Genomic DNA, 57,671 nt, shown 5'->3' with positions numbered 1-57,671 from the left:
TGCCGGGCTGCGGGCCTGTCGCACGCCGGCGGGCGAAGGCACCGATGATGTGTCCGCCCTTCCCGCGGTGCTGCTGCGGCTGGGCGCGGAGGCCGTCCCGGCCGCAGAGCCCTCGACGGCAGGATCACCGGGGACCGGACCACCCGGCACGGCACCACCCGGCACAGCACTGGCGCGGTCGGGAAGCCTGGCGGTCCGACTGGCCCGCTCGGTCCGGCGTCGCGGCGGGCGGGCCCGGGGACGGCCGCCTCGGTTCGGCCGGGGACCAGCCGTCCCCGTCGGGCCGGTGCCGGTGATCCTCGACCTCGGAGCGCATCGCCGCGTCGACGTCGTCGGTGGCCCGGACCACACCTCCGCACTCCTCCGCGCGGTGCTGACCCAGCTGGGCGGCCTGGACCCGGCCCCACGCCTGCACCTGTGCGCTGACCCGGACCTGACGGCGAGCGCGCGGTTGCTCCCGTCCGTCACCGTGCTCTCCCCGGCACTCCGACCGCTCTGCGCTCCCGACGAACCCGACGAGCGATCCCCGGGGGCAGCGCTGCCCGACCTGCTCATCGTCGACGTCGACCGGTTGGACGCGGCCGGGCGGACCGAGCTGGACCGGGTGCTCCGTGAACCGCCGGCCGGCCTGTGGCTGGTCGGGTCACCGGGCTCCCTACCGGACCGGTCGGCGAACCGGCCGGCCGAGGAGCACCGGGCCGCCATCCGGCTGGGCGCCCCCGCGTCGACCGTCGGCACACCCCCACGCGCGCGGCGATCGTTCGTGCCCGACCTGATGCCGGCGGCAGCTTTCGAACGGTACTGCGTCTGGCGAGCCGGGTCGTCGCACCCGGCCGTGGCAGCCCCGGCGGCCGCCGCCGCCGTGCCGCTCCGGTGCACGGCGGACCGGGTGCACGAGCGTGCGCACGGGATCGTCGCGGGCGCGCGGCTGCCGTGCGTGCTCGGGATGGCCGCCGACGGGCCCCTGCTCGTCGACCTCGCCGCCGACGGACCGCACCTGCTGATCGCCGGCACCACCGGCGCGGGCAAGTCCGAACTGCTGCGCACCCTGGTGATGTCGTTGACCCGCGACCGCACCCCGGCCGAGCTCGGCCTCGTCCTGATCGACTTCAAGGGCGGCACGGCCCTGGCCCCGCTGGCCGCACTGCCGCACTGTGACGCGTTGGTCACCGATCTCGACGGCGGCCTGGAACGCACCCTCGCCTCACTGCGCAGCGAACTGCGACGACGGGAGTCGTTGCTGCGGAGGTACGGCGCCGACTCCGTCGACGACCCCGCCGTCCCACCACACACCGCGCCCGGCCGGCTGGTGATCGTGATCGACGAATTCCGGGTGATGGTCGACGAGCAGCCGGCCGGCCTGGCCGAACTGGTCCGCCTCGCCGCCCAGGGCCGCTCCCTCGGTATCCATCTGGTGATGGCGACGCAGCGACCGCGGGGCGCCGTCAACGGTGACATCCGGGCCAACACGGCGATCCGGATCGCGCTGCGCACGCAGTCGGCCGACGAGTCGTTCGACGTCCTCGGCTCGGCGGTCGCCGCGGATCTGCCGGCCCGTGTGCCCGGCCGGGGCTGGATCAGCGTCGGCGACCGGTCACCCGTGCTCTTCCAGACGGCCACCACCGCGGTCCCCGGGTCGAGAGCGATACGTGCGGACGTCCCCCGGATCGCCGTCTGGGACGGTGGCGGGATCGAGCCCGGCGCGTGGATCTCCTGCCCCGCTTCCCCACCCCGTGCCGGTCTCGCCGTGACCGGGACGAGCCCGTCCGGCAGACGGCCACCGGTGCCGGTCCGGCGCCGCGTGATCGCTGCCCCCCTGCCGGCCGACCCGTCCGCGGCGGATGTGCTCGCGCTCGAGCAGCCGGATTCACTGCCCGGGGGTACCCCGGTCGGGCTGATCGACCGGCCCGACGAGCAGCGGCTGCAACCGTGGCGGTACACGCCCGCGACGGACCCGCACCTCGCCGTGCTCGGCGACGACCACACCGCGGTCTTGGCCGTGGTGCGGCGCCTGGTGCCGGCCACCGCGTCCGGGGCCCGGTGCTACCTGTTCGACGCGGCTGACACCCTGGCGGACCTGCTGCCCCCGGGATGCGTGGGCGCACGGGTCACCGGTGCCGAACCCCAGCGAGCGGTACGTCTGCTCGAGCGCCTCGACCGCGTGGTCGCGGGCCGAGCCGCGCTCGCGCCCGACCCCGGAGCCCACTCCGTCACCCCGTTGCTGCTCGTGGTGCACGACTGGCCGACCTGGTGTGCCGCGTTCCGGGCCCAGCCCTGGTCCGACGGGGAGGGGTTGCTGCTGCACCTGGCCGCGGCCGGAACCGCGGCCGGTCTGGGCCTGATCGTCAGCGGCGGACGCGACCTGATCGGCAGCCGGATACTGGCGCATCTGGGACAGCGCGTGCACGTGGCCGGTGCAGCGGACGGGACGACCGCCGGCTGGCCCCGGCTACCGAGGGTGGAACCGATCCCGGGCCGGGTCGTCGTCGAGGGCCCCGGCTCCGGCCCGGCTCCGGCCCGCGCCCAGCTGATCGTCCCTCCGCTCCCGACCGAGCTGAAGGCTCCGGCCGGGCAGGGCGACCCGGTGCGGGACGGGCCGGTGCTCCATCCCCTGCCGGACCGACTGTCCCTGGCAGATCTGCACCGATGCGCCCGTCCGGCAACGGACAACACCGGTGGCGCGGAGGGCGGCACTGGCACGGGTGGTGCCGGGTGGTCCCTGCTCGCCGGCCTCGGCGAGGCCGCGGAACCGCAGCACGTCCGGGTGGGGCCGGGCCTCGTCCTGCCCGTGGTCGGTGCCGCCGGCTCGGGCCGTAGCACCCTGCTGCGAGCGCTCGCCGAACTCAACGGCGGCCTGATCCGTCCGGTCGAGCGTCCCTCGGCGCCGGGCGTGGTCCTGGTCGACGACGCGGATACGCTCGATGCCCGAACCCTGCAGCGACTGACCGAGCTGCTCGCCGCGGGCCACTGCGCCGTGGTCGTCGTGTCGACGGCGACCGCCCTGACCCACCGGTTGCCGCTCCTCACTCCCGCGCTGGCCGAACGTCGCCTGGTCGTGGTCGGCGCCACCGATCCGGCGGCACTGGTTCCGCTGGGCGTCCGCCTGCCCGTCGACCCGGTCGCGGTGCCGGGTCGCGCGGTGTGGTTGGCAGGGGCGAGCCGGCACGTGTTCCAGGTCCCGGACGTTCCCGGGCCCGGTGGCCTCCTCAGCCGGCGGCCGGGGTGGGGGTGGTGAAGGCGACGACGTCACCACGGAACAGCAGGTAGATGACGGCCAGGGCCGGCAGCCCCAGCAGCAGGGCCCAGCCCCAGAAGCCCCCCGTGAGCGAGGGCACCGCGAGCGCGAACAGGAAGAACTGCCACACCAGCACGGCCGCTCGCGCCCACCGTCGACCACGGGTGAGGGCGATCGCGCTGACCGCCTGCCACCCGGCGACCAGCAGGAGCAGGACCAAGGTGAACACGGCGCCGCCGAGGGAGTCGGCCCGGGAGGAGAACAGTGCGGCGCCGTACCAGGACGCCACGACCAGCACCCCCACAACCTGGAGGACCACCAGCCCGGCCAGGACGAGGACGGCGATCGGGCACCGAGGGCCGCGGTCACGGCCCGCGGCGGCGGGGTCGGTCTCAGTCATGCGACATCCTGTTCACGCCAGCAGCCTATCCGCGGCGGTGCGCGGCCGAACGGACACCACCCCGGTGGCGAGGGCAAGGACGGCGACCTGTGATCTTTTTCTCAGGTCTGTGGCGAAGGTCCGGGACGCGACCCCTTGTCTACCACAACGTTGCATGTCAGGCTGTATACAAGCCGTGAACGTCGACTCTTCCCCGGGTCCGTTCGACTCATTCTGTTCCCCCTGGCGTCCGTGAGCCCTCCCCCGGTCGATTCCGGACGCCGTGCAAAGGAGTGTCATCACCATGGATTGGCGTAGTCGTGCCGCGTGCCTCGAACGCGACCCCGAACTGTTCTTCCCCGTCGGCAACACCGGGCCGGCGCTGCTCCAGATCGAGGAGGCCAAGAGCGTCTGCCGGCGGTGCCCCGTGATGGACACCTGCCTGCAGTGGGCCATCGAGACCGGCCAGGATGCCGGTGTGTGGGGTGGCATGAGCGAGGACGAACGACGCGCGATGAAGCGTCGCGCCGCTCGGGCCCGTCGCGCCAGCTGACCGCTTCCGTCCGACCCGTTTCTTCTGATCTGATGGCCCGCACCCGCGAGGTGTGGGCCATCAGTCGTCTTTGGACCGGCCGTGCGGGCCCTCACTCGTCGTGCGCGGCTCCGCTCATCGGCACGGTCACCCGCACCAGCGTGCCACCGTCGGGCCGCGGTTCCCAACCGATGGTGCCCGCCAGTTCGCTGCCCACCAGGGTTCGCACGATCTGCATGCCCAGGCCCTCGTGGTCGGGCGCATAGACCGGCGTCCGGCCCCCAGGGCCGGGCGGTCGGGCGGTCAGCCCCGCGCCGTCGTCCTCGACGGTGACCGTCAACTCCTGCGCCCGGTCCTCGGCCTGAGCCCGGAACGCCGAGACCGTCACAGTCCCGGAGCTGTCCCGTAGTCCGTGCTCGACGGCGTTCGTCACCAGCTCGTTGATCACCAGAGCCAGCGGCGTGGCCAGGTCGCTGTGCAGCTCGCCGAACCGGCCCACGAACGCGGTACGGACCTCCTGGCCCGGTGAGGCAACCTCGGCGGCCAGCCTGATCTGGCGGCCGATCAGTTCGTCGAAGTCCACGTTCTGCGCCAACCCCTGGGACAGGGTCTCGTGCACGAGGGCGATGGTGGCCACCCGGCGCATCGCTTGGTCGAGCCCTTGGCGGCCCTCCTCGGACTTCATCCGGCGGGACTGCATGCGCAGCAGCGCCGCGACGGTCTGCAGATTGTTCTTCACCCGATGATGGATCTCCCGGATGGTCGCGTCCTTGGACACCAGTTCCATGTCCCGCCGACGCAGTTCGGAGACGTCCCGGCACAGCACGAGCGCGCCGAACCGCTCCGCGCTGTCCCGCAGCGGGATCGCCCGGAGCGTCAGACTCACCCCTCGGCTCTCCACCTCTGTGCGCCACGGCATCCGACCGGTGAGCACCAGCGGCAGCGTCTCGTCCACCAGCCGTCGGTCCCGCAGCAGCGGCGTCGTCACCCGCGCGAGGGACTGCCCCTCGAGCGAGTCGACCTCGCCGAGCCGCCGGAACGCGGACACGGCGTTGGGGCTGGCGTACTGCACGATGCCCTCGACGTCGAGCCGGATCAACCCGTCACCCACCCGCGGCGCACCGCGGCGCGTGCTCGTGGGCGTGGCGAAGTCGGGCCACAGACCGAGGGTGCACATCCGCAGCAGGTCGGACCCGCACTGCCGGTAGGTCATCTCCAGCCGCGAGGGCAGCCGCGCGTTGGACAGGTCCAGATGGCTGGTGATCACGGCCAGGGAACGGCCGTTGCGCACCATCGGCACCGCCTCGACCTGGGTGCCGTGCTCGTCGGCACCGTCCGTCGCGGCGCTGCGCTCGATCTGCCGGCTCTGCTCGGCCCTCGCCACCAGCGGCGCCAGCTCGGCCGGGACCCGCTCGCCGACAGGATCGGTGTGGAACACCGTGTGCGACGTGGACGGGCGCACGTGCGCGACGGCGACGTACCCGCCGGCCCCGTCGGTGAACCAGAGCACCAGGTCGGCGAACGCCAGATCGGCGACCAGCTGCCAGTCCCCCACCAGCAGGTGCAACCACTCGGCGTCCCCCGGACCGAAGTCGGCGCGCTTCGTCATGGGGTCGGTGAAGATGGCCACGTCACCTCCGGACGATGGAACGGAGCAGGCGCAGCGCCACCGACAGCGAGGCCATGTCGTCGGTCTGCCGCGTGGTGGCCTCCGTGAACATGCTGCGCACCCGATCCAGCCGCTCAGCGTTGTCCTGCTGCCACCGGTCCAGCCGCTCCACCCCGCCGGCGTCGGGCGTGTCCCCGGTCGTCTCGAGCACGGTGGTCGTCAGTTCCGCGGCGGTCGAGTACAGGTCCTCCCGCAGGGCCGCCCGCGCGAGGGCCTGCCACCGGTCGCGCCGCGGCAGCCGGGTGATCCGTTCGAGCAGGTCGTCGACCTCGAACCGGTCGTAGACGGCGAAGTACGTGTGCAGGACCAGTTCCACCGGTTGCCCGCTCTGCCGCGCCAGCTCGGCGACGTCGAGCAGGGCGTAGCTCTCGAACAGTCCCGCCCACCGGGCCGCCAGGCCGTCCGGGACGCCGCCGTCGACCGCGCGCTGGTACCACTGCCGTTCCCGCTGCTGATCGGCGCCGCGGAGGAACCGGCCGATACCGCTCCGCAGCGGGTCGATCACCGGTTCGAAGAGTTCGACCGACCGGCCGATCTCCTCGTCCGCGTAACCGTGGGTGACGAACCAGCGCACGGCCCGGTCCAGTAGCCGCCGCATGTCCGAGTAGATCTGGCACCACGTCTCGGTGGGCACGCCGGCGGGAACCTCGGTGAGCATCCGCACGACGTCGTCGAGCGCGTAGATCCGGCGCAGCGCGGTGAAGGCCCGCGCGATCGACGACTCGTCGACACCGGTCTCCTCCATCGCCCGGAACGCGAAGGTGATACCCCCGATGTTGACCATGTCGTTGGCGATGGCCGTCGCGATGATCTCGCGGCGCAACGGGTGCGCGAGCACCTCGTCGGGGAACCGCTCGCGGACGGGGGTCGGGAAGTAGGCCAGCAGGACGTCCTCGAACCACGGGTCGTCGGGCACGTCGCCGCGCAGCAGCGCCCCGGTGAGCTGGATCTTCGCGTACGCCGCGAGCACCGACAGCTCCGGGGAAGTCAGACCACGGCCGTCGGCGATCCGCTCCTGCACCTGTTCGGTGGTGGGCAGGAACTCGAGCGCCCGGTCCAGGTCGGCGTGCTCCTGGAGCCAGTCCATGTGCCGTTCGAAACTGGGCGCCCATTCGGGCCCGTGCTGCTTGTCGTTGAGCAGCAGCAGGTTCTGGTCGACGTTGTCGGCCAGCACCAGATCCGCGACCTCGTCGGTCATCGCGTGCAGGAACGCGGCGCGCTCACCCGCGTCGAGACGGCCGGCGCGGACCGCGGAGTCGACCAGGATCTTGATGTTGACCTCGTGGTCGGAGCAGTCGACGCCGGCGGAGTTGTCGATCGCGTCGGTGTTGAGCACGACGCCGGTCAGGGCCGCCTCGATCCGTCCCCGCTGGGTCATCCCCAGGTTGCCGCCCTCACCGATGACCCGGGCCCGCACGTCGGCGCCGTCGATCCGGATCCCGTCGTTGGCCTTGTCGCCCACGGAGGCGTTGGTCTCCGTCGACGCCTTGATGTAGGTGCCGATGCCGCCGTTGTAGAGCAGGTCGACGGGGGCGGCGAGGACCGCCCGGAGCAGTTCGGGCGGGCTGAGTCGGGCCGTGTCCTCCGGCAGACCGAGCGCCGCCCGCACCTGGGCCGAGATCGGGATCGACTTGGCCGACCGGGGGTAGACGCCCCCGCCCTCACTGATCAGGTCGGTGTCGTAGTCGGCCCACGAGGAGCGCGGCAGGTCGAACAGGCGACGGCGTTCGGCGTACGACGCGGTGGGGTCCGGGTCCGGGTCGAGGAACACGTGCCGGTGGTCGAACGCGGCGACGAGCCGGATGTGCTCCGAGAGCAGCATGCCGTTGCCGAACACGTCACCGCTCATGTCGCCGACGCCCACGACGGTGAAGTCGTCGGCCTGCGTGTCGAGGCCGAGTTCCTTGAAGTGCGCCTTGACGGACTCCCACGCGCCGCGCGCGGTGATACCCATGGCCTTGTGGTCGTACCCGACCGACCCGCCGGAGGCGAAGGCGTCCCCGAGCCAGAAGCCGTAGTCGGCGCTGATCGCGTTGGCGGTGTCGGAGAACGCCGCGGTGCCCTTGTCCGCGGCGACCACCAAGTACGGGTCATCGCCGTCGTGCCGGACGACGTCGTCGGGCCCGACGACGCGAGCCGTGCCGCCGGCGTCGGTCACTCGGTTGTCGGTCAGGTCCAGCAGGGCGCGGATGAAGGTGCGGTACGCGTCCTGCCCCGCCTCCAGCCAGGCGGCCCGGTCGGTCGCCGGGTCGGGCAGTCGCTTCGGGTAGAAACCGCCCTTCGCACCGGTGGGCACGATCACGGCGTTCTTGACGGTCTGCGCCTTGACCAGACCGAGGATCTCCGTGCGGAAGTCCTCCTGCCGGTCGGACCAGCGCAGACCGCCGCGGGCGACGGCACCGAAGCGCAGGTGGACGCCCTCGACCTCCGGCGAGTAGACCCAGATCTCGAACTCGGGCCGCGGTACGGGCGCGGACTCGATCCGCCGGGTGGCGAGTTTGAACGCGAGGTGGGTGCTGCCCTGGTAGAAGGTGGTGCGCAGGGTGGCGTCGATCACCTCGGCGAAGGCGCGCAGCAGCCGGTCCGCGTCCAAGGTCGCCACGGCGTCGAGGGCGGCATCGAGGGCGGCGCGGGCGTCGTCCCGCCGGGCGGTGCGGTCCGGATCGTCGGCCGCACCGTACTGCGGGTCGAACGCCGCCTCGAAGACGGCCACGAGCGCGCGGGCGACGTCCGGGTTGGCCAGCAGGGTGTCGGCCATGAACCCGTAGGAGCTCGTGTTGCCGAGCTGGCGCAGGTATTTCCCGTAGGCGCGCAGCACCTGCACCTGCCGCCAGTGCAGCCCCTCGGCGAGGATGAGCCGATCGAACCGGTCCGTCTCCATCGCCCCGGCCAGCGCGGCGCGGAAGGCGTCGGCCAGGTCGTCCGCGCCGGCCATCGGGTCGATCCCGGCCGGATACTGCAGGCCCAGGTCGTACAGGTGGAAGATGGCGCCGTCGGCCCGCTCGATGCGGAACGGCCGTTCGTCGAGCACCTGCAGCCCGAGGTTGTGGAACACCGGCAGCAGCGCGGTCAGGGACCGCGGCTGCCGCAGATAGATCTTCAGCCGGGCGTCCGCGGCCGCCGCCGGACTGTCCTCGTCGGCGCTCGCCGCGTCCGGTCGCCGCAGCGCCAGTTCCGGATGCCCACCGGCCTCGGCCTGCTCGAAGCGGCGAATGTCCTCGAGGGCGTCCTCCACCTCGAAGTCCGCCCGGTAGGCCGCAGGGAACGCCTCCGCCCACTGCCCGGCGAGCCGGCTCACCTCGCTCAGGTCGGCGCGGGTCCGCAACACCTGCTCGATGCCTTCGGACCACGAGCGGCCGGCCCGCTGGACCCGCTTCTCCAGTTCGTCGACGTTCACCTCCCTGGCCTCCACGCCCTGCGGCAACCGGATCCGGAAGTAGAGCCGGGCGAGCACCGACTCACTCATCCGCGCCTCGAAGTCGATCGACTCGGCCCCGAAGGCGGCGGTCAACTCGTTCTCGATCCGGTGCCGGACGCTGGTGGTGTAGCGGTCCCGCGGCAGGTAGACCAGGACCGAGACGAACCGGCCCCACACATCGGTCCGCAGGAACAGCCGGGTGCGGCGCCGCTCCTGCAGATGCAGGATCGCGGTCACCGTCTCGATCAGCTCGTCGGTGCTGATCTGGAACATCTCCTCGCGCGGGTAGGTCTCGAGGATGTTCTTCAGGTCCTTGCCGGAGTGGGAGTCGGGCGGGAAGCCGCAGTGCCGCAGCACGGCCTGGACCTTGTCCCGGACCAGCGGGATGTCCTGCACGGACCCGATGAACGCGTCCGCGGCGAGCACGCCGAGGAACAGCTTCTCGCCGATCACCTCGCCGGCGGCGTTGAAGTCCTTCACCCCGATGTAGTCGAGCCAGGCGGGCCGGTGCACGGTGGAGCGTGAATTGGCCTTGGTGATGACCAGTGCCGTCTTCTCCCGCGCCTTGCGCCGGCCGGCGCTGGTCAACTGGTGCTGCACGTGTTCGGCGTGGCGCAGCACGCCGAGGGCGGTGCCGGGCCGGTTGACCAGCACCTCCTCCCCGTCCCGGTCGACCAGGTCGTGCTCCCGGTAGCCGATCAGGGTGAAATTGTCGTCGGCGAGCCAGCGCAGCAGTTGCGCCCCGCTGGTGCGTGCCGTGATGGTCGGGTCCGTCAACGCCTCGAGCCCCTCGGCGGCGTCGATCAACCGGTCCCGCATGGACGTGAAGTCCTCGACGACGGCGCGGACGTCCCCGAGCACGCGGCGGACGCCGGCGACGAGCGCGTCCCGCGCGTCCGAGGACTCCATCCGGGCGGCCTCGACGGCGATCCAGGACTCGACGGTGCTCACGGTCTCCCCCGACTCGACGTCGGCCACGCGGGCGGAGACGTGCGGCATGGCCGCCGTGTCCCCGCTGGAGACACCGCTGTGGCTGGGCACCCGCTCGACGCCGCGCAGGCGACCGGTGGACCGGTCCCGGGTGACGATGAACGTCGGGTGGCTGACCTGGCGGATGGCCGCGTGGTGGCGGGCGACTTCGGCGACGACGGAGTCGACGAGGAACGGGGTGTCGTCGGTGACGACGTAGAGCACGGTGGCGTCCGGCTCGGAGTCGGCCAGCACGAGCGCCTCACCCCGTTCCCGGGTGGCGGCGAGCTCCCGGTGCCGGTGGATGCGCTGGGTCAGGGTGTCCACCTCGTAGGACGCGAGGTCCTCGGCGGACAGGTGCTGGTAGTAGTTCCGCACGAACCCGTCGTCGTCGGGGTCCACGGTGGTGACTCCCGACGACGGGGCGGGTCGAGCGGACTGTTCTCCGGCAGACATCGGGGGTGGCCTCCGTAAGCATCGGGTTTCGCATCCGCGCCGTTGCGGACGTCACCGTCGAGCCTAGTCCGTGCGTGTGATGGTGGTCATGAGCGCCTCGCCCAGCCGTCCGTCGCGTTCTTGTGCAGGTGCCCGGCCTCGTCCGGTGCGGTCGCTGGCCGGCGGAACCACCGGCGGCGTGCCGCGTCGTCGACCGGGCGCAGTCCGAGCCCGGTGGGCGCCAGGGCGCGGATACCGGCCCGCAGGGCACTGCCCGGCGCCGACTCCCGCAGCACCGTGCCACCGAGCAGAGCGGCGTCGGCGGCCGGATCGGCGGGCAGCAGGACCGCGATCGGCAGATCCGGCCCGTACCGCTCCCACGCGGCCCGCACCTGCTGCCGGCTCCCGCGGCCGACGCTTTCGCGGCGCACCTTGTTGATCGCGACGACGGGCGTCGCCGTGGGCACGGCCTCGGTGAGGTCCGCGATTCCCTTGACCAGCCGCGGCAGACCGATGGCGTCCGCGGCGCCGACCGCGAGCACGACGTCGGCCAGCTCCAGGGACCGGAGAGTCGCGCCGTTACGGCGGGGGGCCACCGTGTCGAAACTGAGCTCCTCGTCGGCCTCCAGGCAGAAGCCGCAGTCGACCACGGTCGCCCTGGCCGTGGTCCGGCACAGATTCAGCACTGCGCCCAGCGCGGAGGACCGCAGTTCGGGCCACCGGTCGGGGCGGGTGATGCCCGTCAGTGCGCGCAGCCGGCCGCCGCCGATGACGACGTCCGCGGCCACCCGGTGCAGGGCGGTGGTGTCGAGCAGCCCCTGGTCGGCGAGCCGGCACGCCTGGGCCAGGGGAGCGGTTTCGTCCAGCAGACCGAGCATGACGGCGGTGCTGGACCCGTAGGTGTCCACGTCGACGAGGTACGCCGTCCCGAGCGCGGCCGCCAGTTCGGCGGCCAGGTTGACGGCGACCGTGCTGCGCCCCGGGGCGCCGGCGGGCCCCCAGACCGCGATCACGACGCCGGCGTCGTCACCGTCGACCGTGTCGACGGTGTCCGGAACAGCGGCGGGCGGGTGGCCGGGCCCGTCCGCGCCGGGATCCGCGAACGCACCCCCGGGGTCACCCCCGGCGGCACCAGCAGCGGCACCGTCCGGGTCGGTCCCCGCCGCCCTCTGCCCGGTGGCGGTCGAGCCGGGGGCCGCCCCGGAGCCGGGGCGCGGGCGGGGATCGGCGACCGCGGCCACGACCGCGGCGGCCAGATCGGACGCGGTGATGGCCGGCGGCAGCACACGCGCCCCCAGATCGGTGAGCCGGCCGACCTGCTCCCGGTCGGCGGTCAGGACCAGCACGGGGATGCCCGCGCGCGTCATCCGGTCCAGCAGATGGCCCGGCACGTCGACCAGCTGACCGGCGATCAGGGCGACCTCCGCCAGGCCGCTCTCGCACACCGCCAGCAGCTCAGCCAGCTCGACGCACCGGCGCACGACCGTGACCGGCCCGCGCAGCCGCTCGAGCCCGGCCACGTGGTCGGCCGTGCTGTCTCCGAAGATCGCGAGCGGCACACTCATCGGGCCGCCGGGTTCCAGACCACCGAGATCCGGGCCCGGTTGCCCAACGCGTCGAGGATCTGCGGCATGGTCGCGTCGTCGACGAGAACCTGGAGCACGGTCTGCCGGGAGGCGCCCAGCGCGGACGTGGTGGTGGTGACCTCCGCGATCTCGGCACCCGGCAGCAGGCGCGCGGGCTTGAGATACGTGTTCGGGTTCGGACCCGGCATCGCCACCCAGACGTCCACCCGAGCACCGGCCACCGCCTCCCGGGGCAGGGCCTCCGTGACGGTGATCGCGACCGGCTTGCGGTCGAGCGCGTCGGGCCGGCCGACCGCGGACGCGGCGACGAGTTCTCCCCGGGGCACGTGCCGGGTGACCACAGCCCCGTCCGGGGGCAGCGCCCCAGGCCCGAGGTAGGCCGGTGCGGCGTCACCGAGCCGGACGCGGGTCACGGTCAGGTCCTCGGTGCGCAACCGCTGCCCCACGGTCAGGTCGGTCCGGGCGGTGAAGACCTCGGTGCTGCGGTCCAGCCCGGCGACCAGCGCCACGACCCCGGCCACGGAAGCGGCGACGAGCAGGATCCCGAGCAACAGGCGGGGATCCTTCCACGACGGCCGCCTCAGGCGCGGCGTCTCCACCCCGGGACGAGTGGTCGTCGTGGTCATCGTGTCCCCCCCTCACATGCCCTGCGCGGCGGGCACCGTGGTCCTACTGTAGACGCCGGCCCGGTCAGGGTCATCGGGTAGCCGAACCTGTGGACAACGCCCGGACGCGTCCGGGCGAGTGTCAGAATGAGGGACGAGAACACGACAGCCGGTGAAGGAGGTGCACGTTGCCCCGCTTCCTCACGCTCAGCGACGTCTGCGAGGAACTGCAGATCTCGTCCGCGCAGGCGTACGCCCTGGTCCGCAGCGGTGAACTGCCCGCCATCCAGGTCGGCGGACGCGGACAGTGGCGGGTCGAGCAGACCGTCCTGGACGCCTACATCGAGGCCAAGTACGAGCAGACCCGGCAGCAGGTGGCACGGGACCGCGCCCGCTGACCCGGGCCGCGCACCACCGGTCAGCGGCCCAGTGAACTGATCCGTACACAGGCCGTCATCGGCACCGTGGTGGCCACGCCCGCGCGGTCCGGTCGTAGTTCTCCCGGATGCACCGGGGTCACGTCGAGGAAGTCCCGGCCTACGCGTTCGATCCGGCCGCGCACCGCGGTGGATCCGGGTCCCGTCGCGAGGCTCAGGGTGACGACGGCGCGGTCCCGGCTCAGCCCGCGGAGAGCGGACGCCAGGGTCAGGCGGTCGCTCAGCGCTGAGGGCGTCGGGACGGCCGCGCGATGCAGCCCTTCCCAGGACCGACACCAGGACGCCACCACGATGACATCCAGGGTCCCGGACCGCAGACACGTCCAGTCCGCGCCGGTGAACCCGAGGATGCCGTCAATGGTCTCCCCGTCGTCCTGCAGCACTCGGACGCGGCGCCCGGTACTCGCGCGCAGCCGGCCGGCGAGCGTCACGCCGAGGTGGTCCAACCTGGTGCGCTCGGCGATCTCGCTCTCCCGGACCCGGTCCTGCAGCGTCGACCACTGGCTCTGCAGGTCCTCGAACAACGCGTCCCACCTCATGTCCACACCGTAGCGCCATCCCGTTTACTGAGATTGACCAAAGTGCTACAAATGACATCAAACGCAATCGAACGACATGGATGAGCGTGATCGGGATGAATCGAGTGCGGTCGGCGAGCGTGGCCGCGGCGGTACTGGCCGCCGGCGTGGTGAATGCGGTGGCGGGTGGCCTCCTGGTGACCCGCCTGCGGCAGTCACCGTTCACGGATGCGGGATTCGAGGTCACCATCGGTGTCACGGTCTCGGCCGCGGGCATCGCCATCACCGGGTGGTGGGTGATGTGTCTCGTGGTGACCGTGGTGGCCGAGTTGCGCCGGCGCCGGACCGGCCGGGAGCCGTGCGTCCCGGGAGTACTGAGCCCGCGTTTCATGCGTCGACTGGTCGGGGTACTGCTGGGCGCCCACCTGCTGGCCGGGGCGCCGACGGCCGTGGCCGTCGCCACGCCGGAGCCGCCGATGGTCACGGCCCCTGCCGACCCGGTCCCGGGCATCACCGCGACGAGTTCGCGGCTGCCCGTCCTGGACGGTCCAGCCGTGCCGGCCCCGGCGCCCGGCGCCGACCCCTGGTTCGTGCCCCGGGCACCGGCCTTGCCGGACGGAGCGCCGTTGGTCCGCCCACCGACCCGTGCTGACCCACCGACGGCCACGACGACGGCGACGGTGATGGCCGGGGACAGCCTGTGGACCCTCGCCGCCCGTCAACTCGGGCCACTGGCCACCGATCTCGAGGTCGCACGGCAATGGCCGCGCTGGCACGCCCTCAACCGTGCCGTGATCGGGCCGGACCCCGGGCTGATCCGACCCGGGCAGGTCCTGCGGATCCCCCCTGCGCGGCCCGGCGGCGAGCAAGGTGAGGGACGATGAACACGGGGATCGGTGCCGCGGCACCGTTGCCGCGGCAGGACGAACCGACCGGGCGGACGAGTCCCGGGCGGAGCGAGCCGGTACCGGTGCCGCCGCCGATCACGACGCGCTGGGCGCCCGTGCAGCGCACCGGTGCTCCCCCGCTGCGGCGCCGCCCGTCAGCGGTCGCGCCGCCGGTCTCGCTCGGGGTGGCGACCGGTGCGTCGGCCGGGGACGACGACCGCACCGGACCGGACCGGGAACCCGCGCGGGTTCTGCCCCTGGAGGACGAGACGACGCGGCGGGTGATCGCCCAGACGCGTGCGGTCGGCCAGGCGATCCTCGAGGTGCTCGCCGGCGCGCGACCGGCGTCCCAACTGATCCGCTGGATGGACCCGACCGTGCACGACGCGCTGGTGCTGCGCGCCGACCTGGTCCGGGCCGGCGCAGCCCGAGCGGCGGCACGGGGCGGGCCGGGCACCCCGGGGCAACGGCGCCCGCCGTTCCGGGGCGCCACCGTCCGCTCCGTGCATGCCTGCCGGGTCACCGCGCGACGTTACGAGCTGAGCCTCGTGATCAGCGAGCCCGGGCGGTGCCGTGCAATGGCGCTGCGACTGGAGTTGAGACACCTGCAGTGGCGAGTCACCGCCCTGCAGATCGGCTGAGCCGATGCCGCCCGGGACGGGTCAGCGCCGCTTCTTCTTCGTCTTCTTCGTCCCCTTCTGAGACGCACGGGAGGGAGCGGTGCCGGTGGTCGCGGTGCCGGTGGCCGCGGTGCCCGACGACGCGGTGCCGGCCGATCCGGCCGCTCCGCCCGGGGAGGTACCCCGCGAGCCCCCCGGCACGGACGCGAGGGCCGCGGCGGCCCGCTCGACGTGGGTCTCGACGTCGCCGGTCTCCGTCGGGGCGGAGAGCTGCAGCTGGGCCGGCCGTTCGGGAGCGTCCAGACCGGCCGCGGCGAGCGCGGAGCGGTCCGGTACGCCGTCGCCGTCGGTGTCGACCTGCTCGACCTTCACGTCCAGGTTGAACAGGAAGCCGATGGTCTCCTCGCGGATGGACTCCATCATCTGCTGGAACATGGTGAAGCCCTCGTTCTGGTACTCCACCAGGGGGTCGCGCTGCGCCATGGCCCGCAACCCGATGCCCTCCTTGAGGTAGTCCATCTCGTAGAGGTGCTCCTGCCACTTGCGGCCGATCACCGACAGCACGACGCGTCGCTCGAGTTCGCGCATGTTCTCGGCACCGATGGCCGCCTCGCGCTTCCGGTAGGCGATGCGCGCATCGGAGAGGATCTCCTCGAGCAGGAAGTCGGACTTGACGTTCAACCGACCCCCCGCCTCGGCGAAGATGTCCTCCTGCGTCAGGCTCACGGGGTAGAGGGTGGTGAGGTTGGCCCAGAGCAGGTCCCAGTCCCAGTCCTCGCTGTGGCCCTCCGCCGTCGCGGCCTCGACCACGTCGCGGATCACGCCGGTGAGGAAGTTCTCCACCATGCCCTCGAGGTTCTCGCCCTCCAGGATGCGGCGCCGGTCGCCGTAGATGGCTTCGCGTTGCCGGTTGAGCACGTCGTCGTACTTGAGCACGTTCTTGCGCTGTTCGGCGTTGCGGGACTCCACCTGGGACTGAGCGGACGCGATGGCCCGGGAGACGATCTTCGCCTCGATCGGCACGTCGTCCGGGATGGCGGAGCTGTTCATCAGCCGCTCGGCCGCGCCGGAGTTGAACAGGCGCATCAGGTCGTCGGTGAGTGAGAGGTAGAACCGGGACTCGCCGGGGTCGCCCTGCCGACCGGACCGGCCGCGCAGCTGGTTGTCGATCCGGCGCGACTCGTGCCGTTCGGTGCCCAGCACGTAGAGCCCACCCAGTTCGAGCACCGCGGCGTGCTCGGTCTGCACCGCCTGGTTCGCCTTCTCCAGGGCGGCCGGCCACGCGGTCTCGTACGCCTCGGGGTTCTCGTTCGGGTCCAGGCCCCGCTCGTGCAGGGCGGCGATGGCGTTGAACTCGGCGTTTCCGCCGAGCATGATGTCGGTGCCGCGGCCGGCCATGTTGGTGGCCACGGTCACGGCGCCCTTCCGGCCGGCCTGGGCGACGATCGCCGCCTCCCGGGCGTGGTTCTTGGCGTTGAGGACCTCGTGCCGGATGCCGCGTTTGGCCAGCAGCTTCGAGAGGTACTCGCTCTTCTCCACGCTGGTGGTGCCCACCAGTACCGGCTGACCTGCCCCGTGCCGACCCGCGATGTCCTCGACGACGGCCTCGAACTTGACCACCTCGTTCTTGTACACGAGGTCGGTGCGGTCCTCGCGGGCCATCGGCTTGTTGGTCGGGATCACGACCACGCCGAGCTTGTAGGTGTTGACGAACTCGGCGGCCTCCGTCTCGGCGGTACCGGTCATGCCGGAGAGCTTCTCGTAGAGCCGGAAGTAGTTCTGCAGGGTGATCGTGGCCAGCGTCTGGTTCTCGGCCTTGATCTCGACGGCCTCCTTGGCCTCGATCGCCTGGTGCACCCCCTCGTTGTAGCGTCGGCCCGCGAGGATGCGGCCGGTGTGCTCGTCGACGATGAGCACCTCGCCGTCGAGCACGACGTAGTCCTTGTCCCGCTTGAACAGCTCCTTGGCCTTGATGGCGTTGTTCAGGAATCCGATCAGCGGGGTGTTCGCCGACTCGTAGAGGTTCTCGATGCCGAGGTAGTCCTCGACCTTCTCGATGCCGCCCTCGAGCACGCCGATGGTGCGCTTCTTCTCGTCCACCTCGTAGTCGGTGCCGGCGTCCAGCCGCAGCACGACCTTGGCGAACTCGCCGTACCAGCGGTTGGCGTCCCCCGAGGCGGGACCGGAGATGATCAGCGGGGTCCGGGCCTCGTCGATGAGGATGGAGTCGACCTCGTCGACGATCGCGAAGTGGTGACCGCGCTGGACCAACTCGTCCGGCGCCCACGCCATGTTGTCGCGCAGGTAGTCGAACCCGAACTCGTTGTTCGTCCCGTAGGTGATGTCGGCGGCGTACTGCTCGCGTCGCTGCGCCGGGTCCATGTTCGCCAGGATGCAGCCGGTGGACATGCCGAGGAACCGGAAGACGCGGCCCATCAGCTCGCTCTGGTAGCCGGCCAGGTAGTCGTTGACCGTGATGACGTGCACGCCCTTGCCGGTCAGCGCGTTCAGGTACGCGGGGGCGGTGGCGACCAGGGTCTTGCCCTCACCGGTCTTCATCTCCGCGATGTTGCCCAGGTGCAGGGCCGCGCCGCCCATCAGCTGCACGTCGAAGTGCCGTTGCCCCAGGGTGCGGCCGGCGGCCTCCCGCACCGCGGCGAACGCCTCCGGTAGCAGGTCGTCGAGCGTCTCGCCGTCCTGGTACCGCTGCCGCAGCGTGTCGGTCTCCGCACGCAGCTCGGCGTCGGACATCTCCCGGAAGTCGTCCTCCAGCGCGTTGATCGCGTCCACGAAGGACTGCAACCGCTTGAGGGTCTTCTTGTCGCCCGTGCGAAGAACCCGTTCGATCAGGGATGGCACAGCTGTTCGCTCCTGCGTGCTCGACTCTTTCGGACCGCGCGGACGTGGTGATCACGGTTCGCGCGCTGCGCCGAGTCTACGCGAGGCGGCTGACGACGGGCTCAGCGTTCGCTCACGGCCCGGGCGAGTGCCGGGTGGAGCTCCCGGGCGAGTGCCGCGGCGAGATCGCCCCGGGGGGCCACGGCCACGTCGTCGAGCCCCAGCCAGTGGGCCATCAGCAGCAGTTCGTCGGCCAGCTCCCGGGCCGTCCGCGAGGGCGCGTCCGGTTCCGCGAACGCCGCCTGGACGATCAGGGTCCGGCCCTGCCGGTCGGCCTTCAGATCGACGCGGGCCACCAGTTCCTCACCGAGGAGGAACGGCAGCACGTAGTAGCCGTGCTGCCGGCGTTCGGGCGGGGTGTAGATGCCGATCCGGTAGTGGAAGCCGAAGAGCTCCTCGACCCGGGGCCGGTGGAAGATCAACGAGTCGAACGGGCTGAGCAGGGCTCGGGCGGCCACCCGGCGCGGCCGGCGGGCGGCGGTGTGCAGCCAGTACGTCCGGTCCAGGCCGTCGACGGTGACGGGGGTGACGACGCCCTCGACGGCGAGCCGGGTCAGGGCTTCCGTGGTGGGCTTCACCGGCAACCGGAAGTAGTCCGCGACGGAACGGGCCGTCGCCACCCCGAGGGCGCGGACGGCCGCCTCGGTGAGCCGCTCCGCCGCGCCCGCCCGGTCCGGCTCCGGGACCGACCGCAGCGCGGGCGGCAGCACCCGGTCGGTCAGGGTGTACCGACGCTCGAACTGCGGCGTCCGCCCGGCGGAGCCCACGACGCCCCGCTCGAACAGGTGCTCGAGGACACGTTTGGTGGGTGTCCAGTTCCAGCCCCACTGGACGCGGTCCACCGCGTGGTCGTGGTTCAGCACGGCGGCGAGTGCGGTGGCGGTCATCGGCCGGGACCGGTCGAGCACGTCGATCAGGCCTGCGGCGATGGCCTCCTGCCCCGCGACGGCGGTGCCGGGCAGGCCGACCCACCGCCGACGCTGCCAGACCCGCAGGTCGGCGAAGTGCTCCGGGCGGATGAAACTCGCCTCGTGCGCCCAGTACTCCATCAGCCGACGGGGCGGCTTCTCACTGAGCCGGTGCACCAGGGCACGGTCGTACGGGCCGAGCCGGGCGAAGACCGGCAGGTAGTGACTGCGGCACAGCACGTTGACCGAGTCGATCTGCACCAACTGGATCCGGCGCATCAGGGCGGCGATGTGCGCGGCGGTCACCTGGCCAGACGAGGACCGCGCCTGGTGCGGAACCTCCAGAGCCTGCGCGGCGATGGCGATGCGACGGGCCGCGGAGCGGCTGAGCCGGGTGATCACGGGCCTCCTGCGGGTGGCGATCCGCACGGCTTACCGCGCGTTCTTCCGGACGGGTCGTCTGGACGGGGTTCTCCGGCGAGGCAACGCCGGCCGGGGTTCGCCCGGGCAGGGAACGGGCCACGACCCCGGGGGTCGTGGCCCGTTCGCCGAGGCGGCGTCGATCAGGCGGGGGTGGCCGGCCGGTAGGCCAGCTCCTCCTCCTGCACGTCGGCGTCCTGGTCGCAGGCCTCGTCGAGGGAGATCACCCCGTAGGTCCAACCGCGGCGGCGATAGACGACCGACGGTGTGCTCGTGTCCTCGTCGATGAACAGGTAGAAGTCGTGGCCGACCATCTCCATGGCGTCCACGGCGTCGTCGAGGCTCAGCCGGGCGGCGGGGAACACCTTGCGCCGGATGGTGACCGGGGACTCACCGGTCTGCTGATCGGGCACCGTCTCGGCGGCGCGGCCACCGACGTCGTCCACCGTCTGCAGGTAGATCGGTGTGTCGGGCCGGACGACCGGGAGGGCGGCGGTGGCCTCGTGCACCGCTGTCGGCCGCTGGTGGCCCTGGTGGTGGACCTTCTTGCGGTCGCGGGCCCGGCGGAGTCGCTCGGCCAGCTTCCTGGCGGCCGCGTCGAACGCGCTGAACTTGTCCTCGGAGACGGCCTCGGCGCGAATCACGGGCTTCCTCCCGAGCACGGTGAGTTCGATGGTGACGGCGGAGGGCTGCTTCGTCACCTTGGCCTCGAGCCGGTGTCTGCTCTCGACCAACGGCTCGATCTTGGCGATCTTCTCCTCGGCGTATTCCCGGTACCGGTCGGACACCGTGACGTTTCGGCCGTGGATGGAAAAGTCCATGGTGATCTCCGCTCTGACGTCGGTGACACAACGGCACCGGCTCATCCGACGGATGCCGTTGCGGTGTTTCGTCAACACCTGACCCCACGTTAGTTGAGCGGCACCTGATTTTCACCCGCCGGTCGGTTGCCGGTCACCGATCCCGGTGGCGGCACGGCAGCGACGACGGCGGCACCGTGCACCGGCATCCCCGCCGTGTTCAGGGCTCGCCGCGCCTCCGCGAGAGTCGCACCGGTGGTCAGCACGTCGTCGACCACCAGCACGAGCGCAGCCACCGGCAGGCAGACGCCGCGCCTGCCCCTCGACCGCAGCCTCATGCTCCCGGCGAGTCCGCGCGCCCGGGCGCGTCGCCCGGCTCCCCGGTGGGCGCCCCCGCCGGCTCCCCACCGAACCTTCGACCACGGGGCCGGCCCCCACCGGACGGCGAGGCAGGGCAGGAGCGCCGTGCCCGGCGGCAGCAGGCCCCGGTGCAACGCCGACCGCAGCAGCAGCCCGACCGGGTGGTAGCCACGGCGCCAGCGCGCGCGCAGCGTGGTGGGGACCGGGACGAGGACCAGCGGGCGATCGCGGACCCCGGCCCCGGCCCTGGCCGCTGCGGTGGTCACCGCACGGGCGAGCGCGGCGGCGACGTGAGCGGTCAGGTCCGTGCGCCCGTGGTCCTTCAGGGCCAGCAGCACGACGTCGATGCCGCCCGCCCGGTAAACACCGGCCGCGGTGACCGCGAGCGGCGGGTCGACCGGCAACCCGGGGGCGAACGCCTCGGCGGCGAAGGGACGGGCCGTGGCACAGCGCAGACGTGCCGCACACGGCCGACACAGCGACACGTCGACCCGGCCACATCGCGGGCACCAGACGGGCATCAGCAGCGCCAGGAAGGCGAGCACCGCGGCCTCGACCAGACCCGCGAGCGTGCGCAGCCGGGGGTATCGGGACCAGGGTCTGCGGTGCTGCGGCGGCGCGTCGACGTCCATGCCGCGATGCTGCCACGCCGGGGCTTCGGAAGGGTCCGGCCGGGGGCGGGGCGTGGACAGCGTGGGCCGGGCCGGGTGTCTGTGGAGGGAGAACGGTCAGCCGGCGAAGGCCGTGTCGAGTACACCGGTGGCCTGGTTGGACCAGCTGGTGTCCACCCGGACCAGCAGTTCCTGCCCCGACTGCAGATAGATCTCCTGGGAGCCGTTGCCGCCGGCCAGCGACGTCGCCCCCCGCACCGGCGCCAGTTCCTGCGACTGCCCGCTCAGGGAGAGCACCTCCGGGGTGACGTCGGCCTGTGTCGATGCGCCCATCACGGCCACCTCGGTGTCGCCGAGCCAGGCCCCGGTGTTCACCGTCTGGGTCGACCGGATCGGCAGCGCGGACGTCAGCTCCCGGGGGGTGCCGTCCGCGGCGCGGCGCACCCCGCTGAGCCAGACCGAGGACTTGCCCCCGTCCACGGTGATGATCAAGGCACGGGCCCCGTCCCGGGAGATCCGCAGGCTCGTGATCGTCCGGCCGCGCAGCCACGAGGCGCTGACCTCGTTCACCCCGCCGCCGAACCGGGCCGCCGCCGCCGCCGTGTAGACCAGGCCCGCCCCGGACCCGTCGGCGGTCCACAGCCAGTCGAACGGGTCGAAGCTCGGCCGGGTCAACGCGGATCCGGTGAAGACGACGCCCCGGGTGCCGTCGGTGGCGGCGCTGATCAGGCGGCGCCGGTCGGAACTGAGGTACGCGAAGCGGCGCTGGTCGTAACTCATGGCCGGGTCCACCGGCTTGTCCTGGGCGACCGAGCCGATGCCGTCGATGGGACGATAGCCACCCCCCTGGTACAGGACGAGTTCGTTGCGCACGATGGCCACCTGGCTGGCCGGCACCTGCTTCTCCTTGACCGGGGCGTTGCGGGCCGCTTCCCCCGCGTCGATGCCGAGCGGGCGCTGGTTGATCAGCATCCGCACCGAACTGATGCTGTCCAGCACCCCGACCAGGGTGCCGGAGAGCTGGTTGAGCATCCGCTCGCGCTGCTTCTGGTCGGACGAGTCGAGCACCTGCTGCGGCAGATCCACCTCGGCGGCGCCCGAGACGATCGGCACCGACGGGGTGTTCAACGTGGTGCCCTCGGGGAACGCGCTCACCACAGCACCCTTGAGGTAGTCCGCGGGCCCGTCGAGCAGCACTCGCACCAGGGACGTCGTGACCCGGGGGCCGCGGACGAACCAGCGTACGTCCGGCACGGCGTACGTGTAGGTGGGGTCGTAGAAGGTCAGCGAGTAGGCGCTGAACAGCAGGTCGAAGTCGCGGGCCTGCAGCACGATACCGTCCGGGATCCGGCTGATCCGCCACTGTCCGTCGACCTTCTGCAGGGCCACGTCGAGTGACTCGGTGGCGCCCTTGGCCGCATCCCGGTAGATCCCCCTGTCGTCGACCGTGGCCGTCACGGCCATGACGATGCGCACGGTGCCCGCGGCGGGGGTGGTGACCACGCGCGGGGCCGACGAGAGCACCAGGGTGCGCTGGTCCGGCTTCCAGGTGCTGGAGAGCCCGGGCGTGAGGTAGCTGCGGGCGACTGCGTACTCGTCCTGGCTGCCGACGCCGGCACGCAGAAAGCCCTGCACGATGGTCTGCGGGCTGCCGTTCTCCTGGGGTCCGCTGGGGGCCGGCCCCTGCTGGTTCTGCTGACTGCGGTTACCGGAGTCCTTGCTCATCCCCACCGGGCCGCCGGTGGGGATGGAGGAACAGCCGGTCAGCAAGAGGATCACGGCCAACACCAGTCCGATCCTGCTCCCCGGCCACGTCGCCCTCATCATGCTCCTCCTCGCCCGCTGCTGCTCGGTTCCGCGGTCGCCGCTGTTCCCGTGACCGTCCCGGTGTCCTCGCGCCCGACGACGGCGGGACCCCGGTCGGCCGGGTCGAGGATGACGGCGCTCGCGCCGGTCTCGACGGCGGGGACCGGGGCGTCCACGGGTTCGAGGGGAAGCGGCTCGTCCACCAGGTCCTCGCCGCGGCGGCGGGGCAGGATCATCCGGAAGTTGGAGCCGTGGCCGGCCAGTCCCCACGCCTGCAACCGCCCGTGGTGCAGGTTGACGTCCTCGGCGGCGATGGACAGACCGAGACCGCTGCCTCCGGTGGTGCGGGCCCGCGCCGGGTCCGCGCGCCAGAACCGGTCGAAGACCCGGGCGACGTCCTCCGGGGTCATCCCGATCCCGTGGTCCCGCACCGTCACCGCCACCGCGTTGTCGGTGGCGGCGACGTGCACCTGGATCGGGCGGCCCTCACCGTGCTCGATGGCGTTGACCAGCAGGTTGCGCACCACTCGCTCGATCCGCTTGCCGTCCATCTCGACCACGCAGCTGGGGTCGTCGAGCCGGACCTCGATGGTGGACCCCACGTTCTCGGCGAGCATCGCGGTGCCGTCCTGGACGCTGCGCACCACGTTGTTGATGTCGGCGTCGCCGATGTCGAGCACCGCGACCCCGGCATCGAACCGCGACATCTCCAGCAGGTCGGCCAGCAGGGTCTGAAACCGCTCGACCTGGTGGTAGAGCAGTTCCGCCGATCGCTTGTTGATCGGATCGAAGTCCTCCCGCGCGTCGAACAGCACCTGCGAGGCCATCCGCACCGTCGTCAGCGGGGTGCGCAACTCGTGGGAGACGTCCGAGACGAAGCGCTGCTGCATGCGGGAGAGCTCGGCCAGCGCCGTGATCTGCTCCTGCAGGTTGCCCGCCATGTGGTTGAAGGACGCGCCGAGCCGGGCCAGTTCGTCCTCGCCCTCGACGTTGATCCGCTCCTCCAACTGGCCGGCGGCCAGCTTCTCGGCCACGTCCGCGGCGTCGGAGACCGGCGCGACGACCGCGCGGGTGACGAACCAGGCGATGGCGCCGACCGCCAGCAGCAGGACCACGCCTCCCACCCAGAGCGCGCCGTGGATGTAGCTCAGGGTGTCCTGTGCGTCACCGAGGGTGTAGATCAGGTACAGCTCGTAATTGGTACCAGGAGGCACCCGGACGATCCGCCCGACGGCGATCGCGGGCACGTCGGAGGTCCCCACCGGCAGCGAGATGGACTGGTAGTACTGACCGTTGTCACGGCGGACCGCCGTCCGCAGCTCCTCGGGGATGACCGCCGACGTCAGCTGCGAGTTGTCGCTGCGGGCCGTCTCCACCCAGCGCTGCCCCTGTTCACCGGGCTTCTGCAGCAGCAGGAACATCCGGCGGGTGGACCCGCTGTCACCCTCGAGCACCTTGAGCGTGTTGTAGATGGTCTGCTGACCGGTGGCCCGGTCGTTGGTCTCGGCCCGGTCGAAGATCGCCTGGACCTCGTCGAAGCCGCGCCTGGACTCCTGCTCGGCCTGGCGCAGCCGCTCGCTGAACAGGGCGGACGAGATCTCGTGCGAGAGGAAGGCGCCGACCATGACGAACGCGATCAGCGTCATCCCCATGGTCAGCAGCACCGTGCGGAACTGCAGCGAGTGCCGCCACCGGGAGACGAGAGCCAGTCCGCCCGACCGGATCGACCACCACAGCCGCTCCACGCCGGTGCGACGGCGCCGATGGGGCGTCAGTACCCGGTGGGAGCCGGTACGACGGGTCGCACGGTCGCCGGATCCGGCGGGCAGCGCGGCCCGACTCGTCGGACCCGTGCTCGTCACAAACACGTTCTCTCCCGTTCCTCCACGCCGACCCCGGTCGGCACGGGATCTCCGCGTCAGCTCTGTCCGGCCTTGTATCCCACGCCCCGGACGGTCAGCACGACCTCGGGGGCCTCGGGATCTCTCTCAATCTTGGACCGAAGCCGCTGAACATGCACATTCACCAGCCGGGTGTCGGCGGCGTGCCGGTATCCCCACACCTGCTCGAGGAGCTGCTCACGGGTGAACACCTGCCACGGCTTCCGGGCCAGGGCGACGAGCAGGTCGAACTCGAGTGGGGTGAGCGCGATGGCCTTCGCCCCGCGGCGCACCGAGTGACCGGCGACGTCGATGGTCACGTCCGCGACGGTCAGGGTCTCCGGCGCCTTGGTCTCCCCCGGCCGCAGGCGCGCCCGCACCCGGGCGACCAACTCGGCCGGCTTGAACGGCTTCGGCACGTAGTCGTCGGCGCCCGACTCCAGGCCGCGGACGATGTCGGACGTGTCCGACTTCGCGGTCAGCATCACGATGGGGACGTCGGACTCGCCGCGGATCTGCCGGCATACCTCGATGCCGTCCAGACCGGGCAGCATCAGGTCGAGCAGCACCAGGTCGGGCCGGCTGTTGCGGAACGCGTCCAGCGCCCTGGCGCCGTCCGCGCAGAAGGACGGTTCGAAGCCGTCGTTGCGCAGCACGATGCCGATCATCTCCGCCAGTGCCTCGTCGTCGTCCACCACCAGAATGCGTCCCTTCATGCCCTCATCCTTGCAAACGTGCCGTGGTTCCGGCGCATCGACACCGCGCGACCGGCGGGGTGGCGCACCCCCGGGGTGGGACTCGGCCCCCGCTGGTCAGCTTCCGGGGCGGCGGATACGCTCGGCCATGGGCGACCGCCGGTCGACCTCGGACGAGGGGACGTGGCAGGCGTGAGCGAGGACGAGCACCGGGGCACCGGCGGTCGGGACGGTCAGCACCGGTCCGGGCAGGGCTGCGGCGGGTGACGGCCCTGCTGCACGTCGACCTGTGGATGCGACGGGAGGGGCTGGCCGTGGTCCTGCTGGTGCAGCACGACCGCCTCGCGACCCGATGACCGGGTCGCTGTACGAGCGGGTGCTCGGTGCCCGGTACGCGGGCCTGCACCCGCGCGTGCAGGCCTATTTCGCCCAGTCGGCCGGGACCGCGGTGCGCTATGACGGCGTGTTCGACGTCGCCGGGTGCACCGTGCCCGCCCTGCGACCGGTGTTCGCGGCCCTGGCCGGGGAGCAGATGTTCTTCCCCGAGTACGGGGAAAGGGTACCGTTCAGCATCGTGAACCGGGCGTACCGGGACGACGACGGCGCGCCGTGCCTGGCCGCCGAACGGATCCTCGACTTCGGTCACCGCACCCGGCGGTTCACCGACCTGTGTCGGCTCGGCGCGGACGGGCTGCTGCTGGACCTCGTCGGCGCACACCACCTGCTGCGCACCGGGCTGACCCTGTCGGTCACCGCAGCAGGGTCGATGCGGCTGGCGTCGACCACCGCGTGGGTCGGGCCGCCGAGCCCGGCCTCGTCCACCCCCCCGGCACCGCGGGCGCTGCCGGGGCTGCGAGTGCCGCGGGTGCTGGCGGCCGGCGCGTACACGGAACAGGGGTTCGACGACGCCACCGGACGGTTCACCATCCAGACCCGGGTGGTGCAACCGATGCTGGGGACGCTGTTCGTCTACGCGGGCAGCTTCGATCCCACACCACACCGCGCCCCCTGACCCGCACCGACCGACGGGCGAGGCGGTCAGCCGTCCCGGGCGGTCGTGTCGAGGGCGTCGGCGGCGGCGACGAGCCGGCGCAGCAGGGTGGGCAGCCGCCCGGCGTCGGGGGCGGTCGTCGACGCCGTCGTTCCCGTCAGCGCCGTGCGGGGTGTCCGGCTGGTCACCGTCACCTGCGGCAGTCGCGCCGCCGGCAGACCGAGCCGGCGCCAGGGATCGAGCACCTGGCCGGCGAGGTCGTTGACCTGCCGGATGTTCCCGCCCGCCGCCGCGGTGTCCAGTTCGACGACGATCGCGCCGCCGCCGTCGAGGTAGTCGCCGAGGGCGTCCGGCACGGTGCTCGGTGTGGTGACCGCGAGCGCGGTGGCGGGGACGGCGAGCCCGTCGGCCTCGACGTCCCGGGCCACCGACAGCGGCAAGGCGCCGACCTCGACGGCGAGCACCACCGCGGTGGCCCCGGCGTCGCGCACCACCTCGACCACTCGTCGCAGGACCTGGCGCACCTCCCCCCGGTCCACCGCGCGCAGAGTGCGGTACCCACTGGCGGTGGGCACGGTACCGGCCAGAACGCCGTCGAGGGCGGGTTCGTCGACGCGGAGCGTGACGGCCGCGTCCGGCAGCGCCACCCGCAAGCCCTGCAACTGGGCCGCCAGCCCGGCGGCGAGCGAGTCGGCCAGGTCCCGCCGTGCCCCGTGATCGGCGAGCAGGCGTTCACCGCCGGCGAGGTCGAGCATCGTGGCGAGGCTGAACGGGCCGAGCACGGCGACGCCGATCCGGCGGGCCGAGGTCTGCTCGACACCGACGAGGTCGGCGAGGACGTTCACGTCGGAGGCCAGCAACGAACGGGAACGGCGCAGATCCTCGCCCGGCCGGGCGGTGACCCGCCAGCCGTGTGGTCCGACCTCCACCGGCAGGTCGACGAGCAGCGCAGCGGCGCGGCCGGCGGCGTCGGCGCCCGGCCCGCGGTCGGGAAGCAGCGGCAGGTTCGGCAGATGCGGGTCGCCCAGTTCCCCGCGAATCGCCGTCAGCGCACCGAGCAGGTCGGTGCCGGCCACGACGGCGGGGCCCGCGGCGGTGACCGTGCTCGGTGTCGGCGTGGCGGAGCGGGGGCTCACGCCCGGGTACTCGCCTCGGCCGGGCCCGGGCGGTCGGCCGTTCCCTGGATCACGGGCAACGGCGCCGTCCCTTCGGAAATGGCCTGGTGGTGCCGGATCACTTCCTCGATGATGAACGCGAGGAACTTCTCGGCGAACGCGGGATCCAGGTGCGCCTCCTCCGCGAGCCGCCGCAGCCGCGCGATCTGCATCGACTCGCGCGTCGGGTCGGCCGGCGGCAGCCGGTGCTCGGCCTTGAGCACGCCGACCCGCTGGGTGGCCCGGAAGCGTTCGGCGAGGACGTAGACGAGGGTGGCGTCGAAGTTGTCGATGCTGGACCGGATCCGGAGCAGTTCCTGCATGACGGCCGGGTCCACGTCCTCCCCCAGTGAGCTGGCGGACGGGTCGTACGAATCCCTCATGGGTCCAGTCTAGGGGCGCCCTGACCGGTGCCCGGCCCGGCCGACGGCCGCCCCGGCACGGGCGCCAACCACGGTTCCCGGTCGAGCCGGAACTGGCCGCGCCAGGCCAGGACGGCGATCAGCACCGCCGGCAGCAACCAACCGGACCAGCCCAGGATCGTCGTCGTCAGCGGGGTGAACGTCGTCCCGTACGCGAGAAAGACCAACGGGAGACCGGCTGCGGCATTGATCGCGCCGCGCGCGAGCACGGCCGGCCAGACGGAACCGGTGCGCAGCCGCAGCCAGCTGAGCAGCGCGCCGATGACGATGGCGAAGCAGATCACCGCGAGCATCCCCAGCCAGGCGGGGCCGCCGGGATAGTGGTAACCGAGCGCGATCAGGGGGGCCTGCCAGATCCCCCACAGTGCCCCGGAGACGACGACGGCGGTCGGCACCCCGGCGGGCAGCAGGGCCGGGAGCAGCCAGCCGCGCCAGCCGAGTTCCTCGCCCAGGGCGGGGATGACGTTGACGAACGCGCCGATCAGGACGTTGAGGAACTGCAGCAGCACGACGGTGCCCATGCTGACCCGGGACAGGGCGGCGGGGGCGACCTGCTCCAGGTAGGCCCGGAAGCCGGAGAACCCGACGAGATCGGCCCGGTAGAGGCCGAACAGGGCACCGACGGCCAGCGCCCCGAGGACCAGGACCACGGCGAGGACCACGGCACCGAGCAGCAGCGCGACGAACCGGCCGACGGGGCGCACCTGGCTCACGCCCAGCGCCCGCGGGATCGAGTCCGGCCGGTCCACCCAGCGACTGACCACCAGCGCCGCGATCCCGGGGCCGAGCATGTAGACCAGCAGCAGCACCGGCAGGGCGGGACTGCGCAAGCCGCCCGCGACAGCCAGGCCCAGGCCGACCAGCCACGAGAAACCGAAGGCGATCGCGAGGAAGACCAGGATCGGGCGTCGTCGGATGACCCCCCCGGTCGTGTACGCAGGCATGGACCGAGAGTAGCCGTCGTGTGCGACTCAGGCGGTGGCCGGGGAGCGGGCCGTGTCGATGGTGGCCTGCCCGAGCACGCGGGTGCCCTGGTAGAGGACCACCGTCTGGCCGGGGGCGACGCCGCGCATCGGCTCCGCCAGGGTGATCACCAGCGCCGGATCGCCGGTCTCGTCGGTCACCACCTGTGCCGCCGCCGGGACGGGATCCCCGTGCGCACGGACCTGGGCGAGGACCTCGAAGCAGCCGGACGCGCCGGAGCCGGGGTCGACGACGGCGGCCGGCACGGGCCGTCCGGCCCAGGAGATCCGGATGCCGCGGATCTGCTCGACGGCGAGCAGCCGCTCGGGTCCGACGGTCACCCGATTCTGTTTCGGCTCGATCGAGAGGACGAACCGGGGCCTGCCGTCCGGGGCCGGCCGGCCGAGCTTCAACCCCCGGCGCTGCCCCACGGTGAACGCCTGGGCGCCTTCGTGGATGCCGACGGTCGTGCCGGTCTCGTCGACGATCTCGCCGGGCTGCATCTCGATCTTCTCGGCGAGCCACCCGGCAGTGTCCCCGTCGGGGATGAAGCAGATGTCGTGGCTGTCCGGCTTCTTCGCCACGGAGAGCCCGCGCTCGGCCGCCTCGGCCCGGACGGCCGCCTTGGTGGGCGCGTCGGCGAGCGGGAACAGGCAGTGCTCGAGTTGGGTCTCGGTCAGCACGCCGAGCACGTAGGACTGGTCCTTCGCCCAGTCGCTGGCGCGGTGCAACTCCGGGTGACCGTCGGCGTCCCGGGTCACCCGCGCGTAGTGCCCGGTGCAGACGGCGTCGAACCCGAGGGCGAGCGCCTTCTCCAGCAGGGCCGCGAACTTGATCTTCTCGTTGCAGCGCATGCAGGGGTTGGGGGTGCGGCCGGCCGCGTACTCGGCGACGAAGTCGTCGACGACGTCCTCCTTGAACCGCTCCGAGAAGTCCCACACGTAGTAGGGGATGCCGAGTTTCTCGGCGGCGCGCCAGGCGTCACGCGAGTCCTCGATGGTGCAGCAGCCGCGGCTGCCCGTGCGCAGGGTGCCGGGCATGCGGGACAGGGCCAGGTGGACGCCGACGACGTCGTGCCCGGCGTCGACGGCACGGGCGGCGGCGACGGCGGAGTCGACGCCGCCACTCATGGCAGCCAGGACGCGCATGATCTCCTCGTGATCGGTCGGATGGGTGCGGCCGGATTCAGCGGCCGGCGGCCCGCAGGTCGGGCACGTGCCCGGCCATGCCGGCGGCGGCGGCCTTCGCCACCGCACCGGGCAGTTCGTCCAGCAGCAGCCGGACGTCGTCCTCGGTGGACGTGTGACCGAGGCTGAAACGTTGGCCGCCGCGGGCCGTGGCCTCGTCCAGGCCCAGGGCGAGCAGGACGTGGGAGGCGCGGGGGACGCCGGCGCTGCACGCGGACCCGGCCGAGGACTGTACGCCGGCGGCGTCGAGCAGGAACAGGAGCGAATCACCCTCGCATCCGGTGAACGTGAAGTGGGCGTTGCCGGGCAGCCGCTCGGGGCCGGACGCGGGGCCGCGCAGGACGGCGGCGGGCACCCGCTCGAGCACCCCGGCCACCAGCGCGTCCCGCAGGCCGGCGATCCGGGCCGATTCGGCGGGCAGGTCGCCGACGACGGCGGTCGCGGCAGCGGCGAAACCGGCGACGGCGGGTGCGTCGAGCGTGCCCGAGCGGACGTCGCGTTCCTGGCCGCCGCCGTGCAGCACGGGCGTGACCGCGACGGACCGGCCGAGCAGCAGGGCCCCGATGCCCAGGGGGCCGCCGATCTTGTGGCCGCTGATCGAGGCGGCGGCCAGCCCACTGGCGGCGAAGTCCACGGGCACGGCGCCGAAGGCCTGCACGGCGTCGGCGTGCACGGGGACGCCGTACCGCTCGGCCCGGCGGACGATCTCGGCGACCGGCTGCACGGCCCCGACCTCGTTGTTGGCCCACATCACGGTGACGAGGGCGACCGATGCCGGGTCCTCGGCCAGGGCGGCGTCGAGCGCGTCCAGGTCGAGGATGCCGCGCTCGTCGACGGGCAGCCACACGGCTTCGGCACCCTGCGTCGCGGTGAGCCACTCGACCGTGTCGGAGACGGCGTGGTGCTCGACGGTCGAGGTCAGGATCCGACGACGGCGGGGATCGGCGGCGCGACGGGCCCAGTAGAGGCCCTTGACGGCCAGGTTGTCCGCCTCGGTGCCGCCGCCGGTGAGGACGACCTCGGAGGGGTCGGCACCGGCCGCGGCGGCGATCTCGTCGCGGGCGGTCTCCACCACCATCCGGGCGCGACGGCCCGCACCGTGCAGGGCGGAGGGGTTGCCGTAGCGGGTCAGTTCAGCGGTGATCGCGGCCAGAGCGGGCCCGCACAGGGGCGCGGTGGCCGCGTGGTCAAGGTACGCGGGCACCGGTCGATTCTACTCGGTCCGCCCGCCGACGCGCCCCCGCGACGGCTCGCCCGCCGACGCGCCCCCGCGACGGCTTGCGACGGCCGGCACCCGCTACGGCTCGCCGTCGGCCGGCACCCGCTACCAACGGCCGCGCACGGGTGTGCGCGTCTCCGGGTCGGTCGGCGTGGGCAACGCCATCTCGGCTCGCACGCCGAGCAGCCGCACCTCCCGGCCGGGTTCGATCCGGTGCACGGCCAGGTCGAGCGCCGCGGCGATCACGGTGTCCCGGTCCCGGGTCGGCTCCGGCAGCTTGCCGCCGTACACCTTCGTGACGAACGGGGCGTACCGGACCTTGAGCGTGAGCCGGACGACCGGCCGCTCCTCGGCCTCCGTGTCCTCGGCGACGGCGGCGGCGAGGACGCGGATCGCTTCGGCGACCTGCTCCGGCGTCGTCAGGTTCTGCTGGTAGGTGGTCTCGTGGCTGTGCCCGCGGGCGACCCACGGGCTGTCGTCGACGACGCCGGGCCCGTCGCCGCGGCCCAGGCCCCCGTACCAGGGGCCCATCCGGGGGCCGAACTCGGCGACCAGGCCGGCCTCGGGATGGGCGGCCAGTTCCGCGACGGTGCGCACCCCGAGGCCGGCGAGCCGGGCGGAGACCTTCGCGCCCACGCCCCACAGCTCCCGGGTGGGCCGCTCGCCCATCACCGGGAACCACGTATCGGCGGTCAGCCGGTAGCTACCGGCAGGCTTGCCGAACCCGGTGGCGATCTTGGCGCGCACCTTGTTGTCCCCGATACCGACCGAACAGTGCAGACCCGTCGCGGCGAGCACGGCGGCCTGTACCCGCCGGGCCACGCTCTCCGGGTCGTCGGTCACCACGCCGAGGAACGCCTCGTCCCAGCCGAGGACCTCGACGACGACGCCGGGCTGCTCCCGCAGGGTGGCCATCACGACGGCGGATGCGGCCTCGTAGGCGGCGGCATCGACGGGCAGGAACACCGCGTCGGGAAGCTTGCGGGCCGCGATCTTCATCGGCATCCCGGAGCCGACGCCGAACGCACGGGCCTCGTACGACGCCGTCGACACCACGGCCCGCTCGGTCGGGTCCCCACGGCCGCCGATGACGACGGGCCTGCCGGCCAGCTCCGGATGGCGCAGCACCTCGACGGCGGCGATGAACTGGTCGAGGTCAACGTGCAGCACCCAGGGACGGGCGGTCCCCGTCGTCAGCGGGTCCTGCAGCGCCGTCGTTTCCTGCAGCATCATCGGCTCCTGCAGCACCGTCGGTTCCTCCGGCACCGATTCCTTCGCCGTGCTCAGGTCCCCCGGCACCGTCGGGTCCTGCAGCGCCGTCGGTTCCTGCGGCACCGATTTCTTCGCCGTGCTCAGGTCCCCCGGCGTCGTCGGCTCCCCCGGCGCCGTCGGCTCCCCCGGAGTGGGGAACGTGGTGCCGTCCGGGCTGGTCATGGGTCGATTCTCACCGGTCCGCGCCGGCGTGTCACGAATGACGCCGACCGCGCGAGGACGCAACCCGGGCAACGCCCCCGCCACTACACTGGTCGATCGTGTTCCGAATCCTGTTCGACTCCCCCGAGATCCCCGGCAACACCGGTGCGGCGATCCGGCTGGCCGCGCTGACCGGGGCGGAACTGCATCTGGTCGAGCCGCTCGGGTTCGACCTGACGGAGGCCAGGCTGCGCCGTGCCGGCCTGGACTACCACGACCTCGCCGTCATGACCGTCCACCCGGACCGGGAGACGGCGTGGGCGGCGCTGATGCCCGCCCGGGTGTTCGCGTTCACCGCCGAGGGCACCCGAGCGCACAGCGACATCGCCTACAAGCCGGGCGACGTGCTGATGTTCGGCCGGGAGTCGGTGGGGCTCAGCGCGGCGGCGAAGGCGGACCCGCACGTCACCGAGCTGGTGCGGATCCCCATGCTGCCCGGCCGCCGGTCGCTGAATCTGACCAATGCCGCGTCGATCGCGGTGTACGAGGCGTGGCGTCAGCACGGCTTCGCCGGCGCCGCCCTCACCCGCTGACACCTGACGCGCCCGCGTGGGGCCGGCGTCCTGCTCGTGGCGCGCGACCGTGCCCACCCCGCGCCCCGCGCCCCCTGACTTTGCGTTGACTATTGAATTCTGGGGCTCCATTGCGTGATTCGAGCCCCGAAATTCAATAGTCAACGCGGAAGGAGGGTGCGCGCGAGGTCCACGCGAAGGAGGGGTCGACGCGGGAGGAGGGGTCGGCGCGGGAGGGGGAAGCACGCGCCGAGGAGGGATCACGGAACCCCTCAGCCGCGGCGCCGGCGGATCTCCTCCGTGGCCTGCGGCAGCACGGCGAACAGGTCCCCGACGATGCCGAGGTCGGCGACCTCGAAGACGGGGGCGTCAGCGTCCTTGTTGATCGCGATGATGGTCTGCGACGTCTGCATCCCGGCCTTCTGCTGAATGGCCCCGGAGATGCCGGCGGAGATGTAGAGCTGCGGGGAGACCGTCTTGCCGGTCTGCCCCACCTGCGCGTCGTGGTCGATCCACCCGGCGTCCGTCGCGGCGCGGGAGGCCCCGATCGCCCCGTGGAGCTCGTCGGCGAGCGCCTCGAGCGGGCCGAAGTCGCCGCCGGTGCCGCGGCCGCCGGCGACGACGACGCGTGCCTCGGTCAGGTCCGGCCGGGCGCTGGCCGGCTTCGGTGATCGGGCGGTGATCCGGGCGGCCGGGCCCGGATCCGGGACGGTCACGGTGTCGGTGGTGACCTCCGTCGGCGTCGACGCGGCCAGCGCCACCACGGCGTTCGGCTTGACCGTGATGATGGGCGTCCCGGAGGTGACGACGGTGCGGCTCGACCACGCGCCGGCGAGCACGGACTTGGCGGCCATCGGGCCCTGATCCGTGTCGTGGACCGCGACGGCGTCGGTGATCACCCCGGAGCCGGTCTTGATCCCGGCCCGTCCGGCGATCTCCTTCTCCTCGAACGTGTTGCCCAGCAGCACGACGTCGGGCCGGACCTGGTCGATCGCGGCGGCGAGCAGCGCGGCCTTCCCCGCCACGAGCAGGTCCTCGAGCGGCTCCGCCGGCATGAGCAGGCCCGTGGCGCCGTGGTCGGCGAGGCTGTCCAGCAGGACGGACTCGACCTCGTCGGCGGTCAGAGCGGTGACGTCGCCGAGCGAACGGCCCAGGGTCAGCAGCTCCCGGGCCGCTTTGGACAACGTGGTGCCGTGCGGGGCGTCCAGGTAGATCAGGACGGTGCTCATGGGGTTCTCCTCAGTGAGACGTCGAAGCAACGGCGGCGGTGCGGGATTCGTGAGCTCGGGTCGGACGCAGGGGGCGCGAGGGAGGGCTCAGAGCAGCCGGCGTTCGGCGAGGAAGTCGACCAGCCGGATGCCGGCGTCGCCCTCGTCGGTGAGCACGATGCCTGCGGTGCGGGCCGGCCGCTCGGTCGCCTCGACCACGCGGGTCCAGGACCCGGCGACACCCACCGCATCGGGGGCAAGTCCCACGTCGGACAGGGACAGAGTCGAGACGGGCTTCTTCTTGGCGGCCATGATCGCCTTGAAGTTGGGGTAACGGGGATCGTTGGCCTGGTCGGTGACCGAGACGAGGGCCGGGAGCGGTGCCTCCAGGGACTCCGCGTCCGTGGTGCCGTGGCGGGTGGCGCGGACGACCCCGTCGGCGACGTCGAGGCTGTCGGCGAAGGTGATCTGCGCCAGTGCGAGTCGCTCGGCGAGCTGGGCGGGGACCAGCGACGTCTCACCGTCGGTGGAGGCCATTCCACAGAGCACGAGGTCCGCTCCCCCGATGTGCCGGTAGGCGGCCGCCAGAGCGCGGGAGGTGGCGGCCGCGTCCGAACCGGCGAGCGCCTCGTCGGTCAGGTGATACGCCTCGTCAGCCCCGAACTGCAAGGCCTTGCGCAGGGCGTTGGTGGCGTCGGCGGGGCCCATGGTCAGGGCCGTGACGCTGACGGTCGCGTTGTCCCCCGCGGCCGTCTCGCGGATCCGGACGGCGGCCTCGAGGGCGTACTCGTCCAGTTCGGAGAGGATGCTCTCCCCACGAGCGAGCGTGTGGCCGTCGCCGGTCAGCTGCCGGGGGAACTGGGCGTCCGGTACGTACTTGACCAGCACGAGGATCTTCAAACCCGAGGTCTGCACGTCCTCTAGCTAATCACACGTGCTCGGTCGACCCCGATCCTTCCAGCCCGGGACGGCCGAGCGCCGCTCCCGTGGTCACCGGAGCGGCGCTCGTGCCGTCCGCGGGACGGTACCGGAGGAGGTTGCGAACGGGCTACTGGATGCTGGCCGCGTCCAACGTCACCTGCGTGCTCTGCGTACTGCCGTCCCGGGTGTACTCGATCTTGACGGTCGCACCCGCCGCCTGTTCGCGCACCGCGGCCGTCAGCTGCTGGCTGTCCCGGACGCTCCGGTCGCCGACCTTGGTGACCACGTCACCGGCCTTCAGTCCCGCCTTCTCGGCCGCCGAGCCGGGGACCACGCTGGCGATCCGGGCGCCGTTGGAGAACGCCGACGTCGAGGAGGACGAGGAACCGGGCGCGTAGGACTGCACCGTCGCGCCGAGCTGGCCGTGCGTCGCCTTGCCGTTCTTGATGAGCTCGTCAGCGACGCGTTTGGCGTGGTCGATCGGGATGGAGAACCCGACGCCTATGTTCCCGGCGCTGGTGGAGCCCGACGACGAGCCGGAGGACGCGATCGCGACGTTGACCCCGATGATCTTGCCGTCCTGGTCGACAAGCGCGCCGCCGGAGTTGCCGGGGTTGATCGCCGCGTCGGTCTGGATCACGTTGAGGTACACGGAACCCCGGCCGGCACTCTGCTGGCTCTGTCCGCCACCCGGCGGCGCGAAGTTGAACGGCCCCTGGTTGCCGTTGCCCTGGTCACCCGAGTCCCCACCGCTACCCTTCGGCACCGCGGACGACTGCACCTGGATGGTCCGGTTGAGCGTGGAGACGATACCGTCCGTGACGGTGCCGGCCAGACCCAGGGGGGAGCCGATGGCGATCGCCGTGTCGCCGACGTTCAGTGAGGAGGAGCTGCCCAGCTCCGCCGGGGTCAGATTCTGGGCGTCGATCTTGATCACGGCCAGATCCGAGAGCGGATCGGTGCCCACGATCGAGCCGGAGAAGATCCGCCCGTCGTTCAACTGCACCTGGATGGACGGCTGGGACACCTGACCGTCGAGCGTGACGACGTGCGTGTTCGTCAGGATGTTCCCGTTGTCGTCCAGGATGATGCCCGACCCGGTGCCGGACGCACCGCCACCGGAGACCGCGATGGTCACCACCGACGGAGATGCCTTCTGCGCCGCCGCCGTGATCGCGTTGACGTTCTTCCGGTCGTTGACGATGACGGTGTTCGTGCCGGGTTGCTGAGATGCGGGCACACCGCTCGCACCGCCGTCGGCGAGGGTCGTGACACCGACCGCAGCTCCACCGCCGACCAAGCCGGCCGCCAGGGTGGCGGCGACCAAGGTCCCCATCCCGAACCGACTCCGGCGCCGCGACGCCGGGCGCGCGGCGGTCTCCGCTCCACCGCCCCAGTTCTGACCGTTGGCACCGTGCGCCTGGTGCTCCTGACCGTACTGAGGTTGCCCGTACGGGGACTGGCCGTACTCGGACTGCCCGTACTGCCCGTACTGCCCGTACTGACTCGACTGGCCGTACCCGCCGGCAACACCGTCGGTGCCCGGCTGCCGGTCGTAGGGCTGCCGTTCGTAGGACTGCGTGTCTCCGGCCCGCGGAATCGGCTGCGTGAAGGACTCACCCGGCTGGTGCGACGGCCGCGGCGGTGCACCCTCGCCCGCGGACCCGCGAGGAGCCGGCTGATCCGACCCGTGCTGCTCTGTCATGATGGTTCCTTTCTCAACCTCGGACACAACCCTGCGTCAGAGACAGTCTGGCGCTCAAGTCTGTGGCGGTCGAGGTCGTCTCCTGAGCGTTCCCTGTGAACTGACCGAAAACGAGGATCCGCTTACGCTGCTGGCAGACACGGCCGCCTTTCGCCCGTTTTATCGCAACCATAGAATCAAGACGATCCCGGCGGTTCCGTCACGAGAGGCGTGGCGGTCTGCGTCATCAGCGCAACGTCCGGGGGGTGAGGGGAATTCGATGCGCTCCCGCTACCGGCGACCTGTTTCCGTTCTGATCGCTCTCATGGCCGCGCTCGGTTTCACGGCAGCACTGCCCCTGTCGGCCCACGCGGAGGCACCGGTCACCTTCACCACCGGACGCATGGTGATCGACGAGGCCGGCGCCCTCGGTGGCGAGATCGCCGCCGTCGAGCAGGCCGTCCGCGACCTGAAGCAGTCCACCGGGCAGAACCTGTTCGTGGCGTACGTGCGCACGTTCGAGAACCCGAGTTCACCCAGTGCGTGGGCCCGTGCGGCGATCCAGGGCAGCAACGCCCCCAGCAACTCCGCCATCCTGGTCGTCGCCACCGACACGGGCACCGGTGCGATGCTGGAGTACAACAACAGTGCCGTCAGCAGCACCGAGATCAATGCCGCCAAGGACGCGGCCGGGGCGCAGGTCGCCGCCGGGAACTGGGCTCAGGCGGCCCTGACCGCCGTGGACCAGCTGCGCAGCAGTGCCGCGAGTGGCGCCGGGGACACGGGCGCCGTCCAGCGTCAGAACCCTGCCGGCGGTGCCGGCTTCCTCTCGCCGCTGCTCGGCCTCGGCCTGGTCGCCGCCGCCCTGATCGGTGGCATCTTCTTCCTCGGCCGACGCCGCCGCAACCGGAACAAGCAGATCGCCTCGACCTACCGGCAGGACGGCACGGGCACGCTCTACGGGGACGCGCCGACCCAGTCTCAGGGCCCGGCCGACCCCTTCGCGAATCTGTCCGTGGACGAACTGAACAAGCGCGCCGGCACCGCACTGATCGCCGCGGACGACGGTATCCGCGCCTCCGAGCAGGAACTCGCGTTCGCCCAAGCGCAGTACGGCGAGAAGGCGACCGAACAGTTCGCCGCCGCTATCGAGGGCTCGAAGAACCATCTGCGCGAGTCGTTCAAACTCCGCCAGCAGCTCGACGACGACACCCCGGACACGGAACAGCAGCAGCGTGCGTGGCTGGGCGAGATCATCCGCCGTTCCGAGGACGCGAACCGGGTCCTGGCGGAGCGCAAGGGCGACTTCGACGCCCTCCGGTCCCTGGAACGGCGTGCTCCCGAGGCACTGGCTCGCGTCACCGACGACGCACAGCGTGCTGCCTCGCGGGTGGCCGACCACGAGAGCTCCCTGGACGCGCTCCGCGGCCGGTACGCCGAGACCGCGCTGACGACCATCATCGACAACATCACCCAGGCGAACGAGCGGCTCGCGTTCGTGGCGTCGGCCCGTGCCGCCGCCGATCGGGATCTGGCCGCCCAGGGAGGCAACCGCTCCGAGGCGGCGCTGGCGATTCGCGCCGCCGAGCAGGCGGTCCAGCAGACGAACCAACTGCTCGACGCGATCGACCGGGTCGGCAGCGACCTGGAACGCGCCGACGAGCAACTGCGCCGCGCGCTGGGTGACACCGCGCAGGACATCGCCGAGGCGAAGGCGTTGGCGAACAGCGGGCAGAATCCCGAGCTGGTGGGACAGGTCGCCGCTGCCGAGACCGCGGTGAGCGCCGTCGAGCAACAGATCCGCGGCGGCAGACCCGATCCGTTCGACCTGCTGCGCCGGGTCGAGGGCGCCCACCGGACACTCGACGCGTCGCTCACGGGCATCCGGGACGAGCAGTCGGAGGCTCGCCGGGCCCGCGACTCCCTGCAGCAGACGATCATGAGCGCCCGGGCCCGGATCTCCGCCGCCTCGGACTTCATCACCACGCGACGCGGTGGGGTCGGCAGCCAGGCCCGCACCCGGCTCGCGGAGGCGCAGCGCAACCTCGACCAGGCGCTGGCCCTGCAGTCCCGTGATCCACGGTCGGCACTGACCTACGCCCAGCAAGCCGGTGATCTCGCCGAGCAGGCCAGCCGAGTCGCCCAGGACGACATCGGCGACTACGCAGGCTGGGGCGGTGGCCGCGGCGGCGGATTCGGTGGCGGGTTCGGGGGCGGGTTCGGTGGTGCCGTGCTCGGCGGCATCCTGATCGATTCCATCCTGCGCGGCGGCCACGGCGGCGGCTGGGGTGGCGGCGACTCCTGGGGCGGCGGAGGCGGCTTCGGCGGGGACTCCTGGGGCGGCGGGGACTTCGGTGGTGGCGGGTTCGGGGGCGGCGACTTCGGCGGTGGGGATTTCTGAGCCCCGACCGCCGGAGATCCGCACCACCGCCCCGACCGCGACCTGCCGGCATCGGAGGGTGACACCATGAGAGACCGAACGAAAGGAAGCAGCATGGCCAAGCAATCCATCTTCGGGCGCATCGCGCAACTGGCGAAGGCGAACGTCAACGCCATCCTCGACCAGGCCGAGGATCCGCAGAAGATGCTCGACCAGATGGTCCGTGACTACACGAACAACATCGCCGAGGCGGAGTCGGCCGTGGCGCAGACCATCGGCAATCTGCGGATGCTGCAGGACGATCACCAGCAGGACCTGAAGGCCGCTCAGGACTGGGGCAACAAGGCGCTCGCGGCCAGCCGGAAGGCCGACGAGTTCCGTTCCGCCGGCAACGCCGGGGACGCCGGTAAGTTCGACAACCTGGCCAAGGTCGCGATCCAGCGACAGATGTCCGCGGAGACCGAGGCGCGCGGCGCGGAACCGACCATCGCCTCCCAGAGCGAGATCGTCGAGAAGCTCAAGGACGGGCTCAACCAGATGCGCGGCAAACTGGACGAGCTGACCCGCAAGCGCGATGAGCTGAACTCGCGGGCGAAGATGGCGCAGGCACAGTCCCAGGTGCATGACGCCATGCGCAGCATCGACTTCATGGACCCGACCAGCGACGTCTCCCGGTTCGAGGAGAAGGTCCGCCGGGAGGAGGCCCGTGTGCGTGGCCAGCAGGAGCTGTCCGCCTCCAGTCTGGACGCCCAGTTCGACTCGCTCGAGGACCTCGGCGAGCAGACCGAGGTCGAGGCCCGGCTGGCCGCCCTCAAGGCCGGCACCCGGCCCCAGCAGTCCATCAAGGGCGATGCCGCCGGCAACGACGTGCCGACCGACACGCCGACGGGCACCGGGACGGCGGAGCCGAGCCGCACCGAGTACTGAGCCTCCCGCACCACCCCGTCGCTGCCGGTCATTCCGACCGGCGGCGACGGTCGTCTCGACAATCGAGAGTGTCGGTAGGCTGGCCCGATGACGACGACCACCGTGGTGTGGCTGCGCGACGACCTGCGCCTGGCGGACAACCCGGCACTGCGGCACGCCGCGGACGACGGCGACGTCGTCGTGCTGTACGTGCTGGACGAGCGCAGCGACGGGGTGCGGCCACTCGGTGGGGCCGCACGCTGGTGGTTGCATCATTCCTTGCGCGCCCTGGCGGCGGCCGTCCATGACGCGGGGGCCCGGCTGGTGCTGCGCCGTGGTGCCGCGGTCGACGTCGTGCCCGCCGTGGTGACGGACGCGCGGGCCGACGCCGTCGTCTGGAACCGTCGCTACGGCGGTTCCGAACGGGAGATCGACGCCGCGATCAAGGCGTGGGCCGGTGAGCACGCCGTCGAGGCGCACAGTTTCGCCGCGAACCTGCTGCACGAACCGTGGACCATCACCACCGGCGCGGGCGGGCCGTTCCGGGTGTACTCGCCGTTCCTGCGCGCCTGCCGCCGCGCCGAGGAGCCGCGGGACCCGGTGCCCGCGGTGCACAGACTCAGCGGACCGGACGTGGCCTCAGACGACCTGGGCGACTGGGGCCTGCACCCGACGGCACCGGACTGGTCCGCCGGCCTGGCCGCGCAGTGGGAACCGGGCGAAGCGGGAGCCGGTCGCCGGCTCGCGGACTTCGTCGACGGCATCCTGGCCGGGTACGACACGAGCCGGGAGCGGCCCGGCGTCGAGGGCACCAGCCGGCTCTCACCCCACCTGCGGTTCGGGGAGATCAGCCCGTTCCAGGTGCGCGCGGCCGTCGCCGGCGCCAGTCCTCGCGAGGACCGCGACGCCTTCCTGGCCGAGATCCACTGGCGCGAGTTCAACTGGCACCTGCTCTACGCGCAACCGGACCTGGCGACGGTCAACCACCGGGCGAAGTTCGACGGGATGCCCTGGCGTCACGCACCGGCGGACCTGCGGGCCTGGCAGCGGGGCCGCACCGGGTACCCGCTGGTGGACGCCGGCATACGCCAGCTCTGGCAGACGGGGTGGATGCACAACCGGGTACGGATGATCACCGCCTCGTTCCTGATCAAGAATCTGCTCCTCGACTGGCGCGCCGGTGAGCAGTGGTTCTGGGACACCCTGGTGGACGCCGACGCCGCGAACAACCCCGCCAACTGGCAGTGGGCGGCTGGCTCCGGCGCGGACGCGTTCCCGTACGTGCGGGTGTTCAACCCGGTCACGCAGGCCCGGAAGTTCGACGCCGACGGCGACTACATCACCCGTTTCGTGCCGGAGCTGGCCGGCCGGTCCGGCTCCGCGCTGCACGAGCCCTGGGGCGACGACCCGCCCCCGGACTATCCGGCACCGATGATCGACCTGAAGGACACCCGTCGTCGAGCGCTGGACGCCTACGCCGCGATCGGCGCGTCCGGCCGCTGAGTCCCGGCGGCGCTTCCATGGCCCGCGGCCGCTCAGCGCCGACATAGGCCGTCACGCAGTCGAGTTCCGGCCCAGCCGACCGCGCAGGCGTAGCCGGACCTGTCGATCCACTCGAGCACGCGACCGCCGTCGACCGGGACCGTTCCCCGCGGTCAGATACGGGCGAGTCAACGCGTCGACCAGGAGAAAGGTCGGGACGCACGAAGGCCCCCGATCCACTGGATCGGGGGCCTTCACTCGTTGCGGGGGCGGGATTTGAACCCGCGGCCTCTGGGTTATGAGCCCAGCGAGCTACCGAACTGCTCCACCCCGCGCTGCATCAGCTACTCTACCGCGGCGCGGGGTGGTCACCAAATCGGGTCAGGGACTGGGCGTGGCCGACGGTGCGGCCGAGGGACCGGCCGACGGCGTCGGGCCCGACGACGACCCCGGGGACGGCGACGCGGTGGCACCGCCACCCTGACCGAGCTGGTTCTCCGCCTGGATGGCCCGCCCCAGCGCCTCCGAGACCTTCTTCTGCGCGGTGCCGTAGGCCGCGAAGTCGCCCTTCGCCAGGGCCTGCTGGCCCTCCTTGACAGCAGCGTCCGCGTCGGTGAGGGCCTGTTTGAGCTGCGCCTGAGCACTGACACTAGTCCCCGGTGTGCCACCGGAACCGCCCGGGGGACTCGGCGTCTTGCCCGCGTTGGCGGAGTCACCCGCGGTGGCACCGGAGTTGCCGCCGAAGAGCTGGTCCAGGGCTTCCTCAAGGGTCGCCGCGAAGCCGACCTTCTCCCCGAAGCCCACGAGCACCCGTTGCAGCGACGGGTAGGAGGTCTCGCCGCTGGACTGCACGTACACCGGTTGCACGTAGAGCATGCCTCCGCCGACCGGCAGCGTGAGCAGGTTGCCGTTCAGGACGTTGGACGCGCCCTGACGCAGCAGGTTCAGGGTCTGGGACACCGTCGGGTCCGAGTTGAACCGGTTCTGCACCTGGCCGGGACCGGGAATCGATCCGGACTTGGGCAGGTTGAGCAGCTGCAGCTTGCCGTAGTCGGGCGATTTCACCCCCGCCTTGTTGCCGGCGTCACCGTTGGCGGACAGATACCCGTAGAGCACGTTCCGGGGAGTCTCACCCGCCCGGTTCTGCGGGATGAACGAGGAGGTCAGGCTGAACGCCGGTCGATCGGCGCCGGGCACCTGCAGGGACAGATAGTAGGGCGGCTGCGGCACGGCGGTCGAACTGGTCGGGTCGTTCGGCACCGACCACACGTCGTTCTGCTGGTAGAAGTCGACCGCGTCGGTCACGTGATAATTGGCGAGCAGGCCCCGCTGGACCTTGAACAGGTCCTCCGGGTACCGCACGTGTGACATCAGCTGGCCGGACATCTCGCTGTACGGCTTCAGCGTCGTGGGAAACACCTTCTGCCACGCCTTGAGGATGGGGTCCTGGTCGTCCCACGCGTACAGGTCCACGGATCCGTCGTAGGCGTCGACCGTCGCCTTCACCGAGTTGCGGATGTAGTTGATGTTGTTCGCGGGCAACGCGGCCACCCGTCCGTCCGCGGTCTGCGAATCGCGGGTCAGGGAGTCCAGCTGCTGCTGCGTCGAGTACGGGAAGAACGTGCTGGTCGTGTAGCCGTCGACGATCCACTTGACCCGACCGTCGATGATCGCCGGGTAGGGCTTGCCGTCCACCGTCAGGTAGGGAGCCACCTTCTGCACCCGGTCCCTCGGATTCCGGTCGTAGAGGATCTGCGACTGGCTGTTCACCGCGTCCGAGAGCAGCAGATCCGAGGACTGGAACTTCAGGGAGTACAGCAGCTTGTTGAAGAAGTTGCCGACGCTCGGCCCGCCGTCACCGTTGAAGGTGTTGAAGGTGTCCTGCGAGGATCCCTCCTGCTGCGGCCGGTCCAGTTCTCGGGGCGACGAGCCCTCCGGTGCGCCCACGATGGAGTACTCCGGCGAGTTCTCGCCGAAGTAGATGCGCGGTTCGTACGTCTGGTCGCTGCCCAGCACCCCGCTGCTGGGGATGCCGGAGAGCAGGAACTCGGGTTTGCCGTCGGCGGCGACCCGGTTGCCGGCCGCGGCGACGACGCCGTAGCCGTGGGTGTAGACGATGCGCTGGTTGTACCACCCGGAGACGTTGTCCGGCCGGAGTTCGCGCACGGCGACCACGGTGTCCTGCGTCTTGCCGTCCACCTGGTAGCGATCCACGTTCAGCAGCGGCGAGAACTGGTAGTACGGCCGGAACTGCTCGAGCTGCGAGAACGCCGCGGAGACGAGATTGGGGTCCAGCAGGCGGATGCTGGCCGTGGTCTGGGCGTCCTCCCGCAGGGCACCGGGGCTGGTGGTGGTGGTCGCCCGGTACTCCTGGGACGTGACCGCGTCCAGTCCGTACGCCTTGCGCGTCATGTCCATGTTCCGCTGGATGTACGGCTGCTCCAGCGTCTGCTCCGAGGGGACCACCTGGAAGCGCTGGACCACCCAGGGGTACACGCCGCCGGCCAGGATGGCGGTGATGATCAGGCCGACGGTGCCGATCAGCGGGAGCCGCCAGCGGCCGATCACGGCGGCGACGACGAACAGCACCGCGACGATGACGGCGGCGATCGCGAGCACGGCCTTGGTCGGGATGACGGCGTTGACGTCGGTGTAGAGAGCACCGGCGACGCGGCCGCCCAACCCGGAGGTGCTCTGTAGCGTGCCGTACCGGTCGAGCCAGAAATTGGCGGCCTGCAGCAGCAGGAATGCGGCCGCGAGCACGGCGATGTGCACGCGCGCCGGGCGGGCGACGGACACGCCTCGCTCGTGCAGCCGGATGGCACCGTACAGGTAGTGCGTGATGATTCCGAGCACGCCGGCGACGAGGACGACACTGATCAGCAGGCCGGACAGGAAGCCGAGGAACGGCAGGGTGTTCAGGTAGAAGCTGTAGTCCAGGCCGAACTGCGGATCGGTCTGCCCGAAGGGCACCTGGTTGAAGAACAGCAGGATGCGCTGCCACTGCGACGCCGCAGCGGTGCCCGCGAAGATGCCGAACACCACCGGCACACCGATCATGGCCAGCCGGCGCACCGGCTCGAAGCTCGCCTGGTAGCGAGCGAGGTTGTCGGCAGTGCCCTCCTCGGGCGCGTAGACCGGGCGGGATCGGTAGGCCACGGCCATGCTGGCGTACACTCCGACGGCCATGACGAGGGCGGCGGCGAGGAAGACACCGACCCGGGTGAGGTTCTCCTTGACGAACACCTCCAGGTAGCCGAGCTGGTTGTACCAGAGCACGTCCGTGTAGACCTGGGTCAGCAGCACGACGGCGACGACGAGCACCGCCACAACGATGATCGTGGGAACCAACGGGGATCTGCGCCGCCCCGAAGGTGATCGGCTCGGGCGTGGCTGGGGGGTAGCTCCGAAAGTCACTGCGATCCTTGATGTCAACGTCGAGGCGACGCCGGGATCGGGTCGTCCTGATGCCATTCTGCCCGGGCGACGGCCTCAGCTCCAAGCCACGGTCACGCCGGCGGTGTGGCCGTGGCGCTCACCCGCACCGGGGCAGCGCCCCGAGGTCTCCGCCCGAGGCCGCCGTTCGAACCGCGCGAACCGCGCCGTCGAGGGTGTCCACCCGCACCACCGTCAGCCCGCCCGGGACGTGCCCGACGACGTCGGAACAGTTCGCGCCCGGGGCGAGGAACAACCCGGCCCCCTCATCCCGAGCGCCCTGCATCTTCTGGGCGATGCCACCGATCGGACCGACGGTGCCGTCGGCGCTGATCGTGCCGGTGCCGGCGATGTGCTTACCGCCGGTGAGGGCACCGGGGGTGATGGTGTCGATGATCCCGAGAGCGAACATCATGCCGGCGCTGGGCCCGCCGACGTTGTCCAGCCCGATGGAGACGGCGAACGGGAAGCGGTAGGTGGCGGCGAGCGCCACGCCCAGCTGCCAACTGCCTCCCTGTCCGCGGGCCGGGGTGATGCTGACGGTGCGGTTGGCGCCAGCGTTGCGCACCTGCAACCGGAGCGGCTTCCCGGCGGCGTCGGCCACGGCACCGCGGACGTCGTCGATGCCGTTCACCGTACGGCCGCCCACCTTCTCGAGGACGTCCCCGTCGCGCAGCCGCCCACTGGCCGGGGTGCCGTCGACGACGCGGGCGACCGTGAGCGTGCGAGTGAACGGGATCTTCTCGTAGGTCAGCGCCGCGGCGATGGCGTCCTGCTGGGAGTTCGTCATGGCGACCGTGTTGGACTGCTCCAGCTCCTGAGTCGTCAGATCCGGCGGGTAGAGCAACTCGGTGGGCGCCACCGACCGGGTCGGATCGAGCCACGCGCCGAACGCGTCCACGGCGTTCAACGGGCCGTTGGGACCACCCTTGACGTAGACCGTCGTCAGGTCCAGGTCGCCGGTCGTCGGGTAGGTGGGCCGGCCGTCGACGGAGATCAACCGGCGGCCGTCGACGCTGCCGACCGTGTTGAACGTCGGTCCCGGCGCCTCCGTCACGAACGGGGCGGGCAGTGCCAGCGCGAGTGCGCCGCAGAGCACGGCGACGGTGACGCTGACGCCCAACGTCGTCGGTCGCCGCCGTCCCGCCCCGGCCCGCGGGGTCCGTCGGGCGCGCCGACGTCGCCGACGCGGAGCACCGTCGCCGTCCGCGTCGGAGGCCGTCGTCGAACCGGCCCGCCGGACACTACTGGCCTGACCGTTGCTCGCTTGATCGCTGCTCACTGGGGTAGGTCCTCATCTGCGCCGGCGATCGGATTCCCCGCGTGGTCGGGACGATGCGCGCGAAGCCCAGCGCATCCCACAGGGTAGCGCCCGCACCTGCTGACCGGCTCCGCCCGGGGCGAACGCCCCGCCGGTGGGCAGACATCGCGGACCCGCCGCGGGTAACGTGATGGCACCGGGCCGGGCCGACGCGTGCGGACGGCTCGGACGACGTGACGCGAAGACTTTCCAGCCGAAGACCGGCAGCGCCCGCCACGACCGGACACGAGGACGGTATCCCCATGAGTTCCCAGCACGGCAACGACGACGACACTCCGCAGGATCCGTTGACGGAGATGCTGTCCAAGCTGCTCGGCGGCAACCTGGAGGGTTTCGACCCGGCCGAGCTGGCCCGTGCGGCCGGCATGCCGTCCGACCCCAACACCCTGGCCATGATGTTCCAGCAGGTGCAGGCCATGATGGCCTCCTCCGGCGACTCGCCCGTGAACTGGCAGCTCGCCCACGAGAGCGCCCGCCGCGGGGCCGCCGCCGGCACCGATCCCTCCGTTTCCGCCGCTCAGCGCCGCGACGTCGAGGAAGCGCTGCGCGTCGCCGAGCTCTGGCTCGACCCCGTCACCGATTTCCCCGGCACCGGTCTGACCGGCCGCGCCTGGTCCCGCGCCGAGTGGGTCGAGGCAACCATGGACACCTGGAAGCAGATGACGGAACCGGTCGCGAACAGCATCGCCGCCGCCCTCACCCAGGCCATGACCGAGCAGTTGCCCGCGGAGATGGCGGGCATGGTGGGCGGCGCCGGCTCGATGATCCGCAACCTCGGCGGCGCCCTGTTCGGCATGCAGCTCGGGCACGCGGTGGGCGAACTCTCCGGTGACGTGGTCTCCGCCTCCGAGGTCGGTATCCCGCTGGCGGAGGGCACGATGGCGCTGCTGCCCGCGAACATCGCCGCCTTCGGGGAAGGTCTGGACATCGACGAGTCCCAGGTGCGGCTCTACCTCGCGGTGCGGGAAGCGGCACACGCCCGGCTGTTCGTCCACGTCCCCTGGCTGCGCTCCCACGTGCTCGGCATCATCGGCAGCTACGCCCGCGGCATTCACATCGATACCAGCCGGATCGAGGAGGCCGCCCGGCAGATCGACCCGTCGAACCCGGAGTCGGTCCAGGAGGCCCTGTCCGGCGGCATGTTCACGCCCGAGCGCACCCCGGCGCAGGAGGCGGCCCTGGCCAGGCTCGAGACCGCGCTGGCCCTGATCGAAGGCTGGGTGGACGAGGCGACCGCCGCCGCGACGACGAACCTGCCGGCCGCGGAGGCCCTGCGCGAGGTCGTCCGGCGCCGGCGTGCGACCGGTGGCCCCGCCGAACAGGCCTTCGCGTCGCTGGTCGGACTCGAGCTGCGGCCCCGCCGGCTGCGGGACGCCGCCGCGCTGTGGGCGGCCCTGGCGCAGGAGCGCGGCACCGAGGGCCGGGACGCCGTCTGGTCGCACCCGGATCTGCTGCCGACCCCCGAGGATCTCGACCATCCGGGCGAGTTCACGGCCAGGAGTCAGCAGCGCGCCGCGGCGGACGCCGACGTGGACGCGGCCCTGGAGAAGTTGCTCGCCGGCGGCTTCGATGAGACCCCGGACCAGGATGCTACTGACCGGGACGCTGACGGCGAGGGCGGTCCCGAGGACCACGGCCCGCGCGGCTGATCTCCGGTTCAGTCCTCGGTGTGATCACCGGTGAGCCGGCGCCGGGCGGCGAAGCTCGCCCCGGCCAGGAACGCCTTCGCCTCCGCCAGCCGCGGGTAGCCCGCCAGCAGGGCCTGGAACCGCGGCCCGTGCCCCGGTTCGAGCAGGTGCGCCAGTTCGTGCAGGAGCACATAGTCGATCACCCAGTCCGGCATGCCCTGCAACTGGGTGGACAGCCGGATGGTGCCACGGCCCGGCGTCGCCGATCCCCAGCGCGTCGTCTGGTTGTCGACCCAACGGACCGATGCGGGACGAGCCCGGCCGCCGAGGTGAAGTCGAGATACGGCCTCGGCCCGGGCCGCCAGGCCGTCGGGTCCGTCCTGGGCGGCCTGCCGGTCGCGCTGCGCCGTCAGCCTCGCCACCATGGTGGCGACCCACGCCCGTTCCTGCGCCGGCGTGCCCGACGCCGGGACGGAGACGACGATGCGGCCGTCCTGCCAGACGGCACTGACGGTGCGGCGGCGGCGGGCGGATCGGCGGATCTCGACCGGCGGCGCGGGAGCGGGCTCGGTCGGCGGGGCGTCGGAGAACGAGGTCACCGGGCCACCGTATCCCGGCCTGCCGACGGTCCTCGGCATGCCTGTGGACAACTCCGCCACCCACCGGCAGCGACGTGCCATGCTGTCCGACAGACCCGGGTGTGAGCCCGGCGGTAGGTGAACCCGGGAGTGGGCGAACCGGCGACGATGTCGGGACGACGGTGGTCGGGACGGACGACGGGAGGCGATCATGCACCTCAATCCGGGTCTGCCGCTGGTCCGCCGCGGCCCGAGCGCGCTGCAGATCGGCGTCGACGGCGGACTGGTACTGAACGGGCTCACCGAGAGCGACTGCGCCTTGGTCTGGAGTCTGCGCACCGATCGTGACCCGGTCGACCTGGTCGAGTTCGGCCGGCAGCTCGGGGTGACTCGGGAGCGGGTGGCCGAACTGGTGGACGCGCTCAGCCCGGTCCTGCTGCCCGGCCGGGATTCCTCGGGCGGTCTACGCACGGCTCGGCTCGCGGGGGAACTCGATCGGCTCGGCGCGGTCCACCACCAGCTGGCTCCCCTGCTGCTCGCCCGTCGGGCGGAGGCCGTCGTGCGGGTGGACGGCTGCGGCGCCCTGGCGACCGGGGTCGTCGCCGGCCTCGCCGCTGCGGGGATCGGCGCCCTGACCGTCGAGGACGGGCCTCCGGTGAGCGCCGCGGAGCTCGGGCCCGGCGGCTTCGGGCTGCCGGATCTCGGTGCCGCCCGCGCGGCTGCGCTGCGCCGACTGTGCCGGTCGGTCGCCCCCGAGACGGCGCTCGACGTGCGGCCCCGTCCGCGCAGCAGAACCAGTGCGTCCGACGCCGACCTCTGGGTGCTGACCGCGGCGGTGGCCCTCGCCGAGACCGATGTCGCGGCGGCGGACCAGCACGACGGCGCGGTGCTGCCGGTGATCGCCCGAGAGCGGGACATCGTGATCGGACCGCTGATCGAACCCGGCCTGACCGCGTGCCTGGCCTGCCGGGAGCGCCACCGGGTCGACGCGGACCCCGCCTGGCCCCGGATCCGGGACGAGGCGACCACGGGCGCCACGGCCCCGGCCCGGGCCGGCTCGCTCGTCTCAGCGGCGGCCGCCCTCGCCGTCGTGCAGGTTCTGGCCTGGCTGGACGGGCAGCATCGACCCGCCAGCTGGTCCACCGAGCTGGTGCTGCGCCTGGCCGACGGCCGGGTCAGCCGTCGTCCGTGCGTGCCTCACCCGTCGTGCCTGTGTGGGTGGGCCGCGGACGACGCACGGCAGGCTCGGCGGGACGTGCGCCCGCCCCGGGAGACCCTGCCGGCGCCGTCGTGACGGCCCCGCGACGCCGATCCGGCCGTCAGCGGGCGGTTGCGTCCGCCCTCACCGGAAGGCGGGCCGGCCGGTGATGTGGTTGCCCAGGATCAGCGTGTGCACCTCGTCGGTGCCCTCGTAGGTGCGCACCGACTCCAGGTTGTTGGCATGCCGCAGCGGTGCGTGGTCCAGGGTGATGCCGTTGCCCCCGAGCACGGTCCGGGCCTGTCGGCAGATCTCGATGGCCTCCCGGCAGTTGTTCAGCTTGCCGACCGAGATCTGCGCGGGCTGCAGCGCTTCCGCGTCCTTGAGCCGTCCGAGGTGGATGGCGAGCAGCGTGCCCTTCTGGATCTCCAGCAGCATGTCGACCAGCTTCTGCTGGGTCAGCTGGTACGCCGCCAGCGGCTTGTCGAACTGCAGGCGCTCCTGCGCGTACGCCAGTGCCGCCTCGTAACTGTCCCGGGCGGCGCCCATCGCTCCCCAGATGATGCCGTACCGGGCCTCGTTCAGGCACGTGAACGGCCCGCGCAGGCCCGCAGCCCCGGGCAGGATCGCGTCCGCGGGCAGGCGGACGTCGGTCAGGGCGATGTCGCACTGGACGGAGGCCCGCATCGAGAGCTTCCGCTCGATCGGCGTGGCGACGAAGCCGGGAGCGTCGGTCGGCACCAGGAATCCGCGGATGCCCTCGTCGGTCGCCGCCCAGATCACCGCCACGTGCGCGATGGACGCCAGCCCGATCCACCGTTTCGCGCCGTTGAGGAGCCAGCCGTCGCCGTCACGCGTGGCGGTGGTCTGCATGCTCGCGGGGTCGGATCCGGCGGTCGGTTCGGTCAGACCGAAGCAGCCGATGATCTCGCCTGAGGCCATGCCCGGCAGGTACGTGTTCTTCTGCTCCTCCGACCCCCAGCGGTGGATGGCGGTCATCGTGAGCGAGCCCTGCACCGAGACGAAGGTGCGCAGCCCGGAGTCGCCCGCTTCCAGCTCCATGGCGGTGAGGCCGTACTCGACCGCGGACCGGCCGGGACACCCGTATCCGTGCAGATGCATGCCGAGGAACCCGGCCTCGCCCATTTCCCGGGCGATCTCGACCGGGAAGTGCGCGTCCTCGTACCAGCGCGCGATGTTCGGCTTGATCCGCCGGTCGACGAACGCCCGGACGGTGGCGCGCCAGGCCAGTTCCTCGGCGCTCAACAGGCCGTCGAGGTCCAGCACGTCGGACCGGTCCCGGCCCGCGACCGGGGCGACGCCGTCCGTCGTGGCCGCAGCGGTGGCCTCCGGGGCGCCGTCGGATGACGTCACCTCGGTGCTCGGCTCGTGCACGGTCGTTCCCCTCTCGTGTGTGGTCAGGCTTGCGCCGGCGTCGGGCTTGCGTCGGCGTCGGGATCCGGCTGGTTCCCGGACCCGGCCAGGACCGCGAGCACCGCCGCACCGTAGCGCTCGAGTTTGGCCGGGCCTACCCCGGTGATGCCCGCGAGCTGGTCGGCGCTGGTCGGCATCCGCTCTGCGATGGCCATCAGGGTGGCGTCGGTGAAGACGACGTACGCCGGCACGGAGGCCTCCTTGGCCGTCTCGCTGCGCCAGCCGCGCAGCGACTCGAACACGGTCTCGTCGTAGCCGGGCGGGCAGGTGGAACACCGGCCGGTCTTCCGTTCGGCGCCGGAGGTGAGCACCGTTCCACAGACCCGGCAGTGCAGCACCGCGGCCGGCTTCCGCCGTGGTGCGGCGGCACGGCCGGAGCCGGCCGTACGGGATCGGGTGGCCGCCGGGGCGAGTCCGTCCAGGAACCGGGACGCCGTCCGGTGTCCCCGCCCGCCGGGGCTGCGAGCGAGCGACCAACTCAAGGACAGGTGCCGGCGAGCACGGGTGATCCCCACGTACAGCAGCCGGCGCTCCTCGTCGATCTCGGCCTGCTCCTGCGCGAACGTGATCGGCATCAACCCCTCGGTGAGCCCGGTGAGGAAGACCGCGTCCCACTCCAGGCCCTTGGCCGAGTGCAGGGAGGCGAGGGTGACCCCGTCGACGGTCGGCGCGTGCTGGGCGGCGGCCCGCTCGTCGAGCTCGCGCACGAGATCGGCCAGCTCGAACGTCTGCCCGTGTCCGGCGCGCTCGGTGGCCAGTTCGGTGGCGAGCGCGACCAGGGCCGCGAGCGACTCCCACCGTTCCCGCACGGCCCCGCCCTGGCTCGGCGCCTCGTCCCGGTAGCCGAGGGAGGAGAGCACGTCCTTGACGGTGGCGGCGACGGTCGACCCGGTCCCGCGTTCACCGGTCCCGGACGGATCGGGCGCCACGGTGCGGGCGCCGTCGTCGGCCCGGGCCGCGGCCCGCAACTGCAGGATCGCTTCCCGCACCTCCCGCCGGGCGAAGAAGCGTTCCCCACCGCGCAGCTGGTAGCCGATCGAGGCCGCCGCGAGCGCCTGCTCGAACGCCTGCGACTGACCGTTGGTGCGGAACAAGACCGCGATCCGGCTGGCCGGCACGCCGGTGCCGATGAGCGCGCCGATGCGGGCGGCCACTCCGGCGGCCTCCGCCTCGTCGTCGGGATACTCCGTGAACACCGGGTCGGGGCCGTCTCCCGGCTGGGAGATCAGGCGCAAGGGGTCGCTCCAGGTCCCGCCCGCGGAACCGCCGCGCCGGGCGGTGAGCAGCCGGTTCGCGAGGGAGACGACCGGCTCGGTCGACCGGTAGTTGCGGATCAGCTCGACGACCTGCGCGTCGGGGTAACGGCTGCGGAACTGCAGCAGGAACCGGGACGTGGCGCCGGTGAACGAGTAGATGGTCTGGCTCGCGTCCCCGACCACGCACAGGTCTTCCCGGCCGCCGAGCCACAGGTCGAGCAGCCGCTGCTGCAACGGGGAGACGTCCTGGTACTCGTCGACGACGAAGTGCCGGTACTGCTCCCGCACGGTCGCCGCGACCCTGGCGTCCTCCTGCAGTATCCCGACGGTGATGAGCAGCACGTCCTCGAAGTCGATGACGTTCCGGTCGGCCTTGACGTCCTCGTAGGACTGGAAGAGACGGGTCATGGTGGTGGTCGAAAAGCCGCCCGGCGCGCCACGCCCGGCGGCGGACGCCAGGTAGGTGTCCGCCGTGAGCATGCTGACCTTGGCCCACTCGATCTCCGCGGCGACGTCGCGCAGGGCAGCACGGTCCGTGGTCAACTGCAGTCGACGAGCCGCCTCGGCGATGAGGTTGGCCTTGTGATCGAGCAGGCCGGGCAGCTGACCGCCGACGGCCTGGGGCCAGAAGAACTGCAGCTGGCGCAGCGCCGCGGCGTGGAAGGTGCGGGTCTGGACGGCCGGGACGCCCAGGGTGCGCAGCCGGGTGCGCATCTCGGCGGCGGCCCGCGCGGTGAAGGTCAGGGCGAGGGTGCGTTGTGGGGCGAACACGCCGGTCTGCACACCGTGCGCGATCCGGTGGGTGATGGCACGGGTCTTGCCGGTACCCGCGCCGGCGAGCACGCAGACCGGCCCCTGCAGGCTGGTCGCCACCTGCCGCTGTTCCTCGTCGAGACCGGCGAGGATCGCGTCGGCCGTCGTCGCGGGTGCGGTTTGCTCGGGTGCCCGGTGCTCGGGAGCCGCACTCATCTCTCTCCCTCCGGGTCGGTCAGCGGTTCGCCGTACCAGTGCTCGATCAGCCGCCGGGCGATGGAGAGCGTGCCCGGCAGCCGGATCTCCCCGGCGCCGACGGCGGAGACCAGCTCCGCCCGGGTGAACCAGCGCAGGTCGAGGATCTCGATGCCGTCCGGGACGGCCCGAGTGCCGGTCGCGTGGGCCGTGAACCCGAGCATCAGGGAACACGGGAAGGGCCACGGCTGGGAGCCGAGGTAGCGGGGCGAGTCGACGACGAGGCCGGCCTCCTCCCCGATCTCCCGGACGACGGCGGCCTCCAGGGACTCGCCCGGCTCGACGAAGCCGGCGAGGGTGGAGAACCGGTTGGCCGGCCACTGCGCGGACCGGCCGAGCAGCAGCCGGTCGTCGTCGTCGACCACGGTGCAGATGATCGCCGGGTCCGTGCGCGGGAAGTGCTGCGATCCGTCGGCGGTGCACCGCCGCACCCAGCCGGCCTCGACGACCTCGGTGGGCGCACCGCACCGCGGGCAGTGGCGATGCACCCGATGCCAGTGGTGCAGGGCGAGGGATTCCACGAACAGGCCGGCCTCGACAGCGTCCAGATCGTCGACGGCGTCCCGCAGACCCCGCCACTGCGCACCGGGAACGACGGCCCCGGCGTGGTCGTCCTGGTAGACGCCCGCGTCGGCGGGCCCGGCGGACTCGCTGCCCGGCACCGGGACGAGCACGACGTCGGTCCCGGCAGGGACGGCACCGTCCGCCGTCGTCGCCCCCAGGTAGAGGGGCGGCGTACCGTCACCGGCGGGGGCGACGTCGAGCAGGACCAGGCCCCCGTCCCGGATCGGCGCCTGACCGTCGCGCAACGGCAGATAGCGGGTGGTGGTGGACGACGCGAGCCGATCGAACAGGTCCGGGTCCGAACGTCGCTCGCCACGCCGGTCCACTCCGGCCCGGGAGAGCAGCAGCGTCGCGTTGACCGTGGCCTCGATGCTGCCCATAGGTCCTGCGCTTCCCGCAGTGCCCGGGCTTCCGGCAGTGCCCGGGCTTCCGGACGGAGAAGGAACGCTGCTCGTCATTTCTCTACCGTACGCAGCCGTACCGACAGAAGGTATTCCGGACGGGATCTCCATCACGCGGGGCGACTCGCCGCCGGCGCGCGTGGGCGTGCCCGGCCGGTCGGCATACGGTGGAGGGGTGAGACGTACCCCTGAGCAGCTGGCGGCCATCGCCAGCGCTGCCGTGCCCCTGCTGTCCGCCCGGGCGGTAGCGGCGGAACCGGACGACGCGGCCGACTTCGACGCCGCGTTGATCCGCGACGGGGCAGGCCGTAGCTGGCGCGTCCGCTCCCCCAAGCACCCGGAGGCGAGCCTGCGTCTGGAGAACGAGCTCACCGTGCTGCGCTCGTTCACCCCCGCCGTGCGGGCCGATCTGCCGTTCGAGCTGCCCACCGTCGCCGGCACCGTCCGGCAGGGGCCGCTGACGACCTTCGTCTACTCTCATCTGCCGGGCACTCGGCTGCACATCGACGACGTGCGCTCGCGCGTCGTCGCCCCGGCCGTCGGCCGTGCTCTCGCCGCCGTGCACGGCCTGCCTCACGACCTGGTGGAGGACGCCGGGCTGCCCGCCTATGCGGCGAACGAGTTCCGGCAGCGCCGGCTCAACGAACTGGATCAGGCCGCGGGCACGGCCCGGATCCCCGCGCGGTTGCTGCGCCGGTGGGAGAACGCACTCGAGGACGTCAGTCTGTGGAGGTTCGCACCGACCGTCGTCCACGGCGACGTGCACGAGGATCACGTCCTGGTCGACGGGGACCGGGTGACCGCGGTCTCCGGCTGGACCGACCTGCACGTCGGCGACCCGGCCGACGACTTCGCCTGGCTGGTGGCCTGCAACGACCAGTCCTTCGTCGACATCGTGCTCGAGGCCTACTCAATGGCACTGCCCGAGCCGGAGGATCCGCACCTGATGCACCGGGCTGCCCTGGCGGCGGAGTTCGCGCTGGCGAAGTGGCTGGTGCGCGGGGTGACCCTCGACGACGCCGGCATGATCGGCGAGGCCCGGCAGATGCTCGACGAGCTCGATCGCGACGTCGAGCGGACCGGCGGCTGGGAGCTGACCAGCCCGCCACCGCCGGAACCGGAAGCGCCGGCCCAAGGGCCCGCGACGGGCGGGGTCCCGGCCGTGTCCAGCGAGGACATTTCGCACAGCACCGCACCGCGCGTGTCGGAACCCGATGCCGTGACCACCCGACACCCGATCATCACCCACCCCGGCCCTGAGTCCGGCGCTGAGCCGCGCCCTCTGGCGACTCCGACGGTCGGGGCGGACGGGCGACCCGCGATGCCCGCCGAACCGCCGAGCATCCCGATTCACGACACCGAGCCGAGCGATGCCGCCGAACCCGCCGACCATGGTGCCGAGAATGCCGCGGCACCTGATGTGAGCGACGATCAGGATCAGGCGATCGGCTCCGTACCGAACCACCGTCGGGATTCCGATGTGCCCTCTGGTTCGACTGCTGATCAGGCGGCATCCCCTGACGCTGCTTCATCGTCCCGAACCGGCGCGACTGCCGTCCGACACCCGGAGGACTTCCGCCACTAGCGGTTCGTTCCGGTTCTGGTTGGGTCGTTCGATGGCTTTCCCGCGATCGACCGGCTCGTGGCGGTGGCTGGAGTGGGTGTTCAGCGCCGGGTGACGCCGCAGTTCCGCCGGGGGGTCACCGGGCAACCGGACGGGGACCACCATCCGTGGCGCGGTAGGTCGGCTGCGGGCTCCCGCCGGGCGCGCCGCAGGGGCCATTGTCCGTCGGGCAGCAACTCGCTTGCGGACCGCGGGCTGACGTCGGTCCGGCAGCTTCCCGAACGTTCGCGGCCAACTCTTGTATTCGAACATATGTTCGAGTAAAGTGGGTTCATGGACGAGGTATCCGACGAACCAGCATCCCGGAGCGGGCACCCGCAACCGGATGTTGTCGTGCAGCGGGATGACACCGTGCAACCGGCGATGATCGCGTCCTGGATCCGCGCGCTGGCCGGCCTCGCCTCCCTCCCCGTCACTGGTCCCGCCTCTGACCCCGTCGCTGGTCCTGTCCCCGTGCCGGGTCGATCCGGGCGCCCGACGGGTTCCCTACCCGCGACCGGTGCGCGCATTCCCGACGCCGATGCTTCAGCCTCCGATGCCCCAGCCTCCGGCGCTGGTCGGGCCTCCGGTGGTGTGGTGTCGGGGGTGGGTGCGGAGTTGATCGATCGGATCCGGGCTCTGGAGGAGTTGAAGACCGCTGCGTCGGCGGCGCAGGTGCGGGCGACCGCACAGTTCGAGGTGGTGCAGCGGGCCGCGCAGGCGGCGGTGGGAGTGCCGGCGGGGCAGCGGGGTGCGGGGGTGGGGGCGCAGGTGGCGTTGGCGCGGCGGGAGTCCCCGGCCCGGGGTGGCCGGTATCTGGGGTTGGCGCACCTGCTGGTGGCGGATCTGCCGCACACGTTGGCGGCGATGAGTGCGGGGACGTTGAGTGAGTGGCGGGCGACGTTGATCGCCCGGGAGACGGTGTACCTGGGTGAGGCGGCGGACCGGCGTGCGGTGGACGCGGCGTTGAGCGCGGACACCGGTGGGGTGGACGGTCTGGGGGACGCGGCGTTGGTGGCGGCGGCCCGCAGGATCTCGTACCGGGTGGACCCGGCCGCGGTGACGGCCAGGGCGC

General features: G+C 72.1%; 42 protein-coding genes and 1 tRNA gene (1 of these 43 running past the window's edge). 14 read left to right on the top strand and 29 right to left on the bottom strand.

Annotated elements, in window-relative coordinates:
• Window positions 1–3,235 carry the 3' portion of an FtsK/SpoIIIE domain-containing protein gene (locus BKD30_RS03985; RefSeq protein ID WP_076702339.1) on the top strand. Its footprint begins 1,121 nt before the window's first position, so only the last 3,235 of its 4,356 coding nucleotides appear in the window; the start codon falls outside the window, past its left edge; the stop codon is at window positions 3,233–3,235.
• Here BKD30_RS03985 and BKD30_RS03980 read toward each other — a convergent pair.
• Window positions 3,207–3,635 (bottom strand): hypothetical protein, encoded by a 429-nt coding sequence (locus BKD30_RS03980; RefSeq protein ID WP_076702335.1) that lies wholly within the window; start codon window positions 3,633–3,635, stop codon window positions 3,207–3,209. The genes BKD30_RS03985 and BKD30_RS03980 overlap by 29 nt on opposite strands.
• Window positions 3,636–3,918: 283 nt before the next feature.
• On the opposite strand from BKD30_RS03980, the gene BKD30_RS03975 reads away from it, so the two are divergent.
• Complete coding sequence (locus BKD30_RS03975) at window positions 3,919–4,167, top strand: WhiB family transcriptional regulator (RefSeq protein WP_076693750.1); 249 nt, start codon at window positions 3,919–3,921, stop codon at window positions 4,165–4,167.
• A gap of 91 nt (window positions 4,168–4,258) precedes the next feature.
• Here the strand turns inward: BKD30_RS03975 and BKD30_RS03970 are convergent, their stop codons facing one another.
• The 4 genes from BKD30_RS03970 to BKD30_RS03955 all read right to left on the bottom strand — a co-directional run bounded on the left by BKD30_RS03970 (window position 4,259) and on the right by BKD30_RS03955 (window position 12,849).
• Window positions 4,259–5,776, bottom strand: coding sequence for a sensor histidine kinase (locus tag BKD30_RS03970; RefSeq protein WP_076702331.1), 1,518 nt, complete (start codon window positions 5,774–5,776; stop codon window positions 4,259–4,261).
• A 1-nt stretch (window position 5,777) separates the two neighbouring features.
• Window positions 5,778–10,658 (bottom strand): NAD-glutamate dehydrogenase, encoded by a 4,881-nt coding sequence (locus BKD30_RS03965; protein ID WP_083955995.1) that lies wholly within the window; start codon window positions 10,656–10,658, stop codon window positions 5,778–5,780.
• Between the two features lie 86 nt (window positions 10,659–10,744).
• Complete coding sequence (locus tag BKD30_RS03960) at window positions 10,745–12,202, bottom strand: chromosome partitioning protein (protein ID WP_143588041.1); 1,458 nt, start codon at window positions 12,200–12,202, stop codon at window positions 10,745–10,747.
• Window positions 12,199–12,849 carry an SAF domain-containing protein gene (locus tag BKD30_RS03955; protein WP_076702325.1) on the bottom strand — a complete coding sequence of 217 codons (651 nt, stop codon included), beginning with the start codon at window positions 12,847–12,849 and terminating at the stop codon, window positions 12,199–12,201. Before BKD30_RS03955 ends, BKD30_RS03960 begins: the two co-directional genes overlap by 4 nt.
• Window positions 12,850–13,016: 167 nt before the next feature.
• On the opposite strand from BKD30_RS03955, the gene BKD30_RS03950 reads away from it, so the two are divergent.
• Window positions 13,017–13,226 carry a helix-turn-helix domain-containing protein gene (locus BKD30_RS03950; protein WP_076702322.1) on the top strand — a complete coding sequence of 70 codons (210 nt, stop codon included), beginning with the start codon at window positions 13,017–13,019 and terminating at the stop codon, window positions 13,224–13,226.
• A 20-nt stretch (window positions 13,227–13,246) separates the two neighbouring features.
• Here BKD30_RS03950 and BKD30_RS03945 read toward each other — a convergent pair whose 3' ends face one another.
• Complete coding sequence (locus tag BKD30_RS03945; protein WP_076702318.1) at window positions 13,247–13,804, bottom strand: hypothetical protein; 558 nt, start codon at window positions 13,802–13,804, stop codon at window positions 13,247–13,249.
• A gap of 95 nt (window positions 13,805–13,899) precedes the next feature.
• Here BKD30_RS03945 and BKD30_RS03940 point away from each other — a divergent pair, with 95 nt between their 5' ends.
• Both BKD30_RS03940 and BKD30_RS03935 read left to right on the top strand, forming a co-directional pair.
• The gene (locus BKD30_RS03940) at window positions 13,900–14,667 is read left to right on the top strand and encodes a LysM peptidoglycan-binding domain-containing protein (protein ID WP_143588040.1); all 768 of its coding nucleotides are present in this window, start codon (window positions 13,900–13,902) and stop codon (window positions 14,665–14,667) included.
• Window positions 14,664–15,311 (top strand): Rv3235 family protein, encoded by a 648-nt coding sequence (locus tag BKD30_RS03935; protein WP_076702312.1) that lies wholly within the window; start codon window positions 14,664–14,666, stop codon window positions 15,309–15,311. The genes BKD30_RS03940 and BKD30_RS03935 overlap by 4 nt, the downstream gene beginning before the upstream one ends.
• Window positions 15,312–15,332: 21 nt before the next feature.
• Here the strand turns inward: BKD30_RS03935 and secA are convergent, their stop codons facing one another.
• From secA to mtrA, 7 genes are all read right to left on the bottom strand, one after another.
• Window positions 15,333–18,149, bottom strand: a complete 2,817-nt coding sequence (gene secA / locus BKD30_RS03930) for a preprotein translocase subunit SecA (RefSeq protein ID WP_083955994.1) — start codon at window positions 18,147–18,149, stop codon at window positions 15,333–15,335.
• Window positions 18,150–18,250: 101 nt separating this feature from the next.
• Window positions 18,251–19,498 (bottom strand): winged helix-turn-helix domain-containing protein, encoded by a 1,248-nt coding sequence (locus BKD30_RS03925; RefSeq protein WP_076702309.1) that lies wholly within the window; start codon window positions 19,496–19,498, stop codon window positions 18,251–18,253.
• A 161-nt stretch (window positions 19,499–19,659) separates the two neighbouring features.
• The gene (gene hpf / locus BKD30_RS03920) at window positions 19,660–20,337 is read right to left on the bottom strand and encodes a ribosome hibernation-promoting factor, HPF/YfiA family (protein ID WP_076702307.1); all 678 of its coding nucleotides are present in this window, start codon (window positions 20,335–20,337) and stop codon (window positions 19,660–19,662) included.
• An 89-nt stretch (window positions 20,338–20,426) separates the two neighbouring features.
• Entirely contained in the window at window positions 20,427–21,308 is an 882-nt protein-coding gene (locus BKD30_RS03915) for a ComF family protein (RefSeq protein ID WP_083955993.1), read from the bottom strand.
• Between the two features lie 96 nt (window positions 21,309–21,404).
• Complete coding sequence (locus tag BKD30_RS03910) at window positions 21,405–23,111, bottom strand: LpqB family beta-propeller domain-containing protein (RefSeq protein ID WP_218189248.1); 1,707 nt, start codon at window positions 23,109–23,111, stop codon at window positions 21,405–21,407.
• Entirely contained in the window at window positions 23,111–24,955 is a 1,845-nt protein-coding gene (gene mtrB, locus BKD30_RS03905) for an MtrAB system histidine kinase MtrB (RefSeq protein ID WP_076702301.1), read from the bottom strand. The genes BKD30_RS03910 and mtrB overlap by 1 nt, the downstream gene beginning before the upstream one ends.
• A 56-nt stretch (window positions 24,956–25,011) precedes the next feature.
• Window positions 25,012–25,689: an MtrAB system response regulator MtrA gene (gene mtrA / locus BKD30_RS03900; RefSeq protein ID WP_076702298.1), complete on the bottom strand. Its 678-nt coding sequence runs from the start codon at window positions 25,687–25,689 to the stop codon at window positions 25,012–25,014.
• Window positions 25,690–26,020: 331 nt separating this feature from the next.
• Between mtrA and BKD30_RS03895 the strand changes: the two genes are divergently transcribed.
• Window positions 26,021–26,680, top strand: coding sequence for a DUF4166 domain-containing protein (locus tag BKD30_RS03895; RefSeq protein WP_076702295.1), 660 nt, complete (start codon window positions 26,021–26,023; stop codon window positions 26,678–26,680).
• Window positions 26,681–26,706: 26 nt separating this feature from the next.
• Here BKD30_RS03895 and BKD30_RS03890 read toward each other — a convergent pair whose 3' ends face one another.
• The 6 genes from BKD30_RS03890 to BKD30_RS03865 all read right to left on the bottom strand — a co-directional run bounded on the left by BKD30_RS03890 (window position 26,707) and on the right by BKD30_RS03865 (window position 32,834).
• Complete coding sequence (locus BKD30_RS03890; protein WP_076702292.1) at window positions 26,707–27,795, bottom strand: uroporphyrinogen decarboxylase/cobalamine-independent methonine synthase family protein; 1,089 nt, start codon at window positions 27,793–27,795, stop codon at window positions 26,707–26,709.
• The gene (locus BKD30_RS03885; protein WP_083955991.1) at window positions 27,792–28,196 is read right to left on the bottom strand and encodes a chorismate mutase; all 405 of its coding nucleotides are present in this window, start codon (window positions 28,194–28,196) and stop codon (window positions 27,792–27,794) included. The genes BKD30_RS03890 and BKD30_RS03885 overlap by 4 nt, the downstream gene beginning before the upstream one ends.
• The gene (locus tag BKD30_RS03880) at window positions 28,193–29,179 is read right to left on the bottom strand and encodes a CPBP family intramembrane glutamic endopeptidase (protein ID WP_076702289.1); all 987 of its coding nucleotides are present in this window, start codon (window positions 29,177–29,179) and stop codon (window positions 28,193–28,195) included. Before BKD30_RS03880 ends, BKD30_RS03885 begins: the two co-directional genes overlap by 4 nt.
• A gap of 27 nt (window positions 29,180–29,206) precedes the next feature.
• On the bottom strand, window positions 29,207–30,346 hold the full coding sequence (mnmA, locus tag BKD30_RS03875) for a tRNA 2-thiouridine(34) synthase MnmA (protein ID WP_076702475.1): 1,140 nt from the start codon (window positions 30,344–30,346) through the stop codon (window positions 29,207–29,209).
• Window positions 30,347–30,383: 37 nt separating this feature from the next.
• Window positions 30,384–31,589: a cysteine desulfurase family protein gene (locus BKD30_RS03870; protein ID WP_076702287.1), complete on the bottom strand. Its 1,206-nt coding sequence runs from the start codon at window positions 31,587–31,589 to the stop codon at window positions 30,384–30,386.
• Window positions 31,590–31,709: 120 nt separating this feature from the next.
• Window positions 31,710–32,834, bottom strand: a complete 1,125-nt coding sequence (locus BKD30_RS03865; RefSeq protein ID WP_173893020.1) for a DNA polymerase IV — start codon at window positions 32,832–32,834, stop codon at window positions 31,710–31,712.
• A gap of 302 nt (window positions 32,835–33,136) precedes the next feature.
• On the opposite strand from BKD30_RS03865, the gene BKD30_RS03860 reads away from it, so the two are divergent.
• Window positions 33,137–33,610, top strand: a complete 474-nt coding sequence (locus tag BKD30_RS03860) for a tRNA (cytidine(34)-2'-O)-methyltransferase (RefSeq protein ID WP_076702284.1) — start codon at window positions 33,137–33,139, stop codon at window positions 33,608–33,610.
• 251 nt (window positions 33,611–33,861) lie between these two features.
• On the opposite strand, the gene BKD30_RS03855 is transcribed toward BKD30_RS03860, so the two are convergent.
• The 3 genes from BKD30_RS03855 to BKD30_RS03845 form a co-directional block, all read right to left on the bottom strand.
• A complete protein-coding gene (locus tag BKD30_RS03855; RefSeq protein ID WP_076702281.1) occupies window positions 33,862–34,818 on the bottom strand; it encodes an electron transfer flavoprotein subunit alpha/FixB family protein in 957 nt (318 codons plus the stop codon).
• A gap of 87 nt (window positions 34,819–34,905) precedes the next feature.
• Window positions 34,906–35,697, bottom strand: coding sequence for an electron transfer flavoprotein subunit beta/FixA family protein (locus tag BKD30_RS03850; protein WP_076702467.1), 792 nt, complete (start codon window positions 35,695–35,697; stop codon window positions 34,906–34,908).
• Between the two features lie 148 nt (window positions 35,698–35,845).
• On the bottom strand, window positions 35,846–37,423 hold the full coding sequence (locus BKD30_RS03845; RefSeq protein WP_076702277.1) for a S1C family serine protease: 1,578 nt from the start codon (window positions 37,421–37,423) through the stop codon (window positions 35,846–35,848).
• 304 nt (window positions 37,424–37,727) lie between these two features.
• Here BKD30_RS03845 and BKD30_RS03840 point away from each other — a divergent pair, with 304 nt between their 5' ends.
• The 3 genes from BKD30_RS03840 (at window position 37,728) to BKD30_RS03830 (ending at window position 42,191) form a co-directional block, all read left to right on the top strand.
• Entirely contained in the window at window positions 37,728–39,803 is a 2,076-nt protein-coding gene (locus tag BKD30_RS03840) for a TPM domain-containing protein (RefSeq protein WP_235861435.1), read from the top strand.
• Between the two features lie 93 nt (window positions 39,804–39,896).
• Window positions 39,897–40,709, top strand: a complete 813-nt coding sequence (locus BKD30_RS03835) for a PspA/IM30 family protein (protein WP_076702272.1) — start codon at window positions 39,897–39,899, stop codon at window positions 40,707–40,709.
• A gap of 87 nt (window positions 40,710–40,796) precedes the next feature.
• Window positions 40,797–42,191 (top strand): cryptochrome/photolyase family protein, encoded by a 1,395-nt coding sequence (locus BKD30_RS03830; RefSeq protein ID WP_076702269.1) that lies wholly within the window; start codon window positions 40,797–40,799, stop codon window positions 42,189–42,191.
• Between the two features lie 240 nt (window positions 42,192–42,431).
• Here the strand turns inward: BKD30_RS03830 and BKD30_RS03825 are convergent.
• The 3 genes from BKD30_RS03825 to BKD30_RS03815 form a co-directional block, all read right to left on the bottom strand.
• Window positions 42,432–42,505 (bottom strand) — tRNA-Met (locus BKD30_RS03825).
• Window positions 42,506–42,551: 46 nt separating this feature from the next.
• Complete coding sequence (locus BKD30_RS03820) at window positions 42,552–45,521, bottom strand: UPF0182 family membrane protein (RefSeq protein WP_076702265.1); 2,970 nt, start codon at window positions 45,519–45,521, stop codon at window positions 42,552–42,554.
• Between the two features lie 184 nt (window positions 45,522–45,705).
• Window positions 45,706–46,887: a YlbL family protein gene (locus BKD30_RS03815; protein ID WP_083955989.1), complete on the bottom strand. Its 1,182-nt coding sequence runs from the start codon at window positions 46,885–46,887 to the stop codon at window positions 45,706–45,708.
• A 281-nt stretch (window positions 46,888–47,168) separates the two neighbouring features.
• Between BKD30_RS03815 and BKD30_RS03810 the strand changes: the two genes are divergently transcribed.
• Window positions 47,169–48,575, top strand: a complete 1,407-nt coding sequence (locus BKD30_RS03810) for a zinc-dependent metalloprotease (RefSeq protein WP_076702259.1) — start codon at window positions 47,169–47,171, stop codon at window positions 48,573–48,575.
• Window positions 48,576–48,583: 8 nt separating this feature from the next.
• Here the strand turns inward: BKD30_RS03810 and BKD30_RS03805 are convergent, their stop codons facing one another.
• A complete protein-coding gene (locus BKD30_RS03805; protein ID WP_076702256.1) occupies window positions 48,584–49,153 on the bottom strand; it encodes a M48 metallopeptidase family protein in 570 nt (189 codons plus the stop codon).
• A gap of 190 nt (window positions 49,154–49,343) precedes the next feature.
• On the opposite strand from BKD30_RS03805, the gene BKD30_RS03800 reads away from it, so the two are divergent.
• Complete coding sequence (locus BKD30_RS03800; RefSeq protein ID WP_076702253.1) at window positions 49,344–50,426, top strand: TOMM precursor leader peptide-binding protein; 1,083 nt, start codon at window positions 49,344–49,346, stop codon at window positions 50,424–50,426.
• Between the two features lie 48 nt (window positions 50,427–50,474).
• Here BKD30_RS03800 and BKD30_RS03795 read toward each other — a convergent pair whose 3' ends face one another.
• The 3 genes from BKD30_RS03795 to nudC all read right to left on the bottom strand — a co-directional run bounded on the left by BKD30_RS03795 (window position 50,475) and on the right by nudC (window position 54,972).
• On the bottom strand, window positions 50,475–51,617 hold the full coding sequence (locus tag BKD30_RS03795; protein WP_235861439.1) for an acyl-CoA dehydrogenase family protein: 1,143 nt from the start codon (window positions 51,615–51,617) through the stop codon (window positions 50,475–50,477).
• Between the two features lie 131 nt (window positions 51,618–51,748).
• Window positions 51,749–53,989 carry an ATP-dependent DNA helicase UvrD2 gene (locus tag BKD30_RS03790; protein ID WP_076702250.1) on the bottom strand — a complete coding sequence of 747 codons (2,241 nt, stop codon included), beginning with the start codon at window positions 53,987–53,989 and terminating at the stop codon, window positions 51,749–51,751.
• On the bottom strand, window positions 53,986–54,972 hold the full coding sequence (nudC, locus tag BKD30_RS03785; protein WP_076702247.1) for an NAD(+) diphosphatase: 987 nt from the start codon (window positions 54,970–54,972) through the stop codon (window positions 53,986–53,988). Before nudC ends, BKD30_RS03790 begins: the two co-directional genes overlap by 4 nt.
• Before the next feature lie 196 nt (window positions 54,973–55,168).
• On the opposite strand from nudC, the gene BKD30_RS03780 reads away from it, so the two are divergent.
• Window positions 55,169–56,578, top strand: coding sequence for a phosphotransferase (locus BKD30_RS03780; RefSeq protein WP_076702243.1), 1,410 nt, complete (start codon window positions 55,169–55,171; stop codon window positions 56,576–56,578).
• 636 nt (window positions 56,579–57,214) lie between these two features.
• On the top strand, window positions 57,215–57,671 hold a 457-nt coding region (locus BKD30_RS15535; RefSeq protein ID WP_235861427.1), incomplete at its 3' end, for a DUF222 domain-containing protein.

Source organism: Tersicoccus phoenicis (assembly GCF_001968835.1).
GTDB classification, from domain to species: Bacteria; Actinomycetota; Actinomycetes; order Actinomycetales; family Micrococcaceae; genus Tersicoccus; species Tersicoccus phoenicis.
This window is presented reverse-complemented; position numbering and strand designations above follow the sequence as displayed.

Coding starts and splice junctions, on each gene's coding strand:
- BKD30_RS03830 (WP_076702269.1), top strand. CDS start 40,797: ATGACGACGACCACCGTGGTGTGGCTGCGCGACGACCTGCGCCTGGCG.
- BKD30_RS03945 (WP_076702318.1), bottom strand. CDS start 13,804: ATGAGGTGGGACGCGTTGTTCGAGGACCTGCAGAGCCAGTGGTCGACG.
- BKD30_RS03865 (WP_173893020.1), bottom strand. CDS start 32,834: ATGCTGCAGGAAACGACGGCGCTGCAGGACCCGCTGACGACGGGGACC.
- nudC (WP_076702247.1), bottom strand. CDS start 54,972: ATGGGCAGCATCGAGGCCACGGTCAACGCGACGCTGCTGCTCTCCCGG.
- BKD30_RS03835 (WP_076702272.1), top strand. CDS start 39,897: ATGGCCAAGCAATCCATCTTCGGGCGCATCGCGCAACTGGCGAAGGCG.
- BKD30_RS03880 (WP_076702289.1), bottom strand. CDS start 29,179: ATGCCTGCGTACACGACCGGGGGGGTCATCCGACGACGCCCGATCCTG.
- BKD30_RS03840 (WP_235861435.1), top strand. CDS start 37,728: ATGGCCGCGCTCGGTTTCACGGCAGCACTGCCCCTGTCGGCCCACGCG.
- mnmA (WP_076702475.1), bottom strand. CDS start 30,346: ATGCGCGTCCTGGCTGCCATGAGTGGCGGCGTCGACTCCGCCGTCGCC.
- BKD30_RS03885 (WP_083955991.1), bottom strand. CDS start 28,196: ATGAGGGATTCGTACGACCCGTCCGCCAGCTCACTGGGGGAGGACGTG.
- BKD30_RS03940 (WP_143588040.1), top strand. CDS start 13,900: ATGAATCGAGTGCGGTCGGCGAGCGTGGCCGCGGCGGTACTGGCCGCC.
- BKD30_RS03895 (WP_076702295.1), top strand. CDS start 26,021: ATGACCGGGTCGCTGTACGAGCGGGTGCTCGGTGCCCGGTACGCGGGC.
- BKD30_RS03955 (WP_076702325.1), bottom strand. CDS start 12,849: ATGACCACGACGACCACTCGTCCCGGGGTGGAGACGCCGCGCCTGAGG.
- BKD30_RS03845 (WP_076702277.1), bottom strand. CDS start 37,423: ATGACAGAGCAGCACGGGTCGGATCAGCCGGCTCCTCGCGGGTCCGCG.
- BKD30_RS03965 (WP_083955995.1), bottom strand. CDS start 10,658: ATGTCTGCCGGAGAACAGTCCGCTCGACCCGCCCCGTCGTCGGGAGTC.
- BKD30_RS03960 (WP_143588041.1), bottom strand. CDS start 12,202: ATGAGTGTGCCGCTCGCGATCTTCGGAGACAGCACGGCCGACCACGTG.
- BKD30_RS03915 (WP_083955993.1), bottom strand. CDS start 21,308: ATGGACGTCGACGCGCCGCCGCAGCACCGCAGACCCTGGTCCCGATAC.
- BKD30_RS03935 (WP_076702312.1), top strand. CDS start 14,664: ATGAACACGGGGATCGGTGCCGCGGCACCGTTGCCGCGGCAGGACGAA.
- BKD30_RS03790 (WP_076702250.1), bottom strand. CDS start 53,989: ATGAGTGCGGCTCCCGAGCACCGGGCACCCGAGCAAACCGCACCCGCG.
- BKD30_RS03800 (WP_076702253.1), top strand. CDS start 49,344: ATGCACCTCAATCCGGGTCTGCCGCTGGTCCGCCGCGGCCCGAGCGCG.
- hpf (WP_076702307.1), bottom strand. CDS start 20,337: ATGGACTTTTCCATCCACGGCCGAAACGTCACGGTGTCCGACCGGTAC.
- BKD30_RS03855 (WP_076702281.1), bottom strand. CDS start 34,818: ATGAGCACCGTCCTGATCTACCTGGACGCCCCGCACGGCACCACGTTG.
- BKD30_RS03980 (WP_076702335.1), bottom strand. CDS start 3,635: ATGACTGAGACCGACCCCGCCGCCGCGGGCCGTGACCGCGGCCCTCGG.
- BKD30_RS03910 (WP_218189248.1), bottom strand. CDS start 23,111: ATGAGGGCGACGTGGCCGGGGAGCAGGATCGGACTGGTGTTGGCCGTG.
- BKD30_RS03975 (WP_076693750.1), top strand. CDS start 3,919: ATGGATTGGCGTAGTCGTGCCGCGTGCCTCGAACGCGACCCCGAACTG.
- BKD30_RS03810 (WP_076702259.1), top strand. CDS start 47,169: ATGAGTTCCCAGCACGGCAACGACGACGACACTCCGCAGGATCCGTTG.
- mtrA (WP_076702298.1), bottom strand. CDS start 25,689: ATGAAGGGACGCATTCTGGTGGTGGACGACGACGAGGCACTGGCGGAG.